Genomic DNA, 55,235 nt, shown 5'->3' with positions numbered 1-55,235 from the left:
CAGGGCTCGGACTTGATCAGGTTGCCCTTGGCGTCGACGATGTCGAAGGCCTCGGAGGGCGAGGTCACCGCGGCGATGGCCTCGAAGATGCCCAGCTTCCGGAAGAGTTTGATGGACGCAGGGCGCAGGCCGATGCCAGCTCCGACCTCTCCGGTGGACTTGGCCTGTTCGTAGACATGGACGTTGGCGCCGATCTGGCTCAGTGCCAGGGCGGCGGTGACTCCGGCGTAGCCGCCGCCGACAATGGCGATGTTGAGGTTCTTGAGATCTTCAGTCTTCATTGGTTATTGTCCGTTTCTGGTGGTTCACAAGGAGGATCAGGCCTGTTGGGCCAGGAAGTTGTGGGCATTGGAATGGAAGATCTGGGAGATGCTCGCCTGATCGATACCGTTGCGTTCAAGATCGGGGATCAGAACCTCGAAGATGTAGTTGATGGTGTGGCCCTTGACTCCGGGCCAACCGAGTGGGGAGCAGTTGGCGTCCGCGGAGGCCAGCACTTTGTCCAGGTGACCTGCGTTGAGGGTGCGCAGGAAGTGGTCCATGCGGTCCTTGCGGGGGCGGGCCCAGAAAGGCGGGTCCGGCAGTTCGGTTTCATAGCCGAAGGTATCGAAGCCCAGTCGCCCGCCCACCTCGAGAATCCGCTCGGTCGGGGTCTGCGCGTGGTTGACACCGTCATCGACGTGACCGAAGAGCACGCGGTCCAGGTCGAGGCCCTCCTCCTGGAAGATGGCGATGGCGGGCTCGGCGTCGATCGCCAGGTGCGTCATGACCGGAGCACCGGTCTGCACGGCAGCGCGGGCGGCGGCGCGGTAGATGCGCTTGTCCAGCTCAGTCATGCGGCCACCGCGCGAGACACCGACCTTGATGAAGCCGGCCTTCGCGGTGGTGCCGGTGATCCCGACGGTGATTTCGTGGATGAACACCTCGGTCAGATAGTCCACGGAGGCACGGGCGAAGTGGGGGAGTGCGGTGTCACCACCGACGAAGCCGGTGCAGGCGATGATGTTGACACCGGTCTTCTCCGACAGGGATTGGTAGTAGGGGATATCCCGGCCATTGCAGATACCGGTGGCATCGACGAAGGTGCCGCCGCCGTACTCATGGAATTTTCGCAGCTTCGGGATGGTCTCCTCGTAGCGGACTTCCGGGGACTTCCACCAGGTGGTGTCGAGTTCGGAGCCCGGCATGCCGTAGCCGATGTGCTCGTGGATGGCGACGAAACCCAGTTCCTCAACCGGGATGGTGCCCAGGACAGTGTTTACCTTTGACATCTTTATTCTTCCTCGGTCTTATCGGCGGGTGAGCAGTTCACGCGGGTTGTCCACGAGGATGCTCTGGGCATCATTCTCGCTGAGGCCCTGCTTCTTGAGTGCGGGGATGAACTCGGTGAGTACCTGGCTGAAGGGAACCTCATTGGGCTCGACGGCCTTGGCCACGCCGATGGCGTTGCCGGAGAGAATGATCCGGTCGGTGAAGCCAGCTGTGACCAACTCAAGCACCAGCTTGATCCGTTCTTCATCGGTGAGCAGGGAATCATCGTCATTGGTGCCCACATGATCGATGGCCACATAAGCGCCCCGGCGGGCGACCTCGAGTGCCGGAGCATCGCGCCGGTCGAGTCCACCGACGAGCACGCGCTCCGCCGCAACCTCCGCGAGCACAATATCCAGCTCAGTGAGGGCATCAGCACCGTAGCGGACCGACAGGGCGGTCCCGGTCGAGGCCGCCGCCCGGGCGGCACCGCGGAAGAGGGATTCATCAGTGGCGGTCAGACCAGTACGGGTGCCGGTGGTGGTGACCAGACCAGCGGCGGCACGCCGTTCAACCCGGGGGACCACCATGCCCTCGGTGACCTCAACCGCGAAGAGGTCCGCGAATTTCTCGGCCGGCCAGGGGGTCGGTGGATTAGTCTGCGGGGTGAGGAAGTAGCCGCCGAGCAACTCCTCCGGGCCCTGTCCGGTGCTGGCGATGATATTTACCCCGGTGGCTGTGGCGAGGGCTTCGTAGAGCTTGAGGTCACGGCCGTGGAACATGCCGGTGGAGTCCACGATGCTGGCACCGCCAGCGGACTTGAAGGCGTGGAGCTTGGTGGCCAGAGCCGCAAAAATCTCGGCACGATCCAGGGTGATGTCTGGTGCGTATTGCGCGCCGGGCAGTACTGAGAGCAGCGCCTCATGTACTGCGGTGACCCCGAGCTCTGCTGCTGGGATGGGGCCGAGAACTGTGTTGACCGTCTTGGTGCCAGTCACTGGCATACCTTTCGTCGGTGTGGGGAGTCCACACGTGGGAAGTATCGCGCCGCCGTGGCCTTGCTGATCGAGTCTTGGTTGATCTGGCCCACGGGGCGGGCGGTAATTGGAAAAGTGAACCGGGTGGCCCTGCATCCGCCATGAGGACCGAAGCACACTCTCCGAATTGATGTGACCTCTCTTACTTTGATGAAATAAGATTGGCATGTTGTTATGCCAAAGTCAAGGGTGGGGTGAAGGGGTTTTTCGCCACCCTCCCAAAAAGCCGAAGCACCGTCTCCCCCTAAGGGAAACGGTGCTGTTCAGCGGGGTGAAAAGAAGGGGACTACCGCTGTGTGACGAAGCGGTACTTGAAGGTCTCGGCCTTGTGCATGGCGATCCGCCAGCCAGCGGGAACACCACCGGTGGTGTAGAAAACAGTCTCAATCGCCAGGAGAGGGCTGCCCGGGGCCACCCCGAGTCGTTCCGCGTAGGCGGTGGTGGCGGAGGTGGCCCAGGCATCATGCTCGGCGCGTTCCAGCGTCAGGCCGAAGGCGCGTTCCAGGAGGTCAAAGGCGGAGCCGGAGGCTGCCAGCTCTTCGGCGGTGGGGGCGAAGTTTTCGGGCGCGCGGAGGAAGATCTCGGCGTCGGCAAGCGGGGCACCGTCAACTGAGATCAGCCTGGTGAAGTGCAGCAATGGCTCGGGAAGCTCCAGCTGAAGCCGGTTTCGGAGCCAGGTGGGGGCGGGTTCCCGCACCGGGATGGACACCGTGGAGCTCGCTTCCAGCCCACGTTCGGAGAGGAATGCCTGGAGTCCGCCTTCCGGCACATCCGCTGAACGGTCGACCCGGTGCCCCGGAACCGGGAAGGTGCCCTTGCCCTGTTTCCGGTAGACGTAGCCCTCATCCGTCAGCTCCCGGAGTGCCTGGCGGATCGGTGCCCGGCTGACACTGAAACGGACCAGCAGCTGAGCCTCTGTCATCGGCCGGGCGACATCGACCCTGCCTTCGCTGATCTCGGTACGGAGCAGCTCCTTGATCTGCCGGTAGAGCGGGACACCGGAGGTGGAATCGAGTTCATTCTCGATCATCGGCAATTCTCCCTCGTTCAGGACGGCATGAAACTTTGGTATACCAAGTCAACCATAATCCCCGGGAAGGGAGACAGCCGCCGACATCCGGCTGGAACATTCCCACCATTGGCGACGTTGACTCTGGTGCAGTCCCAGACGCAAATCCCTGAATCAGATACACAAGGAGAAACTCATGACAGATCGTGTAGTCATCCTCGGTGGCCACGGCAAGGTCGCATTGCTCGCCACCCCGAAGTTCCGCGAGCTCGGATTCACCGTGGCAAACGTCATCCGAAATCCAGAGCATGAATCCGAGGTCAAGCGTGTCGGGGGAACTCCGGTGATCCTCGACATCGAGCACGCCAGTGTCGATGAACTCACGGAGGTGTTCCGGGGCGCCCGGGCGGTGGTCTTCGCTGCAGGTGCCGGTGGCGGCAACCCGGAGCGTACCCACACCGTGGATTATGAGGCCGCGGTGCGTTCCATGGCGGCTGCGGAGCAAGCCGGTGTCAAGCGCTATGTGATGGTCTCCTATGCCACCTCCGATATTGACCCGGAGCGGGTTCCGGAGTCCAATTCTTTCTTCCCCTACGTCAGGGCGAAGCATGATGCCGATGAGCAGCTGCGTGCCACGAACCTGGACTACACCATCCTGGGGCCGGGCGCACTGACTCTGGAGCAGGCGAGCGGCAAGCTCACCCTGGCGGATGCCGCCGGCCGGATTGAGGGCCGGGAGCCGGCGGGGAATGAGAGTGATACCTCCCGCGACAATGTCGCCGCGGTGATGGTCCACGTGATCAAGGAGCGGGTCGCGGTGGGTGAGAAGGTCAACTTCTACGATGGTGAGACTCCGATTGCGGAGGCGCTAATCTAGCCTGATGGCTACCTTGGCGGAAACACTGGACAGTATCGACGGTCGTGGGTACAGCGGATATCAGCGGATCCGGGGGAGGCACCGGCTGCGGGGGTGTGAGCTCTCGGTGGATCACATCCAGGCGGATCCTTATGCCCCGCCCTCGAAGATCCGGCTGTTTCTGGACCATGATCTCCCCGCCGATCTGATGGACACCGCACCCAAGCGGGTGGCGGTCGGTGATTTTCTTGCTCGTGCGGTGGCCCGGGAGCTGGGCCGTGATTTCTCCATCGGCTCGCTCCAGCAGCAGGTGCTGCCCCGCACGGCGGTGCTTATCGGGGCCGGAGTCGAAGTCCGGCTCACCGTCGCGCTGCCGGCGGCGGGGCGGCGGGTGAAGGGCCGGCTGGCGCAACAGCTGCTCTGTGAGGAGCTGCCTGAGGTGGCTGCGCGGCTGCGGCGCCTGGACCAGCGGGCTCTTCGAGCACATGTGGAGCTCTATCTGGATCAGCGTGATCTTCGCTCCCAGCTCCTCGCCGGGAACCTCGTTGCCTTTGTCGGGGAGGGTGCCATCCTGCCCCGCGAGTCTGGGGACTCCGATCTTCCGTTGGATGATGCGGAGCCTTTTCGTAGCCCGGCATCCCTGCGAGTGAGTTTCCGGCTGCCCTCGGGCCGTGAGGTCAGTGGCATGGGTGTGCCCGAGGGGATCACGGTGATCATCGGTGGTGGATATCACGGAAAATCCACCCTGCTCCGGGCGATGGAACGTGGGGTGTATCCGCATATCGCGGGTGATGGCCGGGAATGGGTGATCACGCGGCCAGATGCGGTGTCCATCCGCGCGGAGGACGGTCGCCCGGTCACCGGGGTGGACATCTCACCTTTCATCACCGGGTTACCCGGTGGCACCGACACCACCTGTTTCAGCACGACCAATGCCAGTGGTTCCACCTCCCAGGCCGCAAACCTGATGGAGGCATTGGAAGCCGGTACCTCCCTGCTGCTCATCGATGAAGACACCTCGGCCACCAACTTCATGATCCGTGATCGACGGATGCGGGCCCTGATTCCGGCTGATCGTGAGCCCATCACCCCGTTCATCGACCGGGTGAGTGAGCTGCGGGATCAGCGGGGAACCTCGAGCATCCTGGTCTCCGGTGGTTCCGGGGACTTCTTTGATGTGGCCGACCGGGTTATCGCGATGGATGCCTATCTTCCCTCGGAGGTGACCTCCCAGGCCCGGGAGATCGCCGCGCAATATCCGGCAGCCTCCTCAGCGGCATCTCCGGTGGATTTCGCTGCCGCCCCGCGCGTACCGGTGTCAGCCAGTCTGCAACCGGCGGACAAGCGAAAGCCCGCTCGTGCCAGGGGCGGGGACACCCTGCAGTACGGGAAGAGCAATATCGACCTCAGCGCCCTTTCCCAACTGGTTGATCCCGCGCAGACTGAGGCCATCGCGTTGGCGCTCGAAAAGATCGCGGCGGCAGCGGATAATCGGGCCAGCACCGGGGAACTGGTGGCACAGCTGTACCAGAGCATTGAGCGGGAGGGCCTGGACTGGCTCTCCTCCCGTCGTGGGCACCCGGGCCTCTACAGTCTGCCGCGCCCACAGGAGGTCCTGGCGGCGCTCAATCGTTTCCGGGGGCTGCGGATACAGCGCTAGAACAGAATCCAGAACATCAGGGCAATGACCACGATGCCGCCGATGAGTAACCAGAGCCAGGTCTTTGAGCCACCGGTGGGTTCCGGCGCGGGGAAGGGCACCACGGTTTCATGGACCGGCCCACCGGGGGCGATGCCCTGCACCGGCTCATCCGGGACATCGATGATCGGGATGATCTGGGTGGAGGAGGCCGGATGTTCCTCTTCGCGCACCACCTCGGCGGGCATCTTCGGGGAGCTGACCCGCTTCCGGCGGTTGTGCTCCGCCAGTTTTTCCGGGGTGATCGCCTCGAAGCTGGCGGAGGAGACGTGGAAAGACCAGGAACCATCCGCGCTCTCGACGATGCCCGGGTCTTCGGTCACCGGCGGTGTGGGTTCTTCAAAGGCGGGGATGGCCAGCGCCGGGAGCGGGGAGATCTCGGGTTCGAGGGCGGCGTCGTCAAGGTCTTCGGTACGGGCACATTCCACGGTGATCTCATCACCGTTGAGGAAGGCCCGGGCCACACACCGCAGGCCAAGCTGCTCAAAGTGGTTGATGGCATCACGCAGCGCCGCGGAATCCGATTCCCCGATCACCCCGAGCACCCGGTTCTGATAGGTCACCGTGACGCGGTCATTGACCCAGGACAATTCCACCAGCAGTTGGGCCTGATAGAGCGTGGCCAGTTCATCGGTCGGGACATCCGCACCCGCACTCAGATCAACCGGGATCGGGGATCCACCTGGAAGCAGGGTCCAGGCACCTTCCGGCGGATCATTGACCGGGACAGTCCACTGCGATGCCGGCAGCAGCGCGTGCACACTCAAGCCACCTTGTTCCGGGCTGACCTGCACCAGGGCGGTGACCTCCGGGGTCAGGTGAGACCCGGTGACCCGCTCGAGCTGCGGGAACTCCGCTTTGAAGGAAGCTGGCAGGGTACCGATGACCCCATAATCCCACTTGACCTTGAACCCCTGACTCCGGGGATCCGGCAGCAGGGTCACCGGCACCTCCACGCCATCGGACTGCAGCGCGCGGCTGTGGAGGTGGGAGAAGAGAATCGCCTGGTTGGTGCCCTCCACTGGGATTCGGCGTGAGCTGCCGGCACCCCTGGCGGGGAGCGGATAAGGGGTGAAAGGCATTCGGCGACTCCTTCAAAGTAGGCGGCTACCTGGGAACTCTAGCAACCCACGCTAATTGATATATTCTGCCAGATATTTGGCGGTCAGACTTTCCTTGTCCTTGACCAGTTCTTCCGGGGAGCCTTCGAACACGATTCGACCGCCCGCGGAGCCGGCACCCGGGCCCAGATCGATCACATGGTCGGAATGCGCGAGCACCCCAAGATGGTGCTCAATGACGATGACCGTCTTCCCTGAATCCACCAGGCGATCCAGCAGACCCAGGAGGTTCTCCACATCCGCCAGGTGCAGCCCGGTGGTCGGTTCATCGAGGATGAATAACTCCGCCTTCTCCGCCAGATGGCTGGCCAGCTTGAGGCGCTGACGCTCACCACCGGAGAGAGTGGTCAGGGGCTGGCCGAGCGAGATATAGCCGAGACCCACATCCACCAGCCGCTTGAGGATCTTCGCCGCCGCCGGAACCTTGGTCTCCGCTGCGGAGAAGTACTCCGCAGCTTCGGCGGCCGGCATCTTCAGCACCTGGGAGATGTCCTTGTCACCGAAGTGATAATCCAGGACGGACTCTTCGAAACGGCGACCCTCGCAGACCTCACAGGGGGTGGACACCCCGGCGACCATGCCCAGATCCAGGTAGATCACCCCGGCACCCTTACAGGTCTGGCAGGCACCTTCAGAGTTGGGGGAGAACAGGGCGGGTTTGACATCATTGGCCTTGGCGAAGGCCTTGCGGATCGGTTCCAGCGCCCCGGTGTAGGTCGCCGGGTTGGATCGGCGGGAACCCTTGATCGCGGACTGATCGACGAAAACCGTGGTCTCCGAGCGGGGGACCTGGGAGATCAGGGTGGACTTGCCGGAGCCCGAGACACCGGTGACCGCCGTGAGCACCCCCAACGGAATATCAACATCGACGTCCCGGAGGTTGTGCTTGCGGGCCCCGCGGACCTCGAGAATTCCGGCCGGGGTACGTGGCTCGGATTTCAACTGGGCGCGGTCACCGAAGTGGCGGCCAGTGATGGTGTCCGAGGTCTGCAGCCCATCGAGACTGCCCTCGAACTGGATGTAGCCACCGTGGCTACCCGCGCCGGGGCCCAGGTCGATGACATGATCGGCGATGGCGATGGTCTCCGGCTTGTGCTCGACCACCAGTACGGTGTTGGACTTGTCCCGCAGGTCCAGGAGCAGCTGATTCATCCGCTGGATGTCATGCGGGTGCAGCCCGGCGGTGGGTTCATCGAAGACATAGGTGACATCGGTCAGCGCTGAGCCGAGATGACGGATCATTTTGGTGCGCTGGGCCTCCCCACCGGAAAGCGAGCCAGCGGGACGATTGAGCTGGAGATAGCCCAGTCCGATCTCCACAAAGGAATCCAGGGTTTCGCGGAGCACCTTCAGCAGCGGGGCGATATTCGGCGCCTCGATCTCCTTGATCCATTCCGCCAGGTCCTTGACCTCCATGGCACAGAGTTCGGCGATATTGCGGCCGTTGATCCTCGAGTCCAGGGCATGCTGTGCCAGTCGGGTGCCACCGCAGTCGGGGCAGTCGACGAAGGTGACGGCACGGTCCACGAACTCACCGATGGACTTCTGCATGGCTTCGCGGTCTTTGTTGAGCATGGAGCGTTGGATGCGGGGAATCAGGCCCTCATAGGTCTGGTTGATCTGGGCGATCTTCATCCGGGTGGGTTCCTTGTACAGGAAGTCCGCACGTTCCTGTGGGGTGAAATCCCTGATCGCCTTGTCCGGATCATAGAGCCCGGATTCGGTGTAGAGCCGGTAGTTCCAGCCGCCGGTCTTGTAGCCGGGAACCTTCAGGGCGCCCTGGTTCAGGGAGAGGTCTTCATCGTAGATTTCATCGAGCTTGATATCGGAGACCCGACCCATACCTTCGCAGTTGGGGCACATGCCACCGGTGCGTTTGAAGGTGGTCTTTTCCCGCTTGGCGGTCTTGGTGCGTTCCACGGTGCTGGCACCAGCCGCAGAAACGCTGGGGACGTTGAAGGAGTAGGCACCCGGTCCACCGGCATTGGGTTCCGCGATCCGCGAGTAGAGGATGCGCAGCATGGCGGTGGCATCCGTGGCGGTTCCCACGGTTGATCGTGGGTTCGCCCCCATGGGTTCCTGGTCGACGATGATGGCGGTGGTGATGCCCTCCAGCAGATCCACATCGGGACGCGCCATGGTGGGCATGAAACCCTGGACGAAGGTGGAGTAAGTCTCATTGATCAGCCGCTGGGATTCCGCGGCGATGGTGCCGAAGACCAGGGAAGATTTTCCCGAACCGGAGACACCGGTGAACACCGTGAGCTGGCGCTTGGGAATGTCCACACTGACCCCGTGGAGGTTGTTCTCCCGGGCGCCGTGGACCCTGATGAGATCGTGCTGGTCAGAGGGGGTGCTCATGAGGTGGTGTGCTCCTGGGGGATTCGTGACTGCTGGGCCACAGAGTTTACCCCGGGGCACGCCACCCTTGCGTTGTGGAAGAATCCACCAACCTCAGGAGGTGGTGGCGGAAATGCGGGCGCGGTCCCCGCTCATGCTGCCGATGGCGTTGGAGGGGGTGGCCCCGTCCTTCCAGCGCAGCAGCGCTCCGACACCGTCGAGGATGTCGAGGTTGCTGTCATCGAGGGCGGTCACTCCGGCATCGGTGAGGATCGCCTGGTGGAGCAGATCCTCAATGTTGTCGGGCTCGCGCCCGGTGATGAACACCAGTTCATCGACCTGACCGCGTTCCAGAGACTCAGCCACCGCCGCCGCCCCGCCGACGGAAGCACCGTCGCGGGCCTGGCTCTGCCGGAATTCCTCGGTGCGTTCCTCCTGCCGGGCAGTGGAGAACTCCTGGGTCAGGCGGTTCAACTCAGCCCGGAAGCTGGGGCGGTGCAGACTCTGCCCACGGGTACCGCCGGAGACCACCTGCAGCTTCGCGGCGATGTCCTTGTGCAGTTCCGCCTTGAGCAGTCCCTGGGCGCGGACATCACCGGTGAGCAACACCATATCCGGCTTGTGTTCGGCCACCAGCTTGTTCACCTGCTGGGCCACAGCCTCGGCATTGCGTTCCCAGGAGTCCTCGACCCGGGCCTGGAAGTTATCGGCCCGCCAACCGTGCTGGTTTCCACCGCCGGAGCTGGTCTTGTGCAGCTCATCATGGCCACCATCGACGCTGGCGGCCTTTTCCACCACCGGGTCCCGGGAGGTGCGCAGGTGGAGGTCAGCTCCGGCCCGATCCACCTCGACCAGCAGCTGCCGGATGACATAGGGGGTCAGCTGCAGCAGTGGCAGGAGCTGCGGGCGCTCCCCGAAGTGCGCGGCGTCCTTAAGCGGCGGGGCCGGGAGCACCCGGTTGAGGACAATGTCCTCCCCGGCGGCGATGACCGCGAGGCCGTGTCGGCCGCCGAGTGTGGAGGGCCGCAGGATGCTGTCCTCGATCTGGGCCAACACCTGCTTGGGAGCGCCCTCAGACTCGAGTTGGCTGCGGAGCTGTTGCCAACGGTGGGTGATGTCCGTGGCAGCGGTTTCATCGGTTCGGGTGGTATCGAAATAGAGGGAGAGAAAAGGTCCCTCGTATTCGAGTGCGGACTTGAGCCAAGGTAGTTTCACGTTGACCTCCTTGTTGCCGGTGATGCAGCGACCAGTGTGCCCGCTAAGGCTTTTTAGTCACTGCGTGGTGTAGACCACATTTCCAGCGTTACCCCCCGTTTACAAGGGCATCCCGGGAATCCGGACATATTCCCAGCTCAGGAGATTTCTAAAGAGAAACTGACTAGGCTGATGGGTGAGATTGGTGTCGTCCCAACCCCTTCCCCCTCCCGGAGAGCATGATGAAAAACTCAGCCACCACCATCGCGCAGGCCATGCAACGTCAACCCCGTGTCAGCTTCCTGCCCACCAGCCAACAACGGTTCGCGGAAGAGGATCGGGCGCTACCGATCGGTTTCGGTCAGACCAATTCCCAACCCAGTACCGTGGTGGACATGCTGCGCCTATTGGCGGTGCAGCCGGGCCAGAAGGTGTTGGATCTGGGGTCCGGTTCGGGTTGGACGAGCGCACTCCTGGGGGAGTTGGTTGGCCCGGCAGGGCAGGTTCACGGCGTGGAACTGGTCCCCGAGCTGGTCGCGCGCTCCCGGAATTCACTGGACAAGGAACAGCCCTGGGTGCATATCTCCCAGGCTGAGCCGGGAGTGCTGGGGCTGCCGGAACTGGCCCCCTTCGACCGGATCCTGGTGTCCGCGGAAGCGAAGGAATTGCCGGCGGAGTTGCTGGCACAGCTCGCCACCTCCGGGGTGATGGTCATTCCAGTGGCGCAGACCCTGCTCCGGGTCACTCATGAGGGGATCACCCGGCATGGGGCCTATCTTTTCGTCCCCCTGATTCAGCGGGATTAGGCACGTAGTCTCCGCCACCAACTGCGGTGGGGGATGTCTGGCGGAACCTGCCCGAGGTAGTGTGCCCCGGAGATTCCCTGCGGCACCGGGGTGATCACATGGAAGGCGATCTCCTCGGCGTTGACGCTGACTTCCTGGGTTACGGGTTCTCCGATCAGGGAGAAGCCGAAGGCCCAGGTGGAGAACTCGGTGAACCACATGGCCGCCGTGGCAACCTCGACCCGGGAGCGAAACTCGGTTTCGAAGGGGAGCGGGGTGCCCTTGCCGATATGGCCGTGGGTGTCCACCCTGAGGCCGTAGGTGTCACTGCCGATGATCTGCCGATTCCCCGCCGCGCCGGATACCTCGAGATGTACCGATTGGGAGATGTCGTTGTACTCCAACCGGATGAAGCTCCCGCCAATATCGGGGAGCAGATGAGCATGGGAGCTCCGGACCAGGGTGGTGGGGCCATAGACGGCGAGGATGACCTGGGAGCCGTGGTGACCCAGCGGGGAGCCGAGGTCCTGCCCGGGCTGGATCTTCACCCAGGTGCCGCTGGGGAAGAAGGCCTCGGCGCGGGCGAGAATGCCCGCCTCATCGGCTGGCTCCTGCTGGCGGAGATCTTCGACCGGCAGGCCGGGGGAGGTGGCGGCTATCTCGATGATGCTCATGTTTCGAGCCTAGTTGTGATTCGCGCCATAGAGAATGCCGGAAAGGTTTCGGCCCCGTCTCAGCGCGTCTACGCCGCCACTGCCTATTCCAGCGCGACAATAATCAAGCTACTCAGGGCACCCGGTGGGTCCATTCCGCGGTGCCGAACTTGTTGGCCACCAGCGCCTCCGCGGCAGCGATATCGGTCTCGGTCAGTGCCGCCGGCACCGCCCCATAACGATCCCCGAAGACCTTGAGCAGCGTTTCGATGATCTCCTGGCGGGCCGCACCGGTCTGTCGCCGCAGGGGATCCACCCGTTTCTTGGCACTACGGAGGCCCTTGTCCGCAAGCTTGACCTTGCCGATGCGCAGCACCTGGCTCATCATGTCCGCATCAATGTCATAAGACATGGTCACGTGGTGCAGCACCGCACCCCGACGGCGTTTCTGCGCGGCCCCGCCGATTTTGCCGCCCTCGGAGGTGATGTCATTGATGGGCACATACCAGGCCTTGACCCTGTGAGCGGCCAGGGCGGCGAGCACCCAGCGGTCGAGATATTCATAGGATTCCTCATAGTTTAAGCCTCTGACCAGTGATTCCGGGGTGTAGAGGGAGTAGGTGATGCAATTGCCGCCCTCCATGAACATCGCCCCACCCCCGGAGATCCGCCGCACCACGGTCACCCCGTGCTCCGCCACCCCGGCGGCTTCGATCTCATTGGCATAGGACTGGTAGGAACCGATCACCGCGGCACGGTCCTCCCATTCCCAGATCCGCATGGTGGGGCCGCGCAGCCCCTCGGCAACCTGGTTCAGCAGCAGCTCATCGAGGGCGACATTGACCGGCGTGGGTAGCACGGGGGAGTGGATGACCTGCCAGTCCAGGTCGGTGAAATCGGTGGCCCCGGTGATCGCGCGCCGCACGCACAGGGCGATGTCCCGGGTGCTGAAGCCGTGCAGGGAGAGTTCCCCGAAACCGGCGAGCGCGGCGTCGATACGCGCTTTCAGTTCCTCGGTGCCCTCGCTTATCGACGCCCCGACCAGCGCCGGGCCGAGCGCGAAGAAGGCCTCATCGGGCTCGAGGAAAAAATCGCCGGAGATGCTCGCTGCAGTGATCTCGCCGTCGGCGGTCCCGATGTCGGCGACCACGAGTTTGCCGCCGGGGATCTTCACCTCAAAATGATGTTCGCTCATGGTTCAACGCTACCTTTCCCACCGTCCATGGCCAGGTCATCAGGGCCCAGACCATCGCCAGGAGCACGGCGACACTGAGCATGTACCAGGGCCAGGGGCCGAGCAGATCCAGCGCGGAACCGCCGGCCGGGGCGTGGGCGGTGTAGGCGTAATTCGCGTCGGTGAGCTGGTTGACACCAAACGCGATGGTCGTCCAGCCGGCGCTGAGCAGATAGGCCACCGCGAACCCACGCCAGCTCGGACGATGCCCCCGCCCCCAGACCAGCGCGAAGGGCACCAGCCAGCAACTGATGTGGAGGAACCAGTAGAGGATGAATTCCAGCGTCGGGTAGCGGAAGTAATTCAGGTCCGGGGTGATGATGGACTGCAGATTCAGCGTCAGCCCCCAGTAGTAGCTGAGCATGATCGCCCGGTGATCGCGGGTGATCAGGGCGATCGCGGTGATGATCCGCAAGGCGTCCGAGAAGTGGAAGGGCAGGGACTGGTTGATGTCGAAGTTGCCCGGTAGCAGCCAGAAGACCGTCCACACCACGGAGATGACCAGCAGAATCCAACCGGCGGCGCTGAGGGCGCGGTCCGGCAGTCGCCGGGCCAGCGGTATCACCGCCGCCGTGGCGATCACCGTAAAAGCCAGCACCAACAAATGCTGGGTGCCGTACATCGGCATGGATAGGGGGCTCACCGTCGATAGCTTAGTGAAGGGGGAACAAGCATCGACCGGATGAGGTTGCACCGGTCATGAGCGCTGAACCTGATTTCTCCGGCCTGAACTTCCTGACACCCCTGGCTGGTGCCGAGGATGCCCCGGTCTGCGGCCCTGCTGGCTGTTTCCCCTCGGTATCGGAAAGCAACACCACGGACAACCCGGTTTCTGAGGAGTAGACTGCGATGACATGAGCATCGCCTTTAATGCGCTCCTAGTGCTCGTCTTTGTGCTGATCGGCGGGGTCTTCGCCGCCACGGAGATGGCACTGGTGAGCCTCCGTGAATCCCAGATCCGGAAATTTGAGGGCGGCCGCGGTGCCGCCCTGAAGGTCGCGGGTCTGGCCCGGGACTCCGGGGTCTTTCTCTCGGCGGTGCAGATCGGGGTCACCTTCGCCGGCTTCTTCTCCTCGGCCTTCGGCGCCTCCACCATTGCCCCGCAGTTGAGCCCCTTTCTGGTGGCATGGGGTGTGCCCGAGCGCATGTCCGGGATCATCGCCCTGGTGGGGATGACGCTGGTGGTCTCCTATCTTTCCCTGGTGCTGGGGGAGGTGGTTCCCAAGCGGATCGCGATGCAGAAGGCCGAACGTTTCAGCCTCATCATCGCCCCGCCGCTGGGCATCTTCGCCAGGGTGATGGCCCCGGTGGTCTGGGTGGTCAACACCTCCTCAAATCTCCTGCTGCGGCTACTGGGCTTTGACCCGGATGCCCGCACCGAGCAGATGTCCACCGAGGAGGTCAAGGACATCGTCACCAGCCATGAGGGTTTCGGGGAATCCGAGCGTGGGCTGCTGGCCGATGTCTTTGAGGCCAATGATCGGCTGGTGGCTGAGGTGATGCGGCATCGCAGTGATATGGCCGCCTTCCCCGCGGAAGCTTCCGTCGCTGAGGTTACCGCCGCGGTCGTCGAGAAGTCCTTTTCCCGCTACCCGGTCTTTGAGGGCGATATCGATGAGATCATCGGCTTCATCCACGTCCGCGACCTGCTGGTGGAATCCGATGGTGAGCGCGAGATCCGGGACCTGGTCCGGGAGATCGCCTTCCTCCCCGGCACGGTGAAACTCCCCCTGGCACTCGGCCAGATGCGGGCCCACGGCTTTCACATCGCCATCGTGATGGATGAGTACGGCGGCACTGACGGCATGATCACCCTGGAGGATCTGCTGGAGGAACTCGTCGGTGAGATCTGGGATGAGTTCGACCGGGAGGAGAAGCATGCGGTGATGCAGCTGCACGAGACCCGCCAGTTGGACGGTGCCACGAACCTGGAGGATTTTGCCGAGGCCACCGGGGTATATCTGCCGGAGGGGCCCTATGAGACGGTCGCCGGGTGGATGCTCTCGCAGCTGGGCCGGGTTGCCGAGGCAGGGGATACCCTTCCCGTCCCGGCGGCCTGGACCATCGACCCCGAGGATGACAATGGTGCCCGAATTGTGTACCAACTGGAGGTCACCCGAACGCAGGGCAATAGGATTACCACGGTGAGACTGCGCAAGGCAGAGCTCGAGGACGATCAGTGAAAGCTGGGTGATGGCGAATGAGCGCAATCATGATCGCGTTCGGCATGACCGTATTCGCCGGTATGGCAACCGGTATCGGCGGCCTGATCGCGGTCCTCAAGAAAGATCCTGATGATCGTTTCATGGCGGCTGCCCTGGGATTCTCCGCCGGTGTCATGCTCTATGTCTCCATGATGGAGATCCTGCCCAAGGCGATCGATCATCTGAGCACCGCCACTGATGTGAAAACCGGCAACTGGTGGGCCATCGGCGCCTTCTTCGGCGGCGTCATTTTCATTGCGGCGATTGACCGCCTGGTGCCCAAGGCGATCAACCCGCATGAAGCAATGTTGGATGACACCCCGGAACTGCACGAGCGGCGTCAGAAGCTGATGAAGATGGGCACCCTGACTGCCCTGGCCATCGCGATCCACAACTTCCCGGAAGGATTTGCCACCTTCCTCTCCGCGCTGGATGATCCCACCCTGGCGATCCCGATCGTGGCGGCCATCGCGATCCACAATATCCCCGAGGGAATCGCGGTGGCGGTGCCGATCCGGGAGGCCACGGGTTCGCGGGCCAAGGCCTTCTGGCTCTCCACCCTCTCCGGGATGTCGGAGCCGGTCGGCGCGGTGCTGGGCTATCTGATCCTGCTGCCCTACCTGGGGGACACCACCCTGGGACTGGCTTTCGGTGCGGTCGCCGGCATCATGGTTTTCATCTCAATGGATGAGCTGCTGCCCACCGCGGTATCCACCGGGCGCCACCACCACGCCATTTACGGCCTGGTGCTGGGCATGGCGGTCATGGCGGTCAGCCTGGTGATGTTCCTCTAGCGGAATTCCCCGGAGGTTAGTGGGACCTGCCGCTCAGTTTGGAGATTGCGCCGAGCAATCCGACGATCACGGTGCCCCAGAGGAAACCGAAGATCAGCGAGACGAGGGTATTGCCCACCCAGCCGAGTGCGCCGCCCCCGAGGGCTACTTCCGCGCCGTGGGCGATCTCGTAGAACCAGATCGCCCCGAACTCCTCGAGCCCGACGATCATGATGTGGCCACCGACCCAGAGCATGGCGAAGGTACCGATGATGGCGATGACCGTCAGTACTTTCGGCATGGCGACAACCAGGCCCCGGCCAAATTTGGCACCGCCTCCCGTCGGGTCCTTCTCGATCATCCGGAGTCCGAGGTCATCCATTTTCACCAGGAGCCCCACCGCCCCGTAGACCAGGACGGTCACCCCGATGGCCACAATCAACAGCACACTCAGCTGCATCCAGAAGGTCTGGGTGGCCACCTCATTGAGTGAGATGACCATGATCTCGGCACTCAGGATGAGGTCGGTCATGATCGCACCCTTGACCAGTTTGTCCTCTGACTCCGGGCCTTCATCGGTGGCGGGGGTTTCAGTGGCATGCTGGCCGGTGAGTTTATGCCAGATCTTTTCCGCACCCTCGAAACACAGGTACGTGCCGCCGAGCATCAGCAATGGTGTCAGCGCCCAGGGTGCGAGCCAGTTCAGCAACAGGATAATCGGAAGAATGATGATCAGTTTGTTGCGGAAGGATCCCTTGGTGATCCGCCAGATCATCGGGAGTTCGCGGGCGGGGGAGGCATTGGAGACGTACTTCGGGGTGACAGCGGCGTCGTCGATGACCACGCCAGCGGCCTTGGCACTGGTCTTTCCGGCTGCGGCGGCCACGTCATCGACGGTGGCGGCGGCGGTTCTGGCGATAGCAGCAATGTCGTCGAGCAGGGCGGCAAGTCCACCAGGCATAACAGTCACCTTCCTAATGATGGGAATGTGACATAAGATACCCGCTTCTGTGCCCTCATGTGTTCCAAGGGGAGGGGGCAATGTACTACCGGCGGGCAAGGAGGTAACTTGAGGGCCATGACCTCAGCTTCCACCGCCCGTGTTGCCACTGATCGCCCCGCCCGATACGGCAAGCAGCTGGCTGCGCACTTCTCCCAGAAACTGAAGACGGATTGGGATGCCGCGGAGGGCCGCGGACACCTTTATTTCGAAGGTGAGATGGCCGGTGAGGTGAGTATGATCGTCGGGGACTCGGTGCTGCTGCTCCACCTGGTGACCGCACCGGAACACGTGGAAGCCCTGGAACTGGTGATCGCGCGCCATCTGGTTCACTTCGGTGCCCGCGATGAACTCAAGGTTTCCTGGCGTCGCGAGGGAGGGGTGGCAGGGACCGTTTTTTCCTCCGCTGACCTCGATGGCGTAGAGTAAGGCCCGGTTAGACAACTAGATAACCACGGGTGCTCGGTGAAACTCCGGGCTGAGATGCTGCATATCGGCGACCGTTGAACCTGATCCGGATAATGCCGGCGCTAGGGAGGAATCCATGACTGGTACACGTGTACCCCAAAACCCCACCACATCTACTTGGCGGGTCATTGACATCATCATCGCAGCGGTCCTTGGTGTGGCCTGCGGACTGCTCTTCTGGGTATGGAACTCAGTAGGCTATGCCTGGTTCACCGCCTTTGATGCCCTGACCCCGGGCTTGGGTGGCATGGCCGCCGGCATCTGGCTGATCGGCGGTGTCATCGGTGGACTGGTGATCCGCAAGCCCGGTGCGGCCCTCTTCGTTGAGTTGCTCGCCGCAGTGGTCTCTGCGGCGCTGGGTAATCAGTGGGGAATCGAGACCGCATACTCAGGGCTGGCCCAAGGCTTGGGCGCCGAGCTGGTTTTCGCAGCCTTCCGCTACCGCCGTTTCACTTTGCCGGTGGCGGTGCTCGCAGGGATCGGCGCCGGTATCGGTGCCTATGTGCTGGAACTTTTCCTCAGCGCTTATTACGCGATGTCCCTGACCTTCAACATCATCTATCTTTCCTGCCTCCTGGTTTCCGGGGCGGTGCTGGCGGGAGCCCTGGGCTTCTATCTGGTCAAGTCGCTGGCGGCGACCGGCGCTCTGGACCGTTTTGCGGTGGGCCGGGAACTGCGGCCGCAGGTATGACCAGAAATATTGTTCGAGGGGCAGGTGTCACCGCCCGCGATTTCGGGTGGCGTCATGCCAGCCGCACCAGGCCCGCCTTAGCCGGCATCAATCTCGATATCGGGCCAGGACAGCGGGTCCTGCTCAGCGGTAATTCCGGTTCCGGAAAATCCACCCTGCTGGCGGCGCTGGCCGGGGTTCTCGGTGATGCCGAGGATGGTGAGCGGCAGGGCACCCTGCTTATCGACGCCGTGGACAACCCCACCGTCGGGCTGGTGCTGCAGGACCCTGATTCCCAGGTGATCGCCAGTCGGGTGGGCGATGATGTCGCTTTCGGTTGCGAGAATCTCGGCGTCCCGCCTGCGGAGATCTGGCCGCGGGTGCGTCGCGCTCTGGAGATGGTGGGGCTGGATCTGCCCCTGGATCATCCCACCGCACACCTTTCGGGTGGTCAGAAGCAGCGTCTGGCGCTGGCCGGGGTGATCGCCATGGGGGCGAGTCTGATTCTCCTGGATGAGCCCACCGCGAACCTTGATCCGGTGGGGCAGCGGGAGGTGGTGGCGGCGGTGGACCGCATAGTCAACGAGACCGGGGCGACCCTGGTAATCGTGGAGCACCGCCATGAATTCTGGCTGCCGATCGTTGATACGGTGCTGCGTCTGTCGGATGGCCAGATTCAGGAGATCTCCCCGGCAGAACTGTCTGGCACACCTGTACTGGAACCGGCACACACCGACCTTTCCCGGGCCGCGTCCCTGATGTCCGCCCATGATCTGGTGACCCAGTGGGGCCCGCCCCGCACCTTGCGGCTGCCCGCCGGGGCCTCCACCGTGATCACCGGGCCCAATGGTGCCGGAAAGTCCACGCTGGCCATGACCCTGGCCGGGCTGCTCCCACCTCGCAGCGGCACCTTGGAGGTCTCCGAGGAGCTGCGCCAGGGGCTCCGGAATGCGCCGCACAAGTGGCGTTCGGCGGCGCTGGCGAAACGGATCGGCATGGTCTTCCAGGACCCGGAGCACCAGTTTGTCGCACGTACCGTCGCCGAGGAGATGGCGGTCGGGCCGAAGGTGATGAAGCTTTCCGGCGCCGGGGAGCGCATCGCTGAGCTCCTTGAGCGCCTTCGGCTTGATCACCTCGCCCAGGCCAATCCCTTCACCCTCTCCGGCGGGGAGAAGCGGCGACTGTCGGTGGCCACCGCCCTGGTGGCGGCCCCGAAGCTCCTGATCCTGGATGAGCCGACCTTCGGCCAGGACCCGGAGACCTTCAAGGAGCTGGTGCTCATGCTCCGGGAGTTGACTGCCGAAGGGGTCACCATCGTTTCGGTGACCCATGACCAGGCCTTCATCAACAGCCTGGGTGATCATCACGTGGCGGTCTCATGAATCTGCTCCGGGGAATCAATCCGGTCACGAGGATCGCGGCGCTGATCCTGCTGACCACACCGCTGCTGCTGAGCGTGGATCTGGTTTCGGCGACGGTCTCGCTGGCGTTCACCCTGGCGCTTGCGCCGTTGGCGGGAGTGGGTTGGTGGACCATGTTCAAACGGGGGTGGCCGATTCTGCTGGCCGCCCCGATCGCCGGGGTGTCGATGGCGCTCTACGGCCGTCCCGAGGGGCAGGTGTACGTCGAGTTCCTCTTCGCCACCGTCACCGACAACTCCCTGCAGCTGGCGGCGGCGATCATGGTCCGTGTGCTCGCCGTCGGGCTACCGGTGGTGGTGTTGGCGGCCAAGGTCGATCCCACTGATCTGGGCGATGGGCTGGCACAGGTGGCTCGGCTGCCGGAACGTTTCGTCATCGGCGCGGTGGCCGGTGCCCGGTTGACCTCGCTCTTCCGCTCGGACTGGTCCTCGATGGCCCAGGCGAGGCGTTCCCGCGGCATCGCGGATCAGGGCCGGATCAAACATCTGCTGACCATGGCCTTCGGGCTGCTGGTCCTGTCCCTGCGGCGTGGTGGAAAGTTGGCCACCGCCATGGAAGCCCGTGGTTTCGGCGGTGGGCAGCGCACCTGGGCCCGGGAATCGAAGGTCGGCGCGCGGGATTTCACGGTTCTTGCCTGCTGTGTGCTGATCTCCACCGTGGCCATTGGTGTGGCGATCTGGACCGGTTCCTTCCGCTTCCTCGGGGCTTAACGTGTTCACCCTCCTCATCGACGGGCGCTCCGGCTCAGGCAAAACCACGCTCGCCCGCCAGCTGGCCGCAGAGACCGGCTACCAACTGGTACACCTGGATGATTTCTATCCCGGTTGGGGAGGACTCGCCGCCGCCGCCGAGATGGTCGCCCGGCAGGTGCTGCACCCACTCACCCCAGGCTTCACCCGCTGGGATTGGGAAGCGGACCGGCCGGGGCAGTGGCAGCCGCTGATCCCGGGTGCGTCCTTGATCATCGAGGGCGCGGGCGCGGTCACCACGGCGTCGATAAGCGCCGCCCGGCAGCTCGGAGAGACCCTGAGCGTGCGTGTCGACGCCCCGGCCGCCCTACGCCGGGAGCGTGCCCTGCGGCGCGATCCGGGCTTCGCACCCTGGTGGGAGATGTGGGCCGCGCAGGAGGCACTCCATTTTGCCGGAGCAGTCCGGGCGGACCTGGAACTACCGGGCTGAAGCGATCGGTCCGAGCACACCCCACTGGGCCACCGCTGGTGCCAGCTCCGTGGGCTCGTGGCCCCAGACGGTGAGTATCGCCCGGATGCCGTGACCGGTGCCCGCGGTCAGCTCGAGCCGCACCCGATCCCCCGGCTCACCTGCGCCCGTGACAAAGTCCAGGACCTCGGCAGGGCTGGATTCGGTGACCACACCCAGCACAGCTTCCGGGGCCTGGGGAGCGTGGTATGTCTGGCCGGCGGCCGGGGGCCGGAAATGATCCCAGACGACCTCCGCGGGCACCGTCATCTGACGCTCCCAGCGCACCATCCAGCCGCTCTCATCATGGGCGACCTGGGGCTCGTCCAGACCGAACTGCAGCGCCAGCTCCTGGTGTCTTTCGGGCCGCGGGCCGAACTCAGGGACCGGCTCCTGCCGCAGATGGTGGGCCAGCACCTCCAGGCAGGTCTCCCAGCCGGTGGCATAGCTGGCCGCGCCGGGCAGATCATCGAAGACGTAGGTCAGCCGCAGGGTGGTCCCCGGCTCCAGCTCCAGGATCATCAGGTCGGTGTGCCAGGAGAGCACCAGGCGCGTTGGTTCCCGCCGTTCGAGAATCTCGCCCAGCTCTGCCGGGGTTACCGCGAAATCACGAAAGCGGAGCTGCCTGCCACTGATGTCCACCACGCTGGGAAACCAGGAGCTCAGGCCCGCTGCGGTGCTGATGGCCGACCACAGGATCTCCGGTGACTGGGAAAAGTGCTTGGTGACCATTACTGCTGGGCGGCCATCGTATTCCTTGAGTTCGGTCATGATTGTTCCTCCTGCTTGTGGCGATACCCTGGTAACCGTGGAAACTATCAGGATTGCAGCCGTGGTGCTGCGCAGCGAGGACGGCCGGATTCTGAGCGTGCGAAAGCGGGGGACCGGCAGTTTCATGTTGGTCGGCGGAAAGCTTGAAGCCGGGGAAACGCCGTTGTGCGCGGCGGTGCGGGAGGTGGCGGAGGAGCTGCGCATCCGGCTGGATCCCTCCCGGCTGTCCCACCTGGGGCGTTTTGAAGCACCTGCCGCCAATGAGGACGGCGCCGGGGTGGACTGTGATGTCTACCTCGCCGCCGACCCGATCGGGGGACTTCCGGAGGTTTTCGAGGAGATCGAGGAGGCCCGTTTCTTTGCGGTGGACTCTGAATCTGCCGAGCTGGCGCCACTGAGCCGGGAGGTGGTGCTGCCGATATTGCGGACGAGCCCGGACAAACTTGATACTCTCGCCTAGTTGTTGTCGGGACCCCAGGAGGCCACATGTTCGGCATTGTCACAGCTTTCGCCATCATCTTCTTGGTGATTGCCGCCGGTTATCTGCTCTCCCGCGTCGGGGTCATCCGCGGCGAGCCGGACCGGGACGTGATCAACCGGGTCGCCTTCTACGCGGCAGTTCCGGCACTGGTGTTCTCGGCGGTGGCCACGACCGAGATCGGGGATATCTTCTCCCCGGTGGTCGGTGTCAGTTTCCTGGCCATGGTGCTCACTGCTGTTCTGTATTGTGTGCTCTCCGGGCTCTTCCTGCGTCGCGATCTCCCCACCACCGCTGCTGGTGCGGGTGCCTCGATGTACACCAATACCGTCAACATCGGGCTGCCGGTGATGGTTTATGTCATCGGAAACTCCAGTTACATGGCACCGATCATGGTGATCCAGATCGTCATCTTCACCCCGATTTTACTGGCGGGCCTGGCTTCTGGGGGAGTGAGCCTCGCGCAAATAATGAAAAGATCGTTGCTCAGTCCGATCGTGCTGGCCTCGGTGGCCGGTGTGCTGGTGTCCTTGAGCCCCTGGTCCATTCCGCAGGCTGTAATAGAACCCTTCAGCATCCTCGGTGGGGCGGCGGTGCCCCTGGTGCTCCTGGTCTTCGGGGCCTCGCTCAGCTCCACGAAGGTGCTGGCATCCCGGGAGGATCGCCCCTCGGTGATCACCGCATCGCTGGTGAAACTGCTCGGTATGCCGGCCATCGCCTGGGGTCTGGGCCTGCTCTTCCAGCTCGACACTGAGCAGCTTTATGCGGTGGTGATTCTGGCGGCGCTGCCCAGCGCTCAGAATGTGTACAACTTTGCCGCGACCTACGGCAAGGGCGAAATAGTCGCCCGGGACACGGTGTTCATCACGACCTTCGCCGCCTTGCCGGCGATGCTGGCTATCGCACTGCTCTTTGGCCGCTGAGTGCAGTGGTCGTTGAGCCGTCAGAACATGAGGGTTTCATCGTGTTTTGCCTGCGTGGGGGTGGTTTCAGGGGGTTCCGGCTTCATTAAATGACCCAAGCTTCCTACAATGACCTATATCGCACTAAGGCGAAAAGGTGGTTTAGGCCACAATATGAATCCGGAAAAGGGGAGCATCATGGGTCTTGAAGTCCGTGCCAGCGAAATGAAGGTCTGGAAGACCTTCACCCTTGAACGGCAGTTGGATGTCATCATCAACGCCGATCGGCTCCTGGCCTCCCGGGGTGAGCCCCGGGGCACCATCTGTCTGTCAGACACCATCGCGGCTGACCTCATGGGGATCTAGAGAATGTCCCCGATCACCTCGACGGGGCGACCGATGCGCACGCCCTTCCCGGTGACCACGATGGGTCGCTCGATCAGTTTGGGGTGGGCCACCATGGCGCTGAGTAGTTCCGCTTCGGGGGTCTCCAGGCTCAGTCCCAGCTCCTGGTACAGGGCTTCTTTGGTGCGGATGCCTTCGTGCGCACTGATGCCGGCACGGTCGTAGAGTTCCCTGAGCTTTTCGACGGTGGGCGGATTATCCAGGTACTTCACCACGGTCGGGGTGATGCCGCGCTCCTCAAGGTAGGCCTTGCCCTTTCGGGAGGTGGAGCAGCGCGGGTTGTGATAAATCGTTGCCTCGGTCATGGGGCCGAGTCTAACCGGACTAGTCCCCGGCGGGGACCAGTTCTACGTGCTCTGCCCAGGTCAGCTCGATACCCTTGGAACGGAGCCACTCCATGGCATCGTCATCGTGGCGGGTGATGCCATCCACGGCGGAGAGGGTGGTGTCAATCGCGGTCTCCGCTTCGGCGGCGGTGATCAGTCCGGCGGAGGTGGCGGCGGCGAGCTCGTCGATGTCGAGAACATCGATGGGTTCACCGGTGACGGAGACCAGGTCGACGTAGAGGTCCCGGGTGGTCCACACAGTGCCTTTGACCTCGATTTCGGCGACATCGAAGTAGTAGTTCTGGCGGGCTTCCACGCCTTCCCGGAAGTGGAAGATATTGGCGCGCAGCCCGATCTCGGGCAGCAGCCAACTTTCGAGGTAGCCGAATTTAGGGTGATTTGCACCGCGGGCCATGTAGAGGCCGAAGTCGGTGCGGGTGAACACATCCACCTCGCGGAGATAGCCCTTGGGGTCGACATTGGTGTGTGTGTCGAGGTCAAAGGTCTCCGACTTAACCGGGTGCAGCTGCGTCATGATGTCGCTATCTCACTTCCACGAGGGCCCCGGTGGGGACAAAGGAGCAGATGGCGTCTTCGGTGTGGACATCGCCGGTGGCCATCGCGAGGATGGTGCCGTGGCCGGTGTCTGCGGTACCGGACAACGTTGCCGGGCCATCGGGGTTGATTCCGTGGTTGCCCAGCGCAGTGGTTCCGGTCTTCAACGTGTTGATGTTGATCCAGTGCACGAACATCCCACCCTGCTCCGGGGTTGCAGGGGAGGTGCCGAGTGCGGTGAAGACGAAGGCGGTCTGGCCGACGCCCGCTCCGGGGAACGGGATTTCGACTGGGCCAGGCACTGCGATGGCGGAACCCACCGCATCTGCCTGGCCGCCGATGCAATCGCCGGCCACGGTGGGCCAGGCGAACTGGGTGAAGTTGGGGGCGTTCTCCGGCAGTTCGGGGCCGCCTTCGCCGCCGCCCTCAAAGAATGCGACGGCGGTGAGGATCGGGCCACGGAGCTCTGCCGGCATCCAGGGCTGGTTGACGAAGTCGCGGGCCTGCTGGAGCACCTGCGCATTCGGTCGCCCGAGCTGATCCAGCGGGAGAGATGAGGACAGCGGATTTGCTGCCGCGGTGCCCATGCCGGCCCCTGCCAGAAGCAGGGTGGTGCCCAAGATGGTGCTGATTCTTCTGATGGAGTTTCGCACGATGGCCTTCCCGGAAATTGAGGTGTGAGTCAGGTGAGTTCACATTGGTATCTTCCATAACAATATTCACTTCTGTCTCACCGTCAATGCGGAATGAGCCTGAGAACGTGATCTGCCAGTTCAGGGAGTCGGGTGGATCACCTTCTATTTTCTGATTCGCTCCGGAGGGAGGCTTTGTTACACGAGCCGCAATCGCACTAATTACTACAGTCATCATTAAGGTGGAAAGATATTCCTTCACCGCCTTGGTGAGTCTGACAGTGCATTTCGGTGAAGTAGGGAGTAACATATCCGCCGTTAACCATCGCGCCTGTTGTGCGACCAATATCGGTAGGAGTACCCCGCTAGTGACCCATCCTGAGTTTCGTAACGTCGCCATTGTCGCGCACGTCGATCACGGTAAGACCACCCTCGTCAACGCAATGCTGGAGCAGTCCGGTGTCTTCGCTGACCACGGTGGCGTCTCTGACCGTGTGATGGACTCCGGTGATCTGGAGAAGGAAAAGGGCATCACCATCCTGGCCAAGAACACTGCCGTCCGCCGTAAGGGCGCCGGCAAGGATGGCAATGACCTGATCATCAACGTCATTGACACCCCGGGTCACGCCGACTTCGGTGGCGAGGTCGAGCGTGCGCTGTCCATGGTCGACGGTGTGGTTCTGCTGGTCGATGCTTCTGAGGGCCCGCTGCCGCAGACCCGCTTCGTGCTGGGCAAGGCGCTGGCCGCCAAGATGCCCGTGATCATCTGTGTCAACAAGACCGACCGTGCGGACGCCCGCATCGACGAGGTTGTTGAGGAAGCCCAGGACCTGCTCCTGGAGCTGGCCTCCGGTCTGGAAGACGAAGAGGCTGCACAGGCCGCCGAGCAGCTGCTCGACCTGCCGGTGCTCTACACCTCCGGTCGTGAGGGCAAGGCCTCCAACGACAATCCGGGTAACGGCAACGTTCCGGATTCCGATGACCTGCAGCCGCTCTTCGACACCCTCTATGAGGTGCTGCCGGAGCCGACCGCGAACCTGGATGCCCCGCTCCAGGCTCACGTCACCAACCTGGACTCCTCTTCCTTCCTGGGACGTATCGGCCTGATCCGCGTGTTCTCCGGCTCCATCAAGAAGGGCCAGCAGGTCGCGTGGATCCACTATGACGAAGAGGGCAACCAGCACACCAAGACCGCTAAGATCGCGGAACTGCTGCGCACCGTCGGTGTGACCCGTGTGGCCGCCGATGAGGTCATCGCCGGTGACATCGCCGCCATCTCCGGTATCGATGAGATCATGATCGGTGACACCCTGGCTGATCCGGAAAACCCGGTCGCGCTGCCGCGTATCACCGTCGATGAGCCCGCACTGTCCATGACCATCGGTGTGAACACCTCCCCGATGGCCGGCCGTGGCGGCGGCGACAAGCTCACCGCCCGCGTGGTTAAGGCCCGGCTGGATCAGGAACTGATCGGTAACGTTTCCCTGAAGGTGCTGCCGACCGAGCGTCCCGACGCCTGGGAGGTCCAGGGCCGTGGCGAAATGGCACTGTCCATCCTGGTGGAGACCATGCGCCGCGAAGGCTTTGAGCTGACCGTGGGCAAGCCCCAGGTTGTCACCCAGATGGTCGACGGCAAGATCCACGAGCCCTACGAGATCATGGTCATTGACGTGCCCTCCGAGTACCAGGGCAACGTCACCCAGTTGATGGCTTCCCGCAAGGGCCTCATGCAGGCGATGGACACCACCCCGGGTTCCGATTGGATCCGCATGGAGTTCCGTATCCCGGCCCGTGGCCTGATCGGTTTCCGCACCACCTTCATGACCGAGACCCGCGGTACCGGCATCGCCAACTCCTACTCGGATGGCCTGGATGTCTGGGCCGGCGAGATCAAGGACCGTGCCCAGGGTTCCCTGGTCGCCGACCGTACCGGCAAGATCACCGCATTCGCGTTGACCCAGCTGGCTGACCGTGGTGCCTTCTTCGTCGAGCCGGGCGCAGAGACCTATGAGGGCCAGGTCGTCGGCGCGAACAACCGCGAAGAAGACATGGACATCAACCCCACCAAGGAGAAGAAGCTCACCAATATGCGTGCAGCTTCCGCGGACACCACCGTGACCCTGAACAAGGCTCACGTCCTCTCCCTGGATGAGGCCATGGAATTCTGTGGCAACGACGAGTGCGTCGAGGTCACCCCGGAGATCCTGCGCGTGCGCAAGCAGATCCTCACCGCCAACGAGCGCGGCCGCGCCCGTTCCAAGGCAAAGCAGATGAACAAGTAATCCTCAGCTGAGCCAGCAGGCCTGTCGTCTCCGGACGGCAGGCCTTTCCTGTTTTTAGTGATATCACTGGTAGAAAAGCAATTGTGAGAAGTCGATCCCGTCTGTTGTCCATCACCGCCATCGCCCTGGCGGCCTCTCTGGCGGCCTGCTCCGCTAATCCCGGACCGCCACCGGTGGAGGAAACTACGACGGCGGCGGAGCCCGCAACCTCCACCACGTCCACCCCCACCAGCACCGAGCAAGTCGCGCGTTCGACTATCTCGATCGGCATTGATCCGCTGCGCAACGGCCTGAATCCGCACCTGTTGTCGGATGACTCCGCCTTCGTGCAATCCCTGGCGAGCCTGGTGCTTCCCAGTCCCTTCCACAATGGGGAGCTGGACACGAATGTCATGGTCTCGGCGGAGGAGGTGGCACCGGTGGGGGAGGCGGTGCAGACCCTGCGCTACGTGATCAGCCCGGAGGCGCAGTGGAGCGACGGCACCCCGATCACCGGTGCGGACTTCAACTATCTGTGGCGTTCGATGATTGTGACTCCCGGGGTGATTGATGCGGCCGCCTACCATTCGATCAGCAGCATCCGGACTTCTGCGGCTGGCAAGACGGTGGAGGTTGATCTTTCCCGTCCACTCGCCAGTTGGCAGGGGCTTTTTGCGCATCTGTTGCCCAGCCATCTGGTACAGCCGGCTGGAGCCGATTTTGCGCAGGTGTTGCTTGACAATGTCCCGGCCTCCGCCGGGCGTTTCATGGTCCAGGCGGTCGATCGTTCCCGGGGAATGGTCACGCTGCACCGGAATGATCGGTTCTGGGGGAGTGATCCCGCTTTGACCGATGTGCTCCATTTTCGGGAGATCCGTTCGGTGGCCAGCGGCACGGACCAACTCCGCTCCGGTCAGGTTTCTTTCCTTGATATCACGCCCCAGCAGACCTCTGTGGAGGCCTATAACCTCATGGTGGACAATCAGGTTCGCACCCTGGAGACCACCCGCGAACTGCAACTTTCCTTCAACACCGCATCGCCTTCCCTGGAGACGGCGTCGATACGCGCGCAGTTCGCCTCGCTTATCGACGTCCCGGTCATCGCCCGGCTTGCCGCCGGGCGGAGCAGCAACCTTGGCGTGCCCGACTTTGCCTCGCCCAACGACGATGCCACCGAGCTTCGTGAGCTGAGTGCGGATGAGCCGCTGCGGATCGCCGCCGACCCCGCAGATGACACCGCCTCAGCAGCGGTGCGGACCCTCATCGATATGCTGGCACAGCAGGGCGTCCGCGCGGAGCTGGTGGCTGCGGAACTCAGCGAAGTCGCGGAGACCGGGTTGCCGGCGGGGGATATTGACGCGGTGGTCACCTGGCGTAATTCCCTCGGCTCCCCGGTGGATGTGGCCAGCGCTTACCAGTGCCCGCCCAGTGAAGAATCACCGCGTACCGGCAACCTCACCGGCTACTGCGTTTCCGGCACCGATGCCGTCCTGGATTCTTTCCTGGCGGGTTCCGCCTCCCCCGGGGAGATCACGGAATTCGTGGCCGGGCTGGAGAATCTGGAGCATCTGACGGTTCCGCTGCTGCGGGAGACGAGGGTGCAGGTTTTGGGGGGCGGTATCGTGGGAGTGGACCCCCTGCTGGAGAATTGGCCCAGCGGAATTTCATCGGCGGCTTCCTGGAGGATGCAGTAGTGACTAAGGATTTGAGCGGCTATCGAGTGGTGGCGGTCCACGCCCACCCCGACGACGAGGCGATCTCCACCGGCGGTGCGCTGGCGGATCTCGCCCGACGCGGTGCCGAGGTCACCGTGATCACCTGCACCCTCGGCGAACAGGGAGAGGTCATCGGTGAGCCTTATCAGCACCTGGTGGCAGATCACGCCGACCAGCTCGGCGGTTTCCGCCTCGGTGAGTTGCGTGCTTCCCTGGCCATCCTCGGTGTCGCTGGCCACCACCTCGGCGCTCCGGGCATGTTCCGGGATTCCGGCATGGTCGGCGATCCGGCACAGGAACACCCACGGGCCTTCGTCAACTCCGGTGCCCGGGCGGTGGAGGTGCTCGTTGAACTATTGCAGGAGCTGCAGCCGCACCTGCTGATCACCTACGGCCCTGATGGCGGTTATGGGCACCCGGATCATATCCGGGCGCATCAGATCACCCACGAGGCCGCAGCACAGCTCAGTGTGCCACGGGTGCTCTGGGCGGTCACCGATACTGATGATCTCAACGCAGGCCTGGCGGCCATCACCACGGTGCCGGCCGGCTGGACGCGCGGTGACATCGCTTCGGTGGGCACCAGTGACCTTGCCATCACCCTCGATGACTTTTCCTATCATGCCAAGCGTGCTTCGATGCAGGTCCATGCCACCCAGGTCTGGATTGCCGACGGCACTGTGTCCCCGACGAATCCGGTCGCGGCCTTCGGGTCCGGGGATGGGGTGGTCTGGGCACTGTCGAATCTGATCGCCCAGCCGCTGTTGCGTCGGGAGCACTACCAGTTCGGCGCCGGGCAACCGTTGCCGGAGGGCGCCACCGGACTACTGGATGGCCTTACCCGGGGGTGATTGAGGTGAGCACAAGAGGTTTTATTCACCAGGATTTCGGTCGCGCCGAAGCTGCCGGAGGTTTGTTCTGGCTCTCCCTCGGGGCCCTGATTTCAGTGCTCCTCGAGGTGGTCTATCTGGGAAGTTGGATCATGCTTCCCGGTGGTCAGGCCATTGCCTTCCCCTATACGATCGCCTTCGCATTTTTCTTCACCATGGTGTTGAGCAGGACCGCAGTGCTCTGGACCGATCGGATGGTCATCGCCGCCATCCCGCTCTACGTCTGGATCGCCGGGTATGCCATGCTGATGATGTGGCCCGTTTTCAGCGGTGACCACTTACTTGCTTCCACCATCCGCAGCGTATTGTTGCTGGCTGCTGGCGTGGTAGGTGGCATTTGGCCCCTCATCAAGGCCAAGTGACATAATAGGGGAGCGTTTCACCCAAAAATTCCGCGACTTTATTGGAGTACCGAGTTCCTCATGACATATACAATCGCACAGCCCTGTGTTGACGTCTTGGACCGTTCCTGCGTTGAAGAATGCCCCGTTGACTGTATCTACGAGGGCAAGCGCATGCTCTACATTCACCCGGACGAGTGCGTCGACTGTGGTGCTTGCGAGCCTGCTTGCCCGGTCGAGGCTATCTTCTACGAGGACGATGTCCCAGACGAATGGTTGGCCTACAACGATGCCAATTCCGCCTTCTTCGATGATCTTGGCTCGCCCGGTGGCGCTGCCAAGGCCGGTCCGCAGGATTTCGATCACGCCTTGATCGCTGCGCTGCCGCCGCAGAACCAGGAATAATTTTCACACCGGCCTAGCAAGAGGAGAACAATGACGCGCACCCCGCTGGGAGCTACCCTCCCGGACTTCCCCTGGAACTCTCTCGACCAGGTGAAGGCCAAGGCTGCCGCTCACCCTGACGGCATCGTCAACCTCTCGGTGGGCACCCCGGTTGACCCGGTCGCACCCAGCATTCAACTCGCCTTATCTGAGGCTGCCGCGGAACCCGGATATCCGCAGACGGTGGGTACTCCGGCGCTCCGCCAGGCGATCATCGCTGCGCTGGCCCGTCGCTATGGGATGAGCGGCCTGGCTGAGAATGCGGTCCTGCCTGTTGTGGGGACCAAGGAAGCCATCGCCTGGCTGCCGACGCTATTGGGGATCCGTGGCACCGTCGTCATCCCGGAGGTCGCGTACCCCACCTATGAGGTGGGTGCGCTCATCGCTGGTGCCACGCCGATGCGGGCAGATTCGCTTCTGCAGATCGGCCCGGCGACCCCGGATCTGATGTTCATCAATTCGCCGGGAAATCCGACAGGCAAGGTCCTGGGGCTGGAACACCTGCGCAAGGTGGTCAAGTGGGCGCAGGAACGCGGTGTCATCCTCGCTTCCGATGAGTGTTATCTCGGCCTGGGTTGGGAGGACGACAATCAGCCGCTCTCCATTCTGGATCCGGCAGTCTGCGATGGTGACCACACCAATCTGATTGCCATCCACTCGCTCTCCAAGTCCTCCAATCTGGCCAGCTACCGCGCCGGTTTCCTGGCCGGGGATCCCGCGTTGATCGCCGAATTGACCGAGGTGCGTAAGCACGCCGGTTTGATGGTGCCGGGTCCGATCCAGGCTGCCATGGTCGCCGCCCTCGAGGATGATGATCAGGAAGCTGGACAACGGCTGCGCTACGTCATCCGACGGGCGAAACTGATGCGGGCACTGATCCAGGCAGGCTTCCAGATCGACAACTCCGAGGCTGGTCTGTACCTCTGGGCAACTCGTGGGGAGAACTGCCGCGACACCGTCGACTGGCTGGCCGAACGCGGCATTCTCGTGGCTCCCGGCGACTTTTACGGACCCTCCGGTAGCCGGCACGTGCGCGTTGCGCTGACCGGCACCGATGAGCGTATCGACGCCGCGGTGGCCCGACTCTCCGCTTAGCAGGGTCAGAAAGGCGGCTCCTCATCGTCAATCCGGGAATTACCCGGCTTCGACGGGCGGGGCCGTTTCTTGGCTTCCTGTTCCGCCCGCTCTCGTTCCTTGGCCCTGGCCCGCTCCTGGCGTCCGGTCTGACGCTGCGCCAGGGTCTGATTCCAGTGCTTCTGGTTGGGGGCGAGCGGGCCTTCCGCACGATTCACCGTCCAGGTGCCCTCGGAAAACAGCCAGTACACGTCACCGGTGTACGGGTCGAGCAGATAGTGCACCTGCTCATCGGTTTTCCGATTGTGGTGGGTCTGGCAGAGCGACAAGAGGTTGTCTGCACTGGTGGGACCGCCGTCTCGGTAGTTGATCCGGTGGTCCAGCTGGGAGCGGCTGGCGGGGCGGTTACAGCCCGGCCAGCGGCAGACCCCATCGCGGCCCTCCACGGCCGCCCGAAGGGCCGCGGTGGCTTGATAGGAGTTCACCCGCAAGGTGCCGGCGGCGTCGGCATCCCTGATCAGCTTCGCGGCTGCGGCCATGGCTTCAGTCTCCCGGGGATCCAACGTTCCGAAGGGCTGCAGGAAGCCGGGGGCGTCTGGCAGGTCTTTCGCCTTGTAGAGGTTGAGGGTGATGGCCACGGTGACACTCATCAGGAAAATCTCGATGAAGGCCTGGGTGAAATTGATGGCCTGGGACGACGCTCGGGCACGGACCGCCTCTTCGATCTTCGTGGCGGTGCCCTGGTCTGTCCGAATCTCGAACATCACGCTGCCATCGGTCTGTGGAGTGGAGCGGAAGCTGCTGGTGAAGTCATTCTCGGGAGGTGGTTCCGGAGCCGTAGGTGAATCCTCCGCAGGATGTTCTGCTTCGGAATCTTCGGAATCTTCGGCGCTTTCCGGCTCCGCTGGCTCTGGGGTCAGCGCCTTGATGACCGACTTGATGGCCTTGGTGATGGTTCCGGAGACGGGGAGGAGCTCGTTGGGCTTGGCGGGTGTGAGAAGATCGCTCAGCCGCTCATCGAGGCACTCCCAGAAATCCTGGTCTGTCCGGAGCACAACCGGGATGCCGGTGAGCTGGAGATCGATGGAGCGTAGCCGAGCCATGTCAACGTGGAAATATGTCTCGATTAAAGCCCGGAGTCGGGGCAATTGGTCGAGGGTGTCCAGGGCGTAGAGGTTGGCGGCAATGAAATTGGAGTGCATGCCGTTGGATCTGGTGATGGTGGCTGAAAGCTCGATGAAATCACGCTCCCGGCCCTCCGGAGAGGTAGGCAAAGCTTGCCGCCAGGCGAGATATTCGGCTTTGCGGACCTGGCGGAATGCTTGGGCGAGTGGATCGTTGGGGGAACTGACGGAGTGGAAGGCGGTGGCAGTGGTGGTGGTCACGGGGACAGGTCACCTCCTTGAAGGTGAAGGGTCGCAGTGGAAAATTAAACTAGCTCGTGTGTTCGAATCTGACCATAGGGCAGCCCCTGGACACGTCTACCCCCGCGGGTGACCCCGTCTCCGATATGTGTCGCTCAGGGCTAATTTATCCGGCTGTCCTGTACGAAAGTCTCGATGGCCGCAATGGCGCGTTCGGCCACGTTGTCCAACCGCTCCGCGCCTGCGGCCATGATCGTCCCATCACACACTGCGGTCATCATCTGTACGTCCAGATCCCGAAGTCCGCAGGACGTTGCCAGGGCGCGTAGGTCCGTTTCGCCGGTCTGCCGGTAGCTGCGGAGGCGTTCCGCCAGGATCGGTGATTCCCGCAGTGAGTCCATGGTGGAGGCCACCGTGCCTATCAGGGTCGAGTCCTCGATATTCGGGCCGAGCCAGAAGTGGAGGGCGTTCCGGGAGAAGGCGTCGCGGGCGGGGTTGGCTGCGAGGATCTTTGCGGCCGTCGCCGCCCGCTGGGTCTCCATATCGTCCATGCAGGCCACGAGCAGTTCTTCGCGGGTGGAGAAGTAGTAGCGGATGGAGGAGGGGGGAACCTCTGCCTGCGTGGCGACGGCACGGTGGGTCACCGTGGACATTCCCGAGCTCAGTAGGAGCTTCAGGGCGGCATTGAGGATTCTTCGGCGCTTTTCGGCACCGCGGGGTTGCTCGCTTCGGGAGGATGTCGGGGAGGCTTCCATGATGTCCCAGGCTAGCTGGTGGATTCGCCTCAGGGCGAAAAGTTGCACAGTCGTACAACTTTGTTTAAAGTGACCTTTCATTCTCCCGTGTGGGTGCGCAGTCTGGAAGGTAAATGTAAAAGAAATGTCCCATGACTTAATCTCTGGGGAGGGGACACCGCTCGCCTCAAACCGGGTTCCGGTCGCGGTACTCCTGACGCTTGCCGCCATCACCGGTGTCATTCCTTTCGCTGCGGACATGTATCTGTCCTCGCTGCCGTCGATCAATGCCGAGTTCGACGCCCCAACCTGGCTGGGGCAGCTCACCCTCACCGGTTTCCTCCTGATGCTCGGCATCGGCCAGCTCTTCGGCGGTTCGGCCACCGCGCCAGTGATGTGGGTGCTGGTGGCCTTCCGGCTCTTGCAGGGTCTCGGTGGCGCTATTGCAGTGGTAGTGGCCAATTCCTCAGTACGCGACCGAGCCAGTGGGGCAGCGGCCACCAGGCTGTTCTCGGTGATGCTGACGGTCTCCGCACTGGCGCCGATCATTGCCCCGGCGCTCGGCGGTTTCCTCGAGTCCGGCTTCGGCTGGCGCTCGGTTTTCTGGGCGATGGCCGCGCTCGGCATCCTCACGCTCGGGGCGTCGATACTGTTCCTCGGAGAGTCCCTGCCGGTGGAGTCCCGGCGTCCGCTGGCGCTGGGGTTGGCCCTGTCCGGCTACGGGCGGCTCCTGCGCTCGGGGCGGTTCATGCTCCCGATGGGTGCGCTGTGGCTGCTGTTCATGTTTCTGTTCAGCTACATCGGTGGCGCCTCCTACGTCTACCAGGGTGAGTTCGGGCTGGATCCGGCGGTCTTCGGACTCGCTTTCGGTGCCACCGGCATTGTCCTGCCGGTCGGCGCGATTAGCGCGAACCGCTTAGCGGAGAAGGTGGAGGCCGGTCGGCTGGCGTTCTTCACGGTGCTGATTGTGACGATTGGAGCTGCAGTGGTCCTGCTCAGCTCCCTGGCCGGGGCGTCGATCTGGTTCCTGATTGCCGGCATGGCGATCGGTCTGCTGGGACTCGGGGCAGCGGAACCGGTGCTGATGAGTCTCTCGCTCAGCCGGGCGGAGAGGCACTCTGCCGGCAGCGCGGCGGCGTTGATGGGGGCGGGCCAGTACATTCTGGGTGCCGCAGCTTCAGGTATCGCTGGTTCGCTCGGGGTGTCGGGGGCCGTAAATTGGGCGGTGCTGTTGGTGGGATTTGCGGCGATCTCCCTCCTACTGACCTTCTTGGAGGCTCGACAAGGCACTCGTTGACTCCGTGTGGATTCACTGATTTGCTTCACCGAGGATTAAACTAGGTGTCTCATATCAGTTAACGGTCCGTGGAAGAGGCGAATTGAGTTCCAAGGATAGGACACGTTCCGAGAGGATCGTCGCCGGACTGAGTCAGTTCATCAAGTTCGGGATCGTTGGTGGTTCCGGAGTTGTGGTGAACCTCGCAGTGATCGTGCTGGTGAAGAAGATCGCCGGGTGGACTGCCGGTATCACCGAACATGATGCCCTGATCAATCTCCTCGGCACCGAGTGGAATATCCGCTGGTACCACGTCTTCATGACGATTGCCTTCCTAGTCGCCAACACCTGGAACTACCAGCTCAACCGGATGTGGACCTTCAAGGGAATCAGTACCAAGAGCTGGTTCCGCGGTTTCTTCCCCTTCTTGTTGACTGGCCTGGGCGCCTTCCTCATCAGCCAAGTGGTGGCCACCCTGTTGATGAATACCTCTTCACCCCTCGCTCTGTCCCCGGATATTTTCGATGATTCCACGGGCTTCCGAACCAAGTTCTACTGGGCCAGCGCCATCTCGATCTTGGTCTCCATGCCCGTAAATTTCCTGATCAACAAGTTTTGGACCTTCCGCCGCCCCAAGGTCAAGGTGGTCGCGGAACAGCCGCCGAGCTAGGCGGCCCCTCTGGGTGGAGAATGCCGGACCCGGGGTGCTTATCGACGGTCGCGCGCAGCTCGGCGCGCACTCGCCTCGGGCCACCACTTTGGACCGCATCACGCCAACCTCAAACCGCCCGCCACGGCGAGGAGAGGGGTTAAGAGAAAAGGGCCCGGCCACATGGCCGGGCCCTGAGAACATAGCGGAGAAACAACCGAGAATTAGTTGGCGTGCAAGGTCTGATTCAGGGTGACTGAGGTTTCGCGGGTGCTGGCCTCAACCGCACCGGAGACCGAGTTGCGGCGGAAGAGCAGCCGGGAGAACCCGGAGAGCTTCGAGGCTCGGATCGAACTGCCGTGGAAGACCTCGAGCTTCTTGGCCAGGTCATCGAAGACCATGACGCGGGTGCCGGCGGTGACGTAGAGACCGGCTTCGATGGTGCAATCATCACCGAGTGGGAAGCCGACACCGGAGTTGGCGCCGAGCAGGCAGCGCTTGCCCAGCGAGACGACTTCATTGCCACCCCCGGAGAGCGTGCCCATGATGGAGGCGCCGCCACCGATGTCAGTGCCGTCACCGATCACCACACCGGCGGAGATCCGGCCCTCGACCATGGAGGTGCCCAGGGTGCCGGCGTTGAAGTTGATGAATCCCTCGTGCATGACGGTGGTGCCAGCTGCCAGGTAGGCACCGAGGCGGACGCGGTCGGCGTCGGCGATGCGCACTCCACTGGGGATGACGTAGTCCACCATGCGGGGGAACTTGTCCACGGACTGGATGGAGACGGGGCCGCGCTGGGCGAGCTTGCCGCGGACGACCTCGAAGTCCGCCAGGGAGCAGGGGCCCCAGTTGGTCCAGACGACGTTGCTCAGCTGGTTGAAAATCCCCTCGAGGTTCAGGCCATGGGGCTTGACCAGACGGTGGGAGAGGAGGTGAAGACGCAGGTAGGCGTCGTAGGTGTCCACCGGGGCATCATCCAAGGAGGCGATGCGCGTCTCGACGGCCACCCGCTCGACCTGGCGGTCCTCGTCGACGTGCTCCAGTGCAGCCAGGTGCTCAGGCGCGGTGATGCGGGCAGTGCCCGCCTCGAGGGGGTCGTCGATAAGCGTCGGGGAGGGGAACCAGACATCGAGGACGGTGCCGTCCCGGAAGATGGTGGCGAGGCCTTGAGCGATTGCAGCGGTCATGCGTTAGAAGTTACCCGATTCGAGTTGCGGCGTGTGGTGAAGGAGAGCGCGAAGAGCCCGATCACCATGACCGCCACGGCGTAGATCTGGCCGCGGGCACCCTCATCGAAGAGCATGAGGATCACGAGTCCCACCAGCGCGACCAGGGTGGCCCAGGGCAACCAGGGCCAGCCCCACATGCGGACAGTGGTGATCTTGTTCTCACGGACCAACATGGGGTGGAGTTTGAGGTAACTGAGCACGATCATCACCCAGATGACGATCAGGCAGCCACCGACGGCATTGAGCAGGAAGTCCAGGAGACCGGTCGGATTCCACCACTGCAGGCCGACCGAGACAAAGGCGAAGATCATCGAGAGGATCACAGCGTTGATCGGGACACGGGCGGAACTCAGCGTCTTGAACAGCTGCGGTGCGTCACGCTCGAGCGCCAGATCGTGGACCAGACGGGAGGTGGCGAAGATCTGGGCATTGAAGGCGGAGAGCAATGCCAGCACGATCACGGCCTCCATGAAACCGACCACACCGGGGAGGTTCGCCAGGTCGAGCACCGCGGTGAAGGGGGACTCGGCCGCAGTCTCGGCGTTGTCGATCTGGGAGTAGGGGAGCAAGAAGGTCATCACCAGGACAGAACCCAGGTAGAACAGGGCGATCCGCCAGATCACGGCGCGCACCGCGGTGGCGATGGAACGCTCCGGCTGCTCGGACTCGGCGGCGGCGATGGTGACGATCTCGATGCCACCGAAGGCGAAGGCCACCGCCAACAGACCGGCGGCGACACCGGCGATGCCATTGGGCATGAAGCCGTGCTCCCCGGTGAAGTTGGCAGTGCCCACGAAGGTGCTGCCCGGAAGCAGACCGAAGACCAGCAGCACACCGATGATCAGGAAGACGATGATCACCGCGACCTTGATGAAGGCGAACCAGTACTCGAATTCCCCGAAGCCGCCGACCTTGGCCAGGTTGACCACCACGAAGAAGAGCACCGCCACCAGCGCCGGGATCCAGGGGTCCACCCCGAACCAGCTACCCATGATCGCCGCCGCACCGGTCATCTCCGCGCCGAGCACCATGATCAGCATGAACCAGTAGAGCCACCCGACGGTGAATCCCGCCCAATGGCCGAAAGCCCGGCGGGAGTAGGTGGCGAAGGAACCGGATGAAGGGTGGGCTGCAGCCATCTCACCGAGCATCTGCATCACCAGCACGACGATGGCGCCGGCGATGATGTAGGCGATCAGGATGGCGGGTCCGGCGGCACGGATACCCACGCCGGTACCGAGGAAAAGACCCGCACCGATGGCGGACCCCAACCCCATCATGGTCAAATGTCTGGGCTTAAGTCCTTTGCCCAGGCCGGTGTTTCCGGCTGGGGAGGTCTCCTGAGTTGTCATGCCTGAAACCTTATCCCGGCTTCAAGGCGCGGTTTAAACCGCCCGGAGCACCGGCTCTGAGTGGCCGGCCTCGGTGCGCAGCGTCCAGTCTGAGCGATGCTCTAATTCCACACCGGTGATCAGCGCGCCAGAGGCGGCATCGAAGATCGGGGAATCACGTTCGATGACGATATTCACGCCGATGTGGCAGTTATCGCCGATGCTCAGTCCGATCAGGCCGGAGGAGACATCGAAGATGCAGTTCTCACCGATGGTGATCGGGTCGCGGGAACCACTGGCGTTGCGGTTGGCCATCAGGGTGGCGGAGAGACCCACATTGCAACCGCTGCCGATGGTCACCCCGGAGGAGAGTCGTCCTTCAATCCTTGAGGGGCCCAGCGAACCGGCATTATAGGAGACGAATCCCTCACGTAGCACAGTCGTACCAGGGGCCAGGTAGGCGCCGAGTCGCACGCGCTCGGCCTCGGCGATGCGGATGCCATTGGGTAGGGCGTAATCGACCATGCGGGGAAGGTGGTCAATACCGTAGACATGGATCAGGCCACGGGAGCGCAGCGAGGTGCGCACGAACTCGAAGTTCTCCGGTGTCGCCGGCCCCTTGTTGGTCCACACCACATTCGTCAGATGCTTGGTTACCCCTTCCATGTTGATGCTCTGCGGGAGCACCAGCCGGTGACTGAGCAGGTGCAGCCGGAGGTAGACATCATGGGCACTGATCGGCGGTTGCGCCAGGTCCGCGATGGTCGTGTGCACTGCGACCTGCTCGACCATGCGGTCTTCGTCGAGGGTGACCAAGGAGAGCATCTGATGGCTCAGGTGCTGGGCACCCAGCCGCTCAGTGCGGGAGGTGAGGTTTTCATCCTCAGTTAGTTCGGGTGCCGGAAACCAGGTGTCCAGGACGGTGCCGTCGAGGGAAATATTTGCGATGCCAATTGCATGGGCTCCCAATGTGCTCATATTTCTGAGTCTACGGTGGTGGCATGTCCAGGTCATTTTGTACCCTGATCAGGTGAGCGAATCGACAATCCTGGACCTGCTGGCGGATCCCGTCACATTGACGGCCTCTCTGATGGATATCCCCAGCCCCTCCCACCATGAGGCGGCGCTTGCCGACGCCGTGGAATCCGCCCTACGTGAGATCCCTGCGGTAGAGGTCATCCGGCACGGTAACACCGTGCTGGCACGCACCCGGCGCGGCCTGGGGGAGCGGGTGATCCTCGCCGGGCATCTGGACACCGTGCCCATCGCCGGGAACGTCCCGCACCACCGGGGCGTCGATAAGCAGGGCCGGGACACCCTGTTCGGGTGTGGTGCCGTGGACATGAAGTCCGGCCTGGCGGTCTACCTGCACACCTTCGCCACCCTGGCGGGCGCGCCGGGGTTGAAGCGGGATCTCACCCTCATCGCCTACGAGGGGGAAGAGGTGTCCACGGAGTTCAACGGGCTCGGACATATCGAGCGGGATCTCCCGGAATGGCTCCGGGGCGATATCGCGCTGCTGGGGGAGCCCAGTGGGGCCATGATCGAGGCCGGATGCCAGGGCTCGATCCGGCTGCGGATCACCGCCCACGGTGAGCGTGCGCACTCGGCGCGGGCCTGGCTGGGGGCGAATGCCGCCCACAAGTTGGCACCGTTGATGCAGCGGATCGCGGCCTACCGTCCCCGGAATGTGCTCATCGACGGCTGCGAGTACCGTGAGGGCCTCAATATCGTGCAGCTGGAATCCGGGGTGGCCACCAACACCATCCCCGATCAGGCCTGGATGTTCCTTAACTTCCGCTTCGCCCCCGACCGCAGCATCGCGCAGGCGCTGGCACATCTGGCTGAAGTACTGCAGCTCGAGGAGGACCTGAGTTTCGAGATTGACGACGCCGCCGCCGGGGCGCTGCCCGGGCTCGGTGCCCCCGCCGCGCAGGAGCTGCTCGCCGCAGTGGGCGGCCGGTTCCGGGCGAAGTACGGCTGGACAGATGTCGCCCGCTTTTCTGCGTTGGGGATCCCGGCGCTGAACTTCGGACCGGGTGAGCCGAACTTCGCGCACAAGAAAGATGAACAATGTCCGGTGGCGATGATCACCGAGGTGGCACAGATATTGCGGAACTGGCTCAATTGATCTGGTACACCCGTACCAGGCACTCCTGAGCGAAACCACGGGAAAAGGGATAACTTCGACACTATGGCTCCCAATATCACCCCCTCCCCTGAAAAGCGGACATTGCGTGGTCCGATTCTGCTGCGCACTGCGGGCGAACAAGAATCGACCTATGACCAGCGGCTCTTCGAGCTCGGCAGCGATCATGACTGGATGCATGCTGATCCTTGGCGGATTCTGCGGATCCAGGGTGAGTTCGTCGCCGGTTTCGATGCACTCGCGGGCATGCCCAAAGCGGTCTGTGTTTTCGGCTCCGCCCGGATCAAGGAAGGCCAGCCCTGGTACGACACCGGGGTCGAGCTCGGCAAGAAGCTCGTGGAGGCAGACTATGCCGTCATCACCGGTGGCGGGCCGGGTCTGATGGAGGCCCCGAACCGGGGTGCCAGCGAGGCCGGCGGGCTCTCGGTCGGACTCGGGATTGAACTGCCGCATGAGCAGGGGCTGAATGACTGGGTGGATCTTGGTCTGAACTTCCGCTATTTCTTCGCCCGCAAGACCATGTTCCTGAAGTACTCCGAGGCTTTTGTCTGCCTTCCGGGTGGTTTCGGCACCCTGGATGAACTCTTCGAGATGCTGGTCATGGTGCAGACCAAGAAAGTCTCCAACTTCCCGTTGGTGTTGCTGGGCACCGAGTTCTGGTCCGGTCTGGTCGAATGGATCCGTGGCAGACTGGTCGCCGACGGCATGATCTCGCCGACGGACCCGGACCTCTTCCTGGTCACCGACTCGGTGGATGAGGCTGTTTCCCACATCGTGGAGCACCACAAGAACCTGCACCTGCGGGCCACCCAAGCAACGAACACGGAGTAGAACCAGTCCTTGTCTGATACTTTCCGACTTCCAGCGGTGATGGCGATCCTCAACCGCACCCCGGATTCGTTCTATGACCAGGGAGCCACCTTCACCGACACCGCCGCGCTGCTGCGGGTGGATGAAATTATCGAGCAGGGGGCCAGCATCATCGATATCGGTGGGGTCAAGGCCGGTCCCGGTGATACTGTTGACGCCGCTGAGGAGATCGACCGGGTGCTCCCGATCATCGCTGCGGTCCATGAACGCCACCCCGGGGTAACCATCTCGGTGGACACCTGGCGTGCCCCAGTCGCGGCGGCGGCGATCAAGGCCGGCGCCGGGCTGATCAATGACACCTGGGCGGGTTTCGATCCAGAGTTGATGGAGGTCGCCGGGGCGCATGGGGTGGGCTATGTCTGTTCTCACACCGGGGGGATCACCCCGCGCACCCGGCCGCACCGGGTTCATTTCGATGATGTGGTCGCCGATGTCATCCGGGAGACCACCGCGCTGGCGGAACGTGCGGTGGCCTGCGGAGTGCCGGAGGAGCAGATCTTCATTGACCCCACGCACGACTTCGGTAAGAACACCTTTCACGGCCTGGAGCTGCTGCGTCGGGTGGATGAGCTGGTCGCCACCGGCTGGCCGGTGTTGATGGCCCTGTCCAATAAGGATTTCGTCGGTGAGACCGTGGGCCGGCCAGTTCGAGAGCGGGTCGCCGGCACGCTGGCTGCCACCGCCTGGGCGGCTTCCCGGGGGGTGGCTGCCTTCCGGGTACATGAGGTCGCGGACACCGTGGACGTGCTGCGGATGACCGCTGCCATTGAGGGCAGCATTGCGCCGATCCACACCGTGCGGGGTCTGGCATGAGTGTTTCCGTGGTTATCCCGGCGCTGAATGAGGAGGCCACCGTCGCCGCGGTGGTGCGCGCGGTGCTGGCTGATGCCCCGGCTGAGGTGCTCGTCATTGATGCCGACTCCGTGGACCGTACGGCTGCGGCGGCTGCGGCGGCAGGTGCCACGGTGCTGAACTGGCGGGATATCCTGCCGGCGGTACCTCCGGTTCCAGGCAAGGGCGAATCCCTGTGGCGCGGGGTGGCCGCGAGCACCGGGGAGGTGGTGGTCTTCATTGATGCTGATCTCACTCATCCGGAACCGGGCATGGTCGCCGCCCTGGTCGCCCCCTTCGTGGATCCTGCAGTGCATCTGGTCAAGGCGGACTACATCCGCAGCTTCAAGGGGCAGCCCACCGGCGGCGGACGGGTGACAGAGCTGACCGCCAAACCTCTGCTGCGGCTGCTTTTTCCCGCCTTGTCCGGTATCAATCAGCCCTTGGCGGGGGAGTACGCGCTGCGCCGCTCGACGGCACTCGAGCTGCCCTTCGTTGGCGGCTACGGGGTGGAGTCCGGGCTGCTTATCGACGTCGCCACCCGCTTCGGTGCGGCGGCCATCGCCCAGGTGGATCTGGGGGTGCGGCGCCACCGTAATCGCCCCCTCGCCCAGCTCGGCCCGATGGCCGATGTCGTGGCCGCCACCATTTTGTCCCGGGCCGGCCAGGGTGAGGTTGCTGAGCGGGCCGCGCTCTCCGCTATTCTCAATTTGTCGACGTAGTTCAGTACCGAAAGGCTCCGCGTGCTCACCTGGATTCTCCTCATTCTCGCGCTGATCGTTCTGACAGTGCTGTTCACCTGGCTCTTCGGCCAGCTCTTCGGGCGCGGGGAAATCCTGCCGCCGTTGGATGAGGATGAGGACGTGATTCAACGGAATCGGGAGAGCATCAATGTCGGTGATCTTGAGTCGCTCAGTTTCGATGTCGTGCCCCGGGGTTACCACCCAGAGCAGGTTGAGGCGGCGCTCGCAGACCTAAAAGCCCAGCTCAAGGGGGTTGGTGTTCAGAGTCATGACCTATCAATCTCAAAAAGCGACTAAACTGTGTGGAGTAGTCATTTAAGTGAAGGTAAGGAGCTAGGATCTTTATGGCAGCGATGAAGCCCCGGACCGGCAGCGGTCCGATGGAAGCGGTACTAGAAAGCCGCAAGATCGTCATGCGGATCCCCTCGGACGGCGGTGGCCGCCTGGTTGTAGAGCTAACCAAGGAAGAGGCCGCTGAACTGGGTACCCTACTCAGCGAGGTTTCCGAGTAAAACCCACATAACCGAACACAGTAGAAGACGTCGAACCCTTAGGCTCGGCGTCTTCTGCGCTACCATGGGGAGGTTATTGCCCCCACCGTCAGGAAGTGGTGCTTGAATGCTCGCCGACATCATTGACGTCCTCGCCGACCCGATCGATGGCTCCCCGCTGTCCGGTGCCGATGACTTCGCCCGTCTCATCTCCGAATCCGGACACAGCTATGATGTCGCCCGACAGGGCTATGTCACGCTGGCGGCGGGAGCGGGACTGCGCTATACCGGTGATGATATGTCGATGATAAATTCCCGGGAAACCTTCCTCGCGGGGGGCCATTTCGCCCCCTTTGTGGAAGCGATCTCCGTGGCAGTCAATGATGCTCTTGAGGATGCCGGCGTCCCCGATGATGCCCAGCCTGTGATCTGCGAGATCGGTGCCGGTACCGGCTACTACCTCGCGCATACACTTGATGACGTCCACGGCTCTCGCGGCGTCGGTATCGATGTCTCGGTCCCCGCGGTCAAGCATCTGGCGAAGAGCCACTCCAGGATCGGCGCTGTGGTGGCGGATGCCTGGGCCCGCCTGCCGCTGCGCGATGAGTCGGTGGATGCCATCACCGTCATCTTCGCCCCACGTAACCCCGCCGAGTTCGCCCGCGTGCTCAAACCCGGTGGCGAGGTCATTGTGCTGACCGGGGACACCGGCCATCTGGCTGAGCTGCGTGAACCATTGGGCATCATCGACGTCGAGCAGGGCAAGGTCACCCGCATGGTCGAGCAGGCCGAGGGCCATCTGGTGCCGGTGGGAGAATCCCGGCCGGTGGCGTTCGAAATGATCCTGGACCAGAATTCCATCGCCGCCCAGATCGGGATGAGTCCCTCGGCCCGGCATATCGGGGCCGAGGATCTCAAGGAGCGGATCGCCGCGCTGCCGGAGTCAATGACGGTGACGGCGCGGGCGATGATCACCCGCTTCCGTAAGGCCTAACGGACTGGGCCTTCCTCTTCCTCATCTGTCCCGAAGTTGTTCTCGTATTCATAATCCGGCAGCTCAGAGGAGTCGAAGGAGCGGGGGAAACGCTCATAAGAGCGGATGATCTCGCCCGCCCCCTCGATGCGGGCGTTGAATTCCCGGCAGCCGCCCTCGATATAGACCCGGCTGGCCATGGCGATGGCACCGCCGTCGGCGAAGACCTCCACCGTGGAACCATCCACGAAGATGGACAGGGAATCAGAGTCGCCCTCGGCCAGCGGAGCCTGGGCCATGTGATCGCCCGCATGATGCGGGTTCATGGAACGGTCCAGCACCAGCAGATCACCCTGGTGGGTGACCACCGCGGCAATGTTGCCCGCGGCGTCGATAAGCTCCACCCGCAGCGAGCTACCCGAGGGGATCTCGCAGAGCCCGATCCAGGAAGCGGCGGAGACGGAGTCCGGGATCTGATCCGGCAGACCATTCGGCGGGGTCTGGTAGATCAGGCCATTCTGCAGGCTCAGAATGCGGGGCAGGGAGAGACAATTGGCCCAACCCTCCTGCTGCAGACTGGGGTGGGTGGTGGCGTCATCGAAACGGCCGACACCGTTCATCAGACCAAAAAGGGAGGTGCTGAGGTAGCGCTCAGCCTCCGGCACCGTGCCCGGAGTGCGGTTGGTGACCCGCGGGCGGGTGAAGTCATGGCCGAAGTCGATCCGGCTGAAGGGGGTGCGCACCTGGAATTCCGCGCCGCGCAGTCGACCGACCAGGTAGCCGGAGATGTCGATGCCCTCATGCTCGATGGTGACCATGAGGATGTCGTAGATCTCCCCATCGACCTCATCTGCCAATCGGATCAGCCGTGGGCTGACCAGTGGAAGATCCGGATCCAGGCCGGTGTGGCCATTGAAGGTCAACGGGCCGAGGGTGTTCCAGTCCCGGCCGTCAGGAGAGGTCAGCATAACCAGGTTGGGCAGCGACTGATCTCCGGCGACCGCCAGCATCAGCCAACCTCGGTGGCCATCCGCCCGGACCTCTTCGGTGATCCAGTCCGGCACGACGCAGGGGGAGCGGAAACGGTTGAAACCATCCCGGTCGCCGACAACTTCGCCGATGCGGCGGACATGTGGATCCAACGCGAGCGGATCCTCGGAAACCTCCTGGCTGGTGGCGTCCAGATCATCGATCCGGGCCAGATGCACTGAGGTGCCGTCTTCGGTGACCGAGGTGAAATAGAGGTTGACACCACCGTCGACTGCCACCACTGCACCGGCGCGTACCAGCGTCTCATCACCTTCTGCGGCGATGACATCCTCACAGACATCCCATTCAAAGGGGTTGCCCTCGGAAACCTGGTGGGCCCAACGGGCTGGGGCATCCGGGGTGGGACGGTACTGGTGGAAGAGGTGCCAGTTGTCACCATCACGCAGGGCTCCGGCAGGGGCATCCAGGACGCCGACTTCCGGCGTGAGATGGAGTTCCGGACGGGGGGAAATTGTCGCCATTACTTCTACTGATCCTTCTGTTCTGTCGACGTTTGATACCGAGCGTAATGAGAAAACCCCGGGGGTGCAGAAACCTGCGCGCCCCGGGGTGATCAGTGGGATCAATCAGATCAGTGAGCTGTAGATATCCACTGTCTGCTGGGCGATGGTGGCCCAGGAGAAATCATTGACGGCGCGCTGACGGCCAGCCTCACCGAAGGCCTTGGCGCGGGCCTTGTCCGCGACCATGGCGTTAACGCCGGCGGCGATGTCGCGCTCAAAGGTCTCCGGATCAGATTCCTCATAGTGGACCAGGGTGCCGGTGGTGCCGTCGACGACAACCTCCGGAATGCCGCCCACATCAGAGGCGACCACGGCGGTGCCGCAGGCCATGGCCTCCAGGTTCACGATGCCCAGTGGCTCGTAGATCGAGGGGCAGACAAAGGTGTCCGCAGCGGTGAGAATCTCCTGGATCTTGGTCTTGTCCAGCATCTCCTGCACCCAGTAGATACCCTCGCGCTGCGATTGCAGCTCATCAACCAGGGCCTTGGTGCGGGCACCGATCTCCGGGGTATCCGGGGCACCGGCACAGAGCACCAGCTGCACGCCCTCATCAAAGTGAGCGGCGGCTTTAACCAGGTGCTCCACCCCCTTCTGGCGGGTGATGCGACCGACAAAAGCCACGATCGGGCGGTTCGGATCTACGCCGAGGCGGCTAAGAACAGAGTCCTCCGCCGCCTCGAAGGTCGGCCGGGGAGTCCACAGTTCGGTGTCGATGCCGTTGAGCACCACATGCACCCGCTCCGGCTCAATGCGGGGGTAAGCCTCGAGGATGGAGTCCTTCATTCGGGCAGAAACCGCGACAACAGCGTCCGCGTACTCCATGGCGTTGCGCTCGGACCAGGAGGACACTTCATAGCCGCCGCCGAGCTGCTCACGCTTCCAGGGACGGTGGGGTTCCAGGGAATGGGCGGTGGCAATGTGCGGAATACCGTGGAGCCGGGCGGCCAGGTGCCCACCGAGACCTGCGTACCAGGTGTGGGAGTGTACGACGCTGGCTCCGGCGGTGGCTTCAGCCATCCGCAAACCAGTGGACAGGGTCTTGATCGCGGGGTTCGCGGTTTCCAAGGCCGGATCCACGCCGTGCACGTATACCCCCTCGGCATCTCTGGGGGCACCCATGCAGTGAACCTCCACCGCAGTAATCTCCCGCATGAACCGGGTTAGTTCGGTGACATGGACACCGGCGCCTCCGTAGACCTCCGGCGGATATTCTCTGGTCATCATCGCGACTCTCATGCCTCTGAGACTATCCCGCGCGCAGGGGTGGCGCTGGCGGAATCGGGGGTGAGGGGGGTCTCTTTTGTGGGCAAATCTGTGACTTCCGAGCGCAGGTGAGCCTTAAACCTAATAGGTTGTTGGGTGTGAGAAGCCATTCGAATGTTCTAGCCATTGTTCTTGCCGGTGGAGAGGGTAAACGCCTCTTCCCGCTGACTGCCGACCGTGCCAAGCCCGCGGTCCCATTCGGCGGCGCCTATCGGCTCATCGATTTTGTGCTGTCGAATCTGGCTAACGCCGGATTCCTCAAAATTGCGGTGCTGACCCAGTACAAGTCGCACTCTCTTGACCGGCACATTTCGCAGTCATGGCAGCTCTCCGGACCCACAAGCCAATACATTGCCTCCGTCCCGGCGCAGCAGCGCCTGGGCAAGCGCTGGTACATGGGTTCCGCAGATGCCCTGCTGCAGTCCCTTAACCTGATCTACGACGAGAAGCCCGAGTACGTCATCGTCTTCGGTGCGGACCACGTGTACCGGATGGATCCGGGCCAGATGCTCGATGATCACATCGCCTCCGGGAAAGCCGCCACCGTGGCCGGCATCCGGGTGCCGCGTGCGGAAGCCACCGCTTTCGGTTGCATCCAGGCGGAGGCGGATGGCACGATCACCGAGTTCCTGGAGAAGCCGGCCGATCCGCCCGGCACTCCCGATGATCCGGAGGCGACCTTCGCCTCGATGGGTAACTACATCTTCACCACTGATGCGCTGATCGAGGCGCTGAAGAAGGATGAGGAGAACCCGGACTCCTCGCACGATATGGGTGGAGATATCATCCCTTATTTCGTGGACCGCAACGAGGCCAATGTCTACGATTTCTCGGCCAACACCGTCATCGGTGACACGGATCGGGACCGTGGTTACTGGCGTGACGTGGGTACCATCGATTCCTACTATGAAGCTCATATGGACCTGATTAGTGTCCATCCGATCTTCAACCTCTATAACGCGAAGTGGCCGATCCACTCCACCGATACCAATAACCTGCCTCCGGCGAAGTTTGTCCAGGGCGGTATCGCACAGTCCTCCATGGTCTCGGCTGGCTCCATCATTTCCGGTGGTACCGTCCGCAACTCCGTGCTCTCCTCTGACGTCTACGTCGAGGAAGGTGCCACGGTTGAAGGTTCCGTGCTGCTGCCGGGAGTGCGTATCGGCCGTGGTGCTGTAGTCCGCCATGCAATCCTCGACAAGAATGTCGTGGTCAAGGAAGGCGAGATCATCGGCGTGGACCGGGTCCGCGATGAATCCCGCTTCAAGATCAGCGCCGGTGGCGTGGTCGTTGTGGCTAAGAACGTTGTGGTCGGCGAGTAGCTCTCCCGAACAGATTAGTGGCCGGTACCCGGATCGGGTACCGGCCACTGTTATGTGGGTGGGTGACTTACTTCTGGGTCAGGGCTACGCCGAGTTCCTCGACGATGATCATTGCCCCTGTCGGGCCGAGGCCGAGGAACCAGACATCGTCATTGACCCGCTGGGCCCGGCCTTCCTTCACCGCCGTGAGGTTCTGCCAGGCGGTGGAGTTGATGATCTCGGTCTCGCCGGTGGCGTCCGGGGCTCCGTAGCTGGACCAGAAGATGTGGTCGGCCTCGGCCTCGGCGATGTTCTCCGGAGAGATTTCGGCGGCGAGGTCATCGATGTCCTGGGATGCAGGGCGCTCGATGCCAGCATCCTGGAGGATCACCCCGATCAGGGAACTGTGCGCGTAGAGGCGCAGTCGGTCGGGTAGGAAGCGAACCATCGAGACAGTGGTGCCCGGCTCGATTGAGTCCCTGATCCCGGCGACGGCGTCGGCGTACTCGTTGAGGACCTCGGTGGCGCGTTCTTCCTCGCCGAGCGCCTCGCCGACGAGCAGGAAGTTCTCTTTCCAGGGGTACCCCGGGCGGATCGAGAAGACCGTCGGGGCGATCTCGGAGAGCTGCGGGTACAGCTTGTCGGCGCGCAGCTGGCTGCCCAGGATCAGATCAGGCTCGAGAGCGGCGATGGCCTCGACATTGAGTTCATTGATGGTGCCCACGGTCTCGACATCCTTGACCTTGTCAGCCAGGTAGCTGGGCACCGGGTTCGCGCCCTTGGTGGTGACCATGCCGACCGGGGTGATGCCGAGGGAGATGAGGTCATCGAGTTCACCGGTGTCCAGGACGACGATGCGTTCCGGTTTCTCCGTGATCTCGGTGGTGCCGGCGGCGTGGTTGAGGGTTCGGGGGAATTCTCCGGGGGCGGCATCGCTGCCCAGTTTCGCGGTTTCGGTGTCCGCGGTGGAGAAGCGTTCGCCGCCGACGGCCACATCGTCATTTCCAGCGGTGGAACCGGAACCCGTGCTCGGTTCTTCCGTCGGGGAACATCCGGCCAGGAGGAGGGCGATGGCCGCGATGAGTGCCACCACCAGCAAAGATGTGCGTGACGGGCGCAGTGCATTTATTGTCATGCATCAAAGGTTAGCCTAGGCTTAATGTTTGGGTAAAGTGTTTCTCATGATCTTTTTCCGTCGACGATCCACGGCCGTGGTGGCCCTGATGTTGCTGCTGGGGGTGCTGGTCCTGCTCAGCTTTGCAGTGGGGGCCCGGTCGATCCCGTTAACGGAGGTCGTCTCCGCCTTTACCTCACATGTTCCGGGCGACCCAGACCATGCGGTCATCCATGACCGGCGAATTCCGCGCACTTTGGCTGCCGTGCTGGCAGGGGCTGCCATGGGGGTGGCGGGGGCCCTCCTGCAAGCACTGACTCGCAATCCGCTGGCTGACACCGGAGTCCTGGGAATTAACGCTGGCGCAGCCTTCGCCGCGGTCGTCGCACTCAGCGTCCTCGGGCTGACCTCCCCGGCGGCTTTCGTCGGATTCGCCTTCGGTGGTGCGCTCCTGACGATGCTGCTGGTGACCCGGTTGGGGCGTGCGGCCGGCGGCGGGGTAGACCCGCTGCGGCTGGTGCTCGCCGGGGTGGCCCTCGCCGCGGTCCTGGAGGGTATCGGGGAAGGCATGGCACTGGTGGACCCGCAGGCTTTCGATCGGCTGCGGAGCTGGATGGTCGGTAACGTCGACACCGCCAGCTTGCAGCCGGCACTCATCATCGCGGCCGGCCTGGGGGTAGCGATGATGCTGGTGCTCCCGGGGCTCGGCAGCCTGAATCTGTTGGCCCTCGGTGATGACTCCGCCCGAGCCCTGGGGGTTGACCTCGCCCGGGTTCGGTTCCTCCTGCTGGGGGCGGTGACCGTGTTGGCGGCCACCGCCACGGCCGCGGTGGGGGTGATGACCTTCCTTGGGCTGATGGTGCCGCACCTGATCCGCCGGATGGGATGCACCAGTGAGCGTGCCATCGTCGGCTATTCACTGCTGGTGGGTCCTTGTCTGCTCCTGGCCGCCGACATCCTCGGCCGGGTGCTCCTGCCCGGCGAGATGCCGGCTGGGGTGGTGGTGGCTTTCCTCGGTGCACCCTTCCTCATCGGGCTGGCACAGCGGTCGGGGGTGCGGGCATGATTACCTTCACCGACCGTCGGATCGTGATTCGCGCACTGCAGTTCTCATTGCTGGTGCACCCGCGCACCCTCTGGACCGGACTGGCTGGCCTGCTCCTCCTGCTCGGGTTGATCGCGCTGGCGTTGACCTTCCCCGGCGCGGGTATCGACGCCGCGGCCGCCTGGGCGGTGCTGCGCGGCTCCGGGGAGGGGCTGGCCCCCACCGTCGTCTTGGAGTGGCGGTTGCCCAGGGTCCTCGCGGCCGTCGTGGTCGGTGCCGCCCTGGCGGTCTCCGGGGCACTCTTCCAGAATGTGACCCGGAATCCGCTCGGCTCCCCGGACATCATCGGATTCAACACTGGTGCCTACACCGGGGTGATCCTGGTGATGCTTGCCGGGTTCAGTGGTTTTGCGGCGGTGGCCTCAGGTGCTTTCCTCGGCGGTCTCGCCACGGCTGCGGTGGTGCTGCTCTTCTCGCTGCGTCGGCAGGTCAGTGGTCTGCGCTTGATCCTGGTGGGCATCGGGGTGTCGATGATGCTCTCCTCCTTCAACCGTTGGTTGATCCTACGGGGTGACATGGAGACCGCACTGTCTGCGGCGAGCTGGGGAGCGGGCACCCTCAACGGATTGCGCTGGGCCGAGGTCGCCCCGGCCTGCCTGATCCTGGCCCTGCTCACGCTGGCCGCCCTGGGATTCTCCCGATCGGTGGACCTGCTGCGGCTGGGCGATGACACGGCGGTGTCGCTGGGGGCACGACTGAACCGGGACCGGGCCATCATGGTCATCCTCGGTGCAGTGCTCACCGCGGTGGCCACCGCCCTGGCCGGACCGATCTCCTTCGTAGCGCTCGCCGCCCCGCACATTGCAGCCCGGGTGAGCCGTTCACCGCGGGTCCCGTTGCTGCTGACCGCCCTGATCGGTGCTGTGCTGCTGGTCTTGTCCGATGTGCTGGCCCAGCGGCTGTTCCATCCCACCCAACTGCCCGTCGGACTGGTCACGGTCACCGTCGGAGGCCTCTACCTCCTGTGGCTGATGGCCGACGCGAATCGAATCACCTGGAGAACACAGTCATGAACCTCCCTGCCATCACCATCTCCGGTCTGCGTATCGAGATCGACGGGCACGTGATCATCCCTGACGTGAACCTGAACATTCCGGAGCGGCAGGTCACCGCCATCATCGGGCCCAATGGGTGCGGCAAGTCCACGCTGCTGCGCGCCCTGGCAAGGGTGATCAGTCCCACCACCGGGACGATTCACCTGGCTGGCACCAACACCGCCGGTCTCGGACGCAAGGAGCTGTCCAGACGGATCTCCCTGATGGCGCAGGGGGCAGTGGCCCCGGACGGGGTCACGGTGGCGGACCTGGTGGCTCGGGGGAGGTTTCCCCACCAGGGCATGTTCAGCCAGTGGTCGCGTCAGGATGAGGAGATGGTCGCTCGCGCGCTGGACATCACCCGGACGACCGATCTCGCGGGGCGCCGGGTGGTGGACCTCTCCGGTGGTCAACGGCAACGGGTGTGGCTGGCGCTGGTGCTGGCCCAGGACACCCCAGTCATGCTCCTCGATGAGCCGACCACCTACCTCGACATCGGGCATCAGCACCAGCTGTTGGAACTGGTCCAGGAGCTGGTCCGGGACCAGGGCCGAACGATGGTCACGGTGCTCCATGATCTGCAGCAGGCGGTGCGCTTCGCCGATCATCTCATCGTCATGAAGGATGGTGGGGTGGTCGCGGCGGGGTCACCGGAGGCGATCGTCGATGCGGCACTGATCTCGGAGGTGTTCGGACTTGAAGTGGAGATCATCCGGGCAGGGTCCCGCCAGGACCTGGTGGTACTGCCGGTGTGAGGGGCCTGCCGGACTACAGAGCCTTGGTCACCAGCATCAGGCCGGCCCCGAGCGGTAACCGGGCGATCAGGGCCCCTTCAATCGAGGCGATGTACTCCTGGGCCTCTCGGGCGGCGACAGTCAGCCGGTCCTTGCGGGACTCATCGGCGAGGGTGCCATCGAGCAGGACGTCGGGAAGCACCAGCACGCCGCCGGGGGAAAGCAATGGCCAGGCGGTCTTCACCAGGGCGCTGAGATCAAGCGGTGAGACCTCACCGTAGACCAGCTGGTAGGAGCCGTGGGCAAGACGTCCCATCACGTCCAGCGGGCGGGAGGGGAGGAAGCGGACCCGGGAGGGGGAGTAGCCTGCCTCTCGGAAGGTCTGCTTGGCCTGGCGCTGGTGTTCGACCTCGGGGTCAATACAGGTCAGTGAGCCATTGTCGCCGAGCCCGCGGAGGAGGTAGAGGCCCACCACGCTGGCTGCCGGGGTCACGGCGATGGCGCCGGTGGACTTTTCGGATGAGGCAGCAGCGGTCAGCGTGCGGAGCAGTTGGCCGGTGACCTCATCAGGGGTCGTCAGGCCGAATTCCTCGGCGTCGCGGCGGGCGGTGTCGAGGACCTCATCGGCAGGAGTGGTGGATTCGATGTAGGTGCGCAATGCGTCAAATGCCGTGTCAGTCACTCCTCCGAGTTTAGCCAGGTTCTTTTCCCCGGCGAGCAGGGGCTCGCTGGAACGGGGACAGGTTGTGACTGGAGTGGATATTGGGGTTTAGCGGGCACTTCCGGGAGCTGCCCGGGAGTCCCCAAAGCTCACAGCGAATTTTCAGAACTTAATATGGAGTTATCCAGCGTGAACGTGCAGAATAGAAGACATGAAGAAGATGGCTCGAAAAGCAGGAAACGAAGACGTACAGCCTCCCGCTGCCCCGCAAGGGGATGGTGAAGAACTGCTGGACGGAACCGCTGCCTTCGATGCTGGACAGGGCGATATGCCCACCTGGTCAGCCCTGGTCCAGGAACATGCCGACAGTGTCTACCGACTAGCTTTCCGCCTTTCCGGTAATCAACACGATGCCGAGGACCTCACCCAGGAAACCTTTATGCGGGTGTTCCGCTCGCTCAAGAGCTACCAGGCCGGCACCTTTGAGGGTTGGCTGCACCGCATCACCACCAACCTCTTCCTCGATATGGTCCGCCACCGCAACAAGATCCGCATGGAGGCCCTGCCGGAGGATTATGAGCGGGTCCCCGGCAATGAGGTCACTCCGGAACAAGCCTTCAATATCGCCCACCTGGACCCGGAGCTGCAGTCTGCACTGGATCGCCTTAGCCCCGAGTTCCGCGTCGCCGTGGTGCTCTGTGATGTTGTCGGCATGAGCTATGACGAGATCGCCGACACCCTGGGTGTGAAGATGGGTACGGTGCGCAGTCGCATCCACCGTGGGCGGAGCCAGCTGCGTGCCAGCCTCGAGGCTGCCGCCGAAAACAATGAGGAAGTTCAGCTGCTGCTTCCGACCCGCTAGAAAAGTTCGGCGTATTCTGGCGTGGAGAGATTTTGAGAGGGAGGTTGGCAGCTAGACATGATGGAGTCCAAGTCGCGAGTCCGTGTGAAAGTGAAGAATTTCGCATCGGTGGAGCATCTGGGGCCCGAGGCCCTTGCCGCATATGTTGATGCGGAACTGAGCGCGGTAGCCACCCACCGGGCCAGGGTCCACTTGGTGCACTGCCAGGAGTGCCGGGCTGAGGTCAAACGACAGCAGGGCGCTGCCGAGGTCCTGCGTGAGTCCAACGGCGTTCACGAGCTGCGTGCCCCCAGTGATCTGCTGGCGAAACTGGCCGGCATCGAGACCTCCTGCCCGAAGGGGCCCTGTGCCGAGGAAACCCCGGAACAGTATCCGGAGTCCCTGCTGGACAAGATTGACATCATGGTCCGCCTTGTACGGCGTCGCCAGGGCTGACGCTTTGCTCACAGTTCAGGACTCCGGACGCGCACATTTGTGCTCCCGATACTAAGGTGAATGTGTGTTTGACAATATCGGTTGGGCCGAGATCTTCACCATCGTCGTCATTGGTTTGATCATCATTGGCCCGGAGAAACTTCCAGGCGTGATCAAGGACGTCCGCGCCGCCGTTTTCGCGGCTCGGCGGGCCATCACCAACGCCCGCGCCGAGCTCGACGGTGAGTTCGGTTCGGAGTTTGACGAGTTCCGTGAGCCCATCAACAAGGTCGCTGAATACGGTCGGATGGGGCCCAAAGCGGCGATCACCAAGGCACTTTTTGATGGCGACGGTCAATTCCTCGATTCCTTTGATCCGAAGAAGATCATGGCCAGCGAGGAGACTGCTGGTTCCGCGGCCCGCGCCGCTGAGAATCCGAAGCAGACCCGGCAGGTGCCGAGGCCCGAGGAGATTCCCGCGCCACCGCATGATCAGCAGAACCCGCCGCAGTCCACCGGCGGTTTCTCCTGGGCAGATGTGACCTAGCAGATCTGACTGAGCTGGAAGCCGAGAAAGGGCCGGGATGAGAACTTCTCATCCCGGCCCTTTCCTGCCCACTAGTGGCGGGTGACACCCAGCCCCAGTGGCTTGCCCGCGAGGGAACTGCGACGCACCACCAATTTATCGGTGATGACCTTAATCGCCTGTGCGGTGGGGGAGTCCGGTTCGGAGAGGACGATCGGGGTGCCCTCATCACCGTGCTCGCGCAGCTTCGGATCCAACGGCACCTGGCCGAGTAGTGGAACCTCACCACCGGTCAGGACGGAGAGCCGCTCAGCGACGA

At 63.3% G+C, this 55,235-nt stretch carries 61 protein-coding genes and 1 riboswitch (2 of these 62 running past the window's edge); of the genes, 36 read left to right on the top strand and 25 right to left on the bottom strand.

The window, feature by feature from the left end; translation table 11 throughout:
• From ACTU46_RS05445 to ACTU46_RS05430, 4 genes are all read right to left on the bottom strand, one after another.
• Positions 1-281, bottom strand: partial view of an FAD-dependent oxidoreductase gene (locus ACTU46_RS05445; RefSeq protein ID WP_443380147.1) — the 5' portion only. It extends 841 nt beyond the left edge of the window; 281 of the gene's 1,122 nt are visible here — the first part of the coding sequence; it begins with the start codon at positions 279-281; its stop codon lies beyond the left edge, outside the window.
• A 36-nt stretch (positions 282-317) separates the two neighbouring features.
• Positions 318-1,271, bottom strand: coding sequence for a phosphotriesterase (locus ACTU46_RS05440; protein WP_443380146.1), 954 nt, complete (start codon positions 1,269-1,271; stop codon positions 318-320).
• 18 nt (positions 1,272-1,289) lie between these two features.
• Entirely contained in the window at positions 1,290-2,255 is a 966-nt protein-coding gene (locus ACTU46_RS05435; protein WP_443380144.1) for a phosphotriesterase, read from the bottom strand.
• Between the two features lie 319 nt (positions 2,256-2,574).
• A complete protein-coding gene (locus ACTU46_RS05430) occupies positions 2,575-3,318 on the bottom strand; it encodes a GntR family transcriptional regulator (protein ID WP_443380142.1) in 744 nt (247 codons plus the stop codon).
• Between the two features lie 175 nt (positions 3,319-3,493).
• Between ACTU46_RS05430 and ACTU46_RS05425 the strand changes: the two genes are divergently transcribed.
• Together ACTU46_RS05425 and ACTU46_RS05420 are read left to right on the top strand one after the other, a co-directional pair.
• Complete coding sequence (locus tag ACTU46_RS05425; protein WP_443380140.1) at positions 3,494-4,174, top strand: NAD(P)H-binding protein; 681 nt, start codon at positions 3,494-3,496, stop codon at positions 4,172-4,174.
• A gap of 4 nt (positions 4,175-4,178) precedes the next feature.
• Positions 4,179-5,813: an ABC-ATPase domain-containing protein gene (locus tag ACTU46_RS05420; protein WP_443380138.1), complete on the top strand. Its 1,635-nt coding sequence runs from the start codon at positions 4,179-4,181 to the stop codon at positions 5,811-5,813.
• Here ACTU46_RS05420 and ACTU46_RS05415 read toward each other — a convergent pair.
• From ACTU46_RS05415 to ACTU46_RS05405, 3 genes are all read right to left on the bottom strand, one after another.
• Entirely contained in the window at positions 5,810-6,934 is a 1,125-nt protein-coding gene (locus ACTU46_RS05415; RefSeq protein WP_443380136.1) for a hypothetical protein, read from the bottom strand. The genes ACTU46_RS05420 and ACTU46_RS05415 overlap by 4 nt on opposite strands.
• Positions 6,935-6,985: 51 nt before the next feature.
• Positions 6,986-9,334 (bottom strand): ATP-binding cassette domain-containing protein, encoded by a 2,349-nt coding sequence (locus ACTU46_RS05410; protein ID WP_443380133.1) that lies wholly within the window; start codon positions 9,332-9,334, stop codon positions 6,986-6,988.
• Positions 9,335-9,427: 93 nt separating this feature from the next.
• Positions 9,428-10,528 carry a baeRF2 domain-containing protein gene (locus ACTU46_RS05405; RefSeq protein WP_443380130.1) on the bottom strand — a complete coding sequence of 367 codons (1,101 nt, stop codon included), beginning with the start codon at positions 10,526-10,528 and terminating at the stop codon, positions 9,428-9,430.
• A gap of 218 nt (positions 10,529-10,746) precedes the next feature.
• Here ACTU46_RS05405 and ACTU46_RS05400 point away from each other — a divergent pair, with 218 nt between their 5' ends.
• Positions 10,747-11,313 (top strand): protein-L-isoaspartate O-methyltransferase family protein, encoded by a 567-nt coding sequence (locus ACTU46_RS05400; protein ID WP_443380128.1) that lies wholly within the window; start codon positions 10,747-10,749, stop codon positions 11,311-11,313.
• Here the strand turns inward: ACTU46_RS05400 and ACTU46_RS05395 are convergent.
• From ACTU46_RS05395 to ACTU46_RS05385, 3 genes are all read right to left on the bottom strand, one after another.
• The gene (locus tag ACTU46_RS05395; protein WP_443380125.1) at positions 11,310-11,966 is read right to left on the bottom strand and encodes a hypothetical protein; all 657 of its coding nucleotides are present in this window, start codon (positions 11,964-11,966) and stop codon (positions 11,310-11,312) included. The two genes, ACTU46_RS05400 and ACTU46_RS05395, sit on opposite strands and share 4 nt — an antisense overlap.
• A 112-nt stretch (positions 11,967-12,078) precedes the next feature.
• Entirely contained in the window at positions 12,079-13,140 is a 1,062-nt protein-coding gene (locus ACTU46_RS05390) for a lipoate--protein ligase family protein (RefSeq protein ID WP_443380122.1), read from the bottom strand.
• Positions 13,121-13,822, bottom strand: a complete 702-nt coding sequence (locus ACTU46_RS05385; RefSeq protein WP_443380119.1) for a YwaF family protein — start codon at positions 13,820-13,822, stop codon at positions 13,121-13,123. Before ACTU46_RS05385 ends, ACTU46_RS05390 begins: the two co-directional genes overlap by 20 nt.
• A 56-nt stretch (positions 13,823-13,878) precedes the next feature.
• On the opposite strand from ACTU46_RS05385, the gene ACTU46_RS05380 reads away from it, so the two are divergent.
• From ACTU46_RS05380 to zupT, 3 genes are read left to right on the top strand one after another with little or no spacing between them, the layout of a single operon-like run.
• A complete protein-coding gene (locus tag ACTU46_RS05380; RefSeq protein ID WP_443380116.1) occupies positions 13,879-14,022 on the top strand; it encodes a hypothetical protein in 144 nt (47 codons plus the stop codon).
• Between the two features lie 11 nt (positions 14,023-14,033).
• The gene (locus ACTU46_RS05375) at positions 14,034-15,362 is read left to right on the top strand and encodes a hemolysin family protein (RefSeq protein ID WP_443380113.1); all 1,329 of its coding nucleotides are present in this window, start codon (positions 14,034-14,036) and stop codon (positions 15,360-15,362) included.
• A gap of 17 nt (positions 15,363-15,379) precedes the next feature.
• Complete coding sequence (gene zupT, locus ACTU46_RS05370) at positions 15,380-16,177, top strand: zinc transporter ZupT (protein WP_443380111.1); 798 nt, start codon at positions 15,380-15,382, stop codon at positions 16,175-16,177.
• Between the two features lie 16 nt (positions 16,178-16,193).
• Here the strand turns inward: zupT and ACTU46_RS05365 are convergent, their stop codons facing one another.
• Positions 16,194-17,117, bottom strand: coding sequence for a DUF808 domain-containing protein (locus tag ACTU46_RS05365; RefSeq protein WP_443380408.1), 924 nt, complete (start codon positions 17,115-17,117; stop codon positions 16,194-16,196).
• A 117-nt stretch (positions 17,118-17,234) separates the two neighbouring features.
• Between ACTU46_RS05365 and ACTU46_RS05360 the strand changes: the two genes are divergently transcribed.
• The 5 genes from ACTU46_RS05360 to ACTU46_RS05340 all read left to right on the top strand — a co-directional run bounded on the left by ACTU46_RS05360 (position 17,235) and on the right by ACTU46_RS05340 (position 20,894).
• Positions 17,235-17,585, top strand: a complete 351-nt coding sequence (locus tag ACTU46_RS05360; protein WP_443380108.1) for a DUF2218 domain-containing protein — start codon at positions 17,235-17,237, stop codon at positions 17,583-17,585.
• A gap of 15 nt (positions 17,586-17,600) precedes the next feature.
• Positions 17,601-17,710: riboswitch (TPP riboswitch) on the top strand.
• Positions 17,701-18,315 carry an ECF transporter S component gene (locus ACTU46_RS05355; RefSeq protein WP_443380105.1) on the top strand — a complete coding sequence of 205 codons (615 nt, stop codon included), beginning with the start codon at positions 17,701-17,703 and terminating at the stop codon, positions 18,313-18,315. It overlaps the preceding riboswitch by 10 nt.
• Positions 18,312-19,676: an ABC transporter ATP-binding protein gene (locus ACTU46_RS05350; RefSeq protein WP_443380102.1), complete on the top strand. Its 1,365-nt coding sequence runs from the start codon at positions 18,312-18,314 to the stop codon at positions 19,674-19,676. The genes ACTU46_RS05355 and ACTU46_RS05350 overlap by 4 nt, the downstream gene beginning before the upstream one ends.
• A complete protein-coding gene (locus ACTU46_RS05345) occupies positions 19,673-20,425 on the top strand; it encodes an energy-coupling factor transporter transmembrane component T family protein (RefSeq protein ID WP_443380099.1) in 753 nt (250 codons plus the stop codon). The genes ACTU46_RS05350 and ACTU46_RS05345 overlap by 4 nt, the downstream gene beginning before the upstream one ends.
• A gap of 1 nt (position 20,426) precedes the next feature.
• Positions 20,427-20,894: a hypothetical protein gene (locus ACTU46_RS05340; protein WP_443380096.1), complete on the top strand. Its 468-nt coding sequence runs from the start codon at positions 20,427-20,429 to the stop codon at positions 20,892-20,894.
• Here ACTU46_RS05340 and ACTU46_RS05335 read toward each other — a convergent pair.
• On the bottom strand, positions 20,883-21,683 hold the full coding sequence (locus ACTU46_RS05335; RefSeq protein WP_443380094.1) for a hypothetical protein: 801 nt from the start codon (positions 21,681-21,683) through the stop codon (positions 20,883-20,885). The two genes, ACTU46_RS05340 and ACTU46_RS05335, sit on opposite strands and share 12 nt — an antisense overlap.
• Before the next feature lie 37 nt (positions 21,684-21,720).
• Here ACTU46_RS05335 and ACTU46_RS05330 point away from each other — a divergent pair, with 37 nt between their 5' ends.
• From ACTU46_RS05330 to ACTU46_RS05320, 3 genes are all read left to right on the top strand, one after another.
• Complete coding sequence (locus ACTU46_RS05330; RefSeq protein ID WP_443380092.1) at positions 21,721-22,143, top strand: NUDIX hydrolase; 423 nt, start codon at positions 21,721-21,723, stop codon at positions 22,141-22,143.
• A 26-nt stretch (positions 22,144-22,169) separates the two neighbouring features.
• Positions 22,170-23,084, top strand: coding sequence for an AEC family transporter (locus tag ACTU46_RS05325; protein WP_443380089.1), 915 nt, complete (start codon positions 22,170-22,172; stop codon positions 23,082-23,084).
• A gap of 177 nt (positions 23,085-23,261) precedes the next feature.
• A complete protein-coding gene (locus ACTU46_RS05320; RefSeq protein ID WP_443380086.1) occupies positions 23,262-23,429 on the top strand; it encodes a hypothetical protein in 168 nt (55 codons plus the stop codon).
• Here the strand turns inward: ACTU46_RS05320 and arsC are convergent.
• From arsC to ACTU46_RS05305, 3 genes are read right to left on the bottom strand one after another with little or no spacing between them, the layout of a single operon-like run.
• A complete protein-coding gene (arsC, locus tag ACTU46_RS05315) occupies positions 23,426-23,773 on the bottom strand; it encodes an arsenate reductase (glutaredoxin) (protein WP_443380083.1) in 348 nt (115 codons plus the stop codon). The genes ACTU46_RS05320 and arsC overlap by 4 nt on opposite strands.
• A gap of 19 nt (positions 23,774-23,792) precedes the next feature.
• On the bottom strand, positions 23,793-24,329 hold the full coding sequence (locus tag ACTU46_RS05310; protein WP_443380080.1) for a DUF402 domain-containing protein: 537 nt from the start codon (positions 24,327-24,329) through the stop codon (positions 23,793-23,795).
• A gap of 7 nt (positions 24,330-24,336) precedes the next feature.
• Positions 24,337-24,990: an Rv1157c family protein gene (locus ACTU46_RS05305; RefSeq protein WP_443380407.1), complete on the bottom strand. Its 654-nt coding sequence runs from the start codon at positions 24,988-24,990 to the stop codon at positions 24,337-24,339.
• Positions 24,991-25,349: 359 nt separating this feature from the next.
• Between ACTU46_RS05305 and typA the strand changes: the two genes are divergently transcribed.
• The 6 genes from typA (at position 25,350) to dapC (ending at position 31,727) form a co-directional block, all read left to right on the top strand.
• Complete coding sequence (gene typA / locus ACTU46_RS05300) at positions 25,350-27,263, top strand: translational GTPase TypA (RefSeq protein ID WP_443380077.1); 1,914 nt, start codon at positions 25,350-25,352, stop codon at positions 27,261-27,263.
• 83 nt (positions 27,264-27,346) lie between these two features.
• A complete protein-coding gene (locus tag ACTU46_RS05295; protein ID WP_443380074.1) occupies positions 27,347-28,936 on the top strand; it encodes an ABC transporter family substrate-binding protein in 1,590 nt (529 codons plus the stop codon).
• Positions 28,921-29,808 (top strand): N-acetyl-1-D-myo-inositol-2-amino-2-deoxy-alpha-D-glucopyranoside deacetylase, encoded by an 888-nt coding sequence (mshB, locus tag ACTU46_RS05290; protein ID WP_443380406.1) that lies wholly within the window; start codon positions 28,921-28,923, stop codon positions 29,806-29,808. The genes ACTU46_RS05295 and mshB overlap by 16 nt, the downstream gene beginning before the upstream one ends.
• Entirely contained in the window at positions 29,808-30,209 is a 402-nt protein-coding gene (locus tag ACTU46_RS05285; RefSeq protein WP_443380405.1) for a hypothetical protein, read from the top strand. Before mshB ends, ACTU46_RS05285 begins: the two co-directional genes overlap by 1 nt.
• Before the next feature lie 60 nt (positions 30,210-30,269).
• Positions 30,270-30,593, top strand: coding sequence for a ferredoxin (gene fdxA / locus ACTU46_RS05280; protein WP_443380071.1), 324 nt, complete (start codon positions 30,270-30,272; stop codon positions 30,591-30,593).
• 30 nt (positions 30,594-30,623) lie between these two features.
• Positions 30,624-31,727: a succinyldiaminopimelate transaminase gene (gene dapC / locus ACTU46_RS05275; protein WP_443380068.1), complete on the top strand. Its 1,104-nt coding sequence runs from the start codon at positions 30,624-30,626 to the stop codon at positions 31,725-31,727.
• A 5-nt stretch (positions 31,728-31,732) separates the two neighbouring features.
• Here dapC and ACTU46_RS05270 read toward each other — a convergent pair whose 3' ends face one another.
• Together ACTU46_RS05270 and ACTU46_RS05265 are read right to left on the bottom strand one after the other, a co-directional pair.
• Entirely contained in the window at positions 31,733-33,091 is a 1,359-nt protein-coding gene (locus ACTU46_RS05270; RefSeq protein WP_443380065.1) for an HNH endonuclease signature motif containing protein, read from the bottom strand.
• A gap of 140 nt (positions 33,092-33,231) precedes the next feature.
• Positions 33,232-33,825 (bottom strand): TetR/AcrR family transcriptional regulator, encoded by a 594-nt coding sequence (locus tag ACTU46_RS05265; protein WP_443380062.1) that lies wholly within the window; start codon positions 33,823-33,825, stop codon positions 33,232-33,234.
• 124 nt (positions 33,826-33,949) lie between these two features.
• Between ACTU46_RS05265 and ACTU46_RS05260 the strand changes: the two genes are divergently transcribed.
• Together ACTU46_RS05260 and ACTU46_RS05255 are read left to right on the top strand one after the other, a co-directional pair.
• Positions 33,950-35,101, top strand: a complete 1,152-nt coding sequence (locus ACTU46_RS05260; RefSeq protein ID WP_443380059.1) for an MFS transporter — start codon at positions 33,950-33,952, stop codon at positions 35,099-35,101.
• An 82-nt stretch (positions 35,102-35,183) separates the two neighbouring features.
• Positions 35,184-35,750 (top strand): GtrA family protein, encoded by a 567-nt coding sequence (locus ACTU46_RS05255; protein WP_443380056.1) that lies wholly within the window; start codon positions 35,184-35,186, stop codon positions 35,748-35,750.
• A gap of 203 nt (positions 35,751-35,953) precedes the next feature.
• On the opposite strand, the gene dapD is transcribed toward ACTU46_RS05255, so the two are convergent.
• The 3 genes from dapD to ACTU46_RS05240 are packed head-to-tail and all read right to left on the bottom strand — an operon-like array spanning position 35,954 to position 39,270.
• On the bottom strand, positions 35,954-36,919 hold the full coding sequence (dapD, locus tag ACTU46_RS05250) for a 2,3,4,5-tetrahydropyridine-2,6-dicarboxylate N-succinyltransferase (RefSeq protein WP_443380053.1): 966 nt from the start codon (positions 36,917-36,919) through the stop codon (positions 35,954-35,956).
• The gene (locus ACTU46_RS05245; RefSeq protein WP_443380050.1) at positions 36,916-38,313 is read right to left on the bottom strand and encodes an amino acid permease; all 1,398 of its coding nucleotides are present in this window, start codon (positions 38,311-38,313) and stop codon (positions 36,916-36,918) included. Before ACTU46_RS05245 ends, dapD begins: the two co-directional genes overlap by 4 nt.
• 33 nt (positions 38,314-38,346) lie before the next feature.
• Positions 38,347-39,270: a DapH/DapD/GlmU-related protein gene (locus tag ACTU46_RS05240; RefSeq protein WP_443380047.1), complete on the bottom strand. Its 924-nt coding sequence runs from the start codon at positions 39,268-39,270 to the stop codon at positions 38,347-38,349.
• Between the two features lie 67 nt (positions 39,271-39,337).
• On the opposite strand from ACTU46_RS05240, the gene dapE reads away from it, so the two are divergent.
• The 7 genes from dapE to ACTU46_RS05205 all read left to right on the top strand — a co-directional run bounded on the left by dapE (position 39,338) and on the right by ACTU46_RS05205 (position 44,370).
• Positions 39,338-40,423 (top strand): succinyl-diaminopimelate desuccinylase, encoded by a 1,086-nt coding sequence (gene dapE, locus ACTU46_RS05235; protein ID WP_443380404.1) that lies wholly within the window; start codon positions 39,338-39,340, stop codon positions 40,421-40,423.
• 63 nt (positions 40,424-40,486) lie between these two features.
• Positions 40,487-41,272 (top strand): TIGR00730 family Rossman fold protein, encoded by a 786-nt coding sequence (locus ACTU46_RS05230; RefSeq protein ID WP_443380044.1) that lies wholly within the window; start codon positions 40,487-40,489, stop codon positions 41,270-41,272.
• A 39-nt stretch (positions 41,273-41,311) separates the two neighbouring features.
• Positions 41,312-42,124 (top strand): dihydropteroate synthase, encoded by an 813-nt coding sequence (gene folP / locus ACTU46_RS05225; RefSeq protein ID WP_443380403.1) that lies wholly within the window; start codon positions 41,312-41,314, stop codon positions 42,122-42,124.
• Complete coding sequence (locus tag ACTU46_RS05220) at positions 42,121-42,864, top strand: glucosyl-3-phosphoglycerate synthase (RefSeq protein WP_443380041.1); 744 nt, start codon at positions 42,121-42,123, stop codon at positions 42,862-42,864. Before folP ends, ACTU46_RS05220 begins: the two co-directional genes overlap by 4 nt.
• 21 nt (positions 42,865-42,885) lie before the next feature.
• A complete protein-coding gene (locus ACTU46_RS05215; RefSeq protein WP_443380038.1) occupies positions 42,886-43,182 on the top strand; it encodes a DivIVA domain-containing protein in 297 nt (98 codons plus the stop codon).
• Between the two features lie 47 nt (positions 43,183-43,229).
• Complete coding sequence (locus tag ACTU46_RS05210) at positions 43,230-43,397, top strand: DUF3117 domain-containing protein (protein WP_443380035.1); 168 nt, start codon at positions 43,230-43,232, stop codon at positions 43,395-43,397.
• Positions 43,398-43,503: 106 nt separating this feature from the next.
• Positions 43,504-44,370, top strand: coding sequence for a methyltransferase domain-containing protein (locus tag ACTU46_RS05205; protein ID WP_443380032.1), 867 nt, complete (start codon positions 43,504-43,506; stop codon positions 44,368-44,370).
• On the opposite strand, the gene ACTU46_RS05200 is transcribed toward ACTU46_RS05205, so the two are convergent.
• Together ACTU46_RS05200 and glgA are read right to left on the bottom strand one after the other, a co-directional pair.
• Positions 44,367-45,860, bottom strand: a complete 1,494-nt coding sequence (locus ACTU46_RS05200) for a GH32 C-terminal domain-containing protein (RefSeq protein WP_443380030.1) — start codon at positions 45,858-45,860, stop codon at positions 44,367-44,369. The genes ACTU46_RS05205 and ACTU46_RS05200 overlap by 4 nt on opposite strands.
• 105 nt (positions 45,861-45,965) lie before the next feature.
• Complete coding sequence (glgA, locus tag ACTU46_RS05195) at positions 45,966-47,138, bottom strand: glycogen synthase (RefSeq protein ID WP_443380027.1); 1,173 nt, start codon at positions 47,136-47,138, stop codon at positions 45,966-45,968.
• A 125-nt stretch (positions 47,139-47,263) separates the two neighbouring features.
• Between glgA and glgC the strand changes: the two genes are divergently transcribed.
• Positions 47,264-48,487: a glucose-1-phosphate adenylyltransferase gene (gene glgC, locus ACTU46_RS05190; protein WP_443380024.1), complete on the top strand. Its 1,224-nt coding sequence runs from the start codon at positions 47,264-47,266 to the stop codon at positions 48,485-48,487.
• A 67-nt stretch (positions 48,488-48,554) separates the two neighbouring features.
• On the opposite strand, the gene ACTU46_RS05185 is transcribed toward glgC, so the two are convergent.
• Positions 48,555-49,601, bottom strand: a complete 1,047-nt coding sequence (locus ACTU46_RS05185; RefSeq protein WP_443380021.1) for an ABC transporter substrate-binding protein — start codon at positions 49,599-49,601, stop codon at positions 48,555-48,557.
• A 46-nt stretch (positions 49,602-49,647) separates the two neighbouring features.
• On the opposite strand from ACTU46_RS05185, the gene ACTU46_RS05180 reads away from it, so the two are divergent.
• From ACTU46_RS05180 to ACTU46_RS05170, 3 genes are read left to right on the top strand one after another with little or no spacing between them, the layout of a single operon-like run.
• On the top strand, positions 49,648-50,646 hold the full coding sequence (locus ACTU46_RS05180) for a FecCD family ABC transporter permease (RefSeq protein WP_443380018.1): 999 nt from the start codon (positions 49,648-49,650) through the stop codon (positions 50,644-50,646).
• 50 nt (positions 50,647-50,696) lie between these two features.
• Positions 50,697-51,698, top strand: coding sequence for a FecCD family ABC transporter permease (locus ACTU46_RS05175; protein ID WP_443380402.1), 1,002 nt, complete (start codon positions 50,697-50,699; stop codon positions 51,696-51,698).
• Complete coding sequence (locus tag ACTU46_RS05170) at positions 51,695-52,474, top strand: ABC transporter ATP-binding protein (RefSeq protein WP_443380015.1); 780 nt, start codon at positions 51,695-51,697, stop codon at positions 52,472-52,474. Before ACTU46_RS05175 ends, ACTU46_RS05170 begins: the two co-directional genes overlap by 4 nt.
• 13 nt (positions 52,475-52,487) lie before the next feature.
• Here ACTU46_RS05170 and ACTU46_RS05165 read toward each other — a convergent pair whose 3' ends face one another.
• Positions 52,488-53,135: an O-methyltransferase gene (locus tag ACTU46_RS05165; protein WP_443380012.1), complete on the bottom strand. Its 648-nt coding sequence runs from the start codon at positions 53,133-53,135 to the stop codon at positions 52,488-52,490.
• Positions 53,136-53,325: 190 nt separating this feature from the next.
• Between ACTU46_RS05165 and sigE the strand changes: the two genes are divergently transcribed.
• From sigE to tatB, 3 genes are all read left to right on the top strand, one after another.
• Positions 53,326-53,976: an RNA polymerase sigma factor SigE gene (gene sigE / locus ACTU46_RS05160; RefSeq protein WP_443380009.1), complete on the top strand. Its 651-nt coding sequence runs from the start codon at positions 53,326-53,328 to the stop codon at positions 53,974-53,976.
• A gap of 57 nt (positions 53,977-54,033) precedes the next feature.
• Positions 54,034-54,411 carry an anti-sigma factor family protein gene (locus tag ACTU46_RS05155; protein WP_443380006.1) on the top strand — a complete coding sequence of 126 codons (378 nt, stop codon included), beginning with the start codon at positions 54,034-54,036 and terminating at the stop codon, positions 54,409-54,411.
• Between the two features lie 64 nt (positions 54,412-54,475).
• Positions 54,476-54,937 (top strand): Sec-independent protein translocase protein TatB, encoded by a 462-nt coding sequence (gene tatB / locus ACTU46_RS05150; RefSeq protein WP_443380003.1) that lies wholly within the window; start codon positions 54,476-54,478, stop codon positions 54,935-54,937.
• Between the two features lie 71 nt (positions 54,938-55,008).
• On the opposite strand, the gene ACTU46_RS05145 is transcribed toward tatB, so the two are convergent.
• On the bottom strand, positions 55,009-55,235 hold the 3' portion of the coding sequence (locus ACTU46_RS05145; protein WP_443380000.1) for an Mrp/NBP35 family ATP-binding protein. The gene runs 904 nt beyond the window's last position; 227 of the gene's 1,131 nt are visible here — the last part of the coding sequence; the start codon falls outside the window, past its right edge; the stop codon is at positions 55,009-55,011.

The sequence above is a fragment of the Corynebacterium sp. A21 genome, from assembly GCF_052266655.1.
Classification (GTDB): domain Bacteria; phylum Actinomycetota; class Actinomycetes; order Mycobacteriales; family Mycobacteriaceae; genus Corynebacterium.
The sequence above is the reverse complement of the archived record's forward strand: the minus strand, read 5'-3'. Positions and strand labels throughout refer to the sequence as shown.

Bases quoted from the DNA above. Each gene is read 5' to 3' on its own strand.
- ACTU46_RS05400 (WP_443380128.1), top strand. From the start codon at position 10,747: ATGATGAAAAACTCAGCCACCACCATCGCGCAGGCCATGCAACGTCAA.
- ACTU46_RS05310 (WP_443380080.1), bottom strand. From the start codon at position 24,329: ATGACGCAGCTGCACCCGGTTAAGTCGGAGACCTTTGACCTCGACACA.
- ACTU46_RS05420 (WP_443380138.1), top strand. From the start codon at position 4,179: ATGGCTACCTTGGCGGAAACACTGGACAGTATCGACGGTCGTGGGTAC.
- ACTU46_RS05205 (WP_443380032.1), top strand. From the start codon at position 43,504: ATGCTCGCCGACATCATTGACGTCCTCGCCGACCCGATCGATGGCTCC.
- ACTU46_RS05350 (WP_443380102.1), top strand. From the start codon at position 18,312: ATGACCAGAAATATTGTTCGAGGGGCAGGTGTCACCGCCCGCGATTTC.
- ACTU46_RS05410 (WP_443380133.1), bottom strand. From the start codon at position 9,334: ATGAGCACCCCCTCTGACCAGCACGATCTCATCAGGGTCCACGGCGCC.
- ACTU46_RS05240 (WP_443380047.1), bottom strand. From the start codon at position 39,270: ATGAGCACATTGGGAGCCCATGCAATTGGCATCGCAAATATTTCCCTC.
- zupT (WP_443380111.1), top strand. From the start codon at position 15,380: ATGAGCGCAATCATGATCGCGTTCGGCATGACCGTATTCGCCGGTATG.
- dapC (WP_443380068.1), top strand. From the start codon at position 30,624: ATGACGCGCACCCCGCTGGGAGCTACCCTCCCGGACTTCCCCTGGAAC.
- fdxA (WP_443380071.1), top strand. From the start codon at position 30,270: ATGACATATACAATCGCACAGCCCTGTGTTGACGTCTTGGACCGTTCC.
- glgA (WP_443380027.1), bottom strand. From the start codon at position 47,138: ATGAGAGTCGCGATGATGACCAGAGAATATCCGCCGGAGGTCTACGGA.
- ACTU46_RS05260 (WP_443380059.1), top strand. From the start codon at position 33,950: ATGTCCCATGACTTAATCTCTGGGGAGGGGACACCGCTCGCCTCAAAC.
- ACTU46_RS05265 (WP_443380062.1), bottom strand. From the start codon at position 33,825: ATGGAAGCCTCCCCGACATCCTCCCGAAGCGAGCAACCCCGCGGTGCC.
- ACTU46_RS05440 (WP_443380146.1), bottom strand. From the start codon at position 1,271: ATGTCAAAGGTAAACACTGTCCTGGGCACCATCCCGGTTGAGGAACTG.
- ACTU46_RS05435 (WP_443380144.1), bottom strand. From the start codon at position 2,255: ATGCCAGTGACTGGCACCAAGACGGTCAACACAGTTCTCGGCCCCATC.
- ACTU46_RS05200 (WP_443380030.1), bottom strand. From the start codon at position 45,860: ATGGCGACAATTTCCCCCCGTCCGGAACTCCATCTCACGCCGGAAGTC.
- ACTU46_RS05325 (WP_443380089.1), top strand. From the start codon at position 22,170: ATGTTCGGCATTGTCACAGCTTTCGCCATCATCTTCTTGGTGATTGCC.
- ACTU46_RS05170 (WP_443380015.1), top strand. From the start codon at position 51,695: ATGAACCTCCCTGCCATCACCATCTCCGGTCTGCGTATCGAGATCGAC.
- ACTU46_RS05155 (WP_443380006.1), top strand. From the start codon at position 54,034: ATGATGGAGTCCAAGTCGCGAGTCCGTGTGAAAGTGAAGAATTTCGCA.
- ACTU46_RS05355 (WP_443380105.1), top strand. From the start codon at position 17,701: ATGACTGGTACACGTGTACCCCAAAACCCCACCACATCTACTTGGCGG.
- ACTU46_RS05415 (WP_443380136.1), bottom strand. From the start codon at position 6,934: ATGCCTTTCACCCCTTATCCGCTCCCCGCCAGGGGTGCCGGCAGCTCA.
- ACTU46_RS05180 (WP_443380018.1), top strand. From the start codon at position 49,648: ATGATCTTTTTCCGTCGACGATCCACGGCCGTGGTGGCCCTGATGTTG.
- dapD (WP_443380053.1), bottom strand. From the start codon at position 36,919: ATGACCGCTGCAATCGCTCAAGGCCTCGCCACCATCTTCCGGGACGGC.
- ACTU46_RS05210 (WP_443380035.1), top strand. From the start codon at position 43,230: ATGGCAGCGATGAAGCCCCGGACCGGCAGCGGTCCGATGGAAGCGGTA.
- ACTU46_RS05360 (WP_443380108.1), top strand. From the start codon at position 17,235: ATGACCTCAGCTTCCACCGCCCGTGTTGCCACTGATCGCCCCGCCCGA.
- sigE (WP_443380009.1), top strand. From the start codon at position 53,326: ATGAAGAAGATGGCTCGAAAAGCAGGAAACGAAGACGTACAGCCTCCC.
- ACTU46_RS05320 (WP_443380086.1), top strand. From the start codon at position 23,262: ATGGGTCTTGAAGTCCGTGCCAGCGAAATGAAGGTCTGGAAGACCTTC.
- ACTU46_RS05220 (WP_443380041.1), top strand. From the start codon at position 42,121: ATGAGTGTTTCCGTGGTTATCCCGGCGCTGAATGAGGAGGCCACCGTC.
- ACTU46_RS05365 (WP_443380408.1), bottom strand. From the start codon at position 17,117: ATGCCTGGTGGACTTGCCGCCCTGCTCGACGACATTGCTGCTATCGCC.
- ACTU46_RS05425 (WP_443380140.1), top strand. From the start codon at position 3,494: ATGACAGATCGTGTAGTCATCCTCGGTGGCCACGGCAAGGTCGCATTG.
- ACTU46_RS05185 (WP_443380021.1), bottom strand. From the start codon at position 49,601: ATGACAATAAATGCACTGCGCCCGTCACGCACATCTTTGCTGGTGGTG.
- ACTU46_RS05380 (WP_443380116.1), top strand. From the start codon at position 13,879: ATGAGCGCTGAACCTGATTTCTCCGGCCTGAACTTCCTGACACCCCTG.
- ACTU46_RS05335 (WP_443380094.1), bottom strand. From the start codon at position 21,683: ATGACCGAACTCAAGGAATACGATGGCCGCCCAGCAGTAATGGTCACC.
- ACTU46_RS05345 (WP_443380099.1), top strand. From the start codon at position 19,673: ATGAATCTGCTCCGGGGAATCAATCCGGTCACGAGGATCGCGGCGCTG.
- ACTU46_RS05430 (WP_443380142.1), bottom strand. From the start codon at position 3,318: ATGATCGAGAATGAACTCGATTCCACCTCCGGTGTCCCGCTCTACCGG.
- ACTU46_RS05245 (WP_443380050.1), bottom strand. From the start codon at position 38,313: ATGACAACTCAGGAGACCTCCCCAGCCGGAAACACCGGCCTGGGCAAA.
- folP (WP_443380403.1), top strand. From the start codon at position 41,312: ATGGCGATCCTCAACCGCACCCCGGATTCGTTCTATGACCAGGGAGCC.
- ACTU46_RS05390 (WP_443380122.1), bottom strand. From the start codon at position 13,140: ATGAGCGAACATCATTTTGAGGTGAAGATCCCCGGCGGCAAACTCGTG.
- ACTU46_RS05375 (WP_443380113.1), top strand. From the start codon at position 14,034: ATGAGCATCGCCTTTAATGCGCTCCTAGTGCTCGTCTTTGTGCTGATC.
- ACTU46_RS05230 (WP_443380044.1), top strand. From the start codon at position 40,487: ATGGCTCCCAATATCACCCCCTCCCCTGAAAAGCGGACATTGCGTGGT.
- arsC (WP_443380083.1), bottom strand. From the start codon at position 23,773: ATGACCGAGGCAACGATTTATCACAACCCGCGCTGCTCCACCTCCCGA.
- ACTU46_RS05395 (WP_443380125.1), bottom strand. From the start codon at position 11,966: ATGAGCATCATCGAGATAGCCGCCACCTCCCCCGGCCTGCCGGTCGAA.